The sequence below is a fragment of the Microcoleus sp. B6-A1 genome, from assembly GCF_036705085.1.
Classification (GTDB): Bacteria; Cyanobacteriota; Cyanobacteriia; order Cyanobacteriales; family Microcoleaceae; genus Microcoleus.
Genome location: NZ_JAUBTU010000006.1, coordinates 1 through 57671, shown reverse-complemented (window position 1 = coordinate 57671; position 57671 = coordinate 1). Strand labels below are relative to the sequence as shown.

The window sequence follows — 57671 nt, the reverse complement described above, 5'->3', positions numbered from 1 at the left end:
TATTGTCAATAAGGCTTTTCTGAACAGGCAAGATGCCTGTTCCACAAGAAAATTAATCTCCTGTGGAACAGGCATCTTGCCTGTTTCTAAGAATGGTGCAAGATGTGAGTTTCAATTAACTTTGTAGCGACCCGTTAAAATTTGTCGCTTTCGCATCCAAAGAATTAGTGCTAAATTATGAGAGGCGTTCCGCCGGAACGCCTCTAAATCCGTTGCGAGCAGAGACTAAAAAGTTTAGCACATGATTCAGACAGCAGTCACGCCTTTCAAAAACAAAATTCACTCAGCTTTAACTAAAAAGCAGATTACAGTTTTACAAATAAATCTCGGCAAACGCTGCAACCTCGCTTGCACTCACTGCCACGTTGAAGCTAGCCCAACACGAACAGAAGAACTTTCCCCGGAAATTTGCGACCAATTAATTGAAATCATTCGCCGCTTTCCTCAAATTGAAACTGTTGACCTCACCGGCGGTGCTCCCGAAATGCTTTACGGTTTTAAGCCGCTAGCGGAAGCTGCCAGGGGGGCAGGTAAAGAGGTAATTGTTCGTTCTAACTTGACGATTTACTTTGAAAAAGGTTTTGAAGATATTCCCGAATATTGCGCGCAGCACCAACTCAGAATTGTGGCGTCGCTTCCCTGCTACCAAGCTGACAATGTGGACAAAATGCGCGGCAACGGTGTTTTTGACAGTTCGATTCGGGCGCTGCAAAGGCTAAATCAGTTGGGATACGGGAAAAACTCAAATTTAATTCTGGATTTGGTGTACAATCCACAAGTGCCGGCAACAGACAAGTTTTCGCTAACACCGGAACAAGGCAAGTTAGAGCAAGATTACAAGGTTTATTTAGCCGAACATTTTGGGATTTGTTTTAATCAATTGTTCGCGATTACTAATTTGCCGGTGGGACGGACTAAGTTTCATTTGGAACATAAGAAACTTCACAAGCCTTATCTGGGGTTTTTGGAGGATAATTTTAATCCCGGTACTCTGGAACATTTAATGTGCCGTAACGAATTGTCGATCGACTATTTGGGCAATGTCTACGACTGCGATTTTAACCAAATGGAAAATCTGCCGGCGAAAACTGGCAGCGGGGAAAAGATAACTGTTGCTAAATTGCTCGAATCTGGCAGTTTAGATGTGATTCAAGAGGTGCAAACAGCTGCTTATTGTTACGGCTGTACGGCAGGTTGCGGTTCTAGCTGTGGCGGTACTTTGATTTGAGAAGGAAGAAGGAAGTTCGGCAACGGATTCGCTCGACGGATGTAACGGATGTCAGTCCGATGTCCGTCGGAAGAAAGAAGAAGGAAGAAGGAAGAAGGAAGAAACTATGCTCTTGGGCCCGATTCCCGATTCCCGATTCCCGATTCCCCATGCTTTTGGGCCCAATGCCCCATGCCCATATTATTGAGAGTGGAGAGTTTAGGTAATGAATGACTCGCGATCGCCCGATGAAAATCCGCCGCCATCAAATAGGTGGAAACTGATTTTAGGGATTGGTTTAGTTGTGGCTTTGATTGTGGCGACTAAGTTTTTCAACTTCCAAGGAATTCTGAAAAATGCCCTGGAGTCGATCGCGAGTCTCGGCCCTTGGGGCCCGGCAGCTTTTATTCTAATTTACATTGTCGCAACAGTTCTATTTATCCCCGGTTCTTTGCTGACTCTCGGTTCTGGCGTTTTGTTTGGAGTCGTTGGCGGTTCGGTTTGTGTTTCCATCGGATCGGTTTTAGGCGCAACTTGCGCTTTTTTGGTAGGGCGGTATTTAACTCGCGACTGGGTTTCCAAACAGATAGAGGGCAATCAACAATTTAAGGCGATCGACTCCGCAGTTGCCTCTGAAGGATGGAAAATAGTGCTTTTGACGCGGCTTTCTCCCATTTTTCCGTTTAATTTGCTTAACTATGCTTTTGGAGTCACCCAGGTATCTCTAAAAGATTATTTTTTGGCATCTTGGATCGGCATGATTCCCGGAACTGTGATGTATGTTTATATCGGTTCCCTGGCCGGGAGTTTGGCTGCACTTGGATCTAGCGGGCGATCGCGCACTGCTGCTGAGTGGACTCTTTACGGCATTGGTTTGCTAGCAACGATCGCCCTCACCGTTTATGCAACCCGCTTGGGTAAAAAAGCTTTAGACGAAAAAATTTCCTCCTGAAACATAAGCACAAATTGATAAAATTGTCAATAGAGTTTCGCTCAGACATTATAATACATTGCTAATCTAAAAAACTCCGTAGTTTCTCTGTGTTATTTACAATTATTTTGTTATACAAACGAGATAGATATTAAAGATATCGTAAAGCACAAACCTCAAATAGGTAAACCGAAGGTCGAAATATAAAATTGATGCCAAAATAGAAGGCGAGCGCCCAACCATAAGAAAAATTGTTTGCAGTCAGGAATGTAAGTCCTACCATTTTAAATTTTAAATTTTAGATTGCGAATGACTGATGACTACCAGGGTTTGAATCTTGGCTACAGTTGCATTCTTTTCTTAAACTGGTCTCACTACTTGCCTGATATTAATTCTGCGGAATGACGAAGACCGTTTGATGAAGTTGACTCTGAGGGAACATTTGATGATGCAAAACCCAGCAAATCAAGCCGGATCTGTGTCTGCGCCGCCGCCACAAACAAAAAAGCTGCGCCGCTTTTGGCAAAACATCAGCACTTCTGCTCAATCGCGGTGGCAGCAAGTGCATAGTCTTTGGCAACACAGACGGCAGCGCCGCCATTTGCTGACCCTGCTAATTCTGGGTACCACCGCTTTAACCATTAGCACAACAGCTTGCATCAGCTATTTTTTTGTACGCGGACTAATCCTTGACAATTTAAAGCAAATAGCACTATTAAAACTAGAAAAAGGCACCGATGAAATCGACCGCTGGCTAAGCAGCCGCAAAGCAGAAATAGAAACCATTGCTTACGATCCTACGGTTGGCACTCTCAATTGGCAATTAGTCGAACCCCGGTTGCAAGGAGAAATATACAGGTTAAAAGAGTATTTCATCCTGTCATTAATTCAACCCGACGGCTCATTTATCAATACTCTAGGCAACCGCGCGAACAGCAAAGACCGCCAACACTTTCAAAAAGCAATGGCCGGACAGCTCAACGTTTCCGACCCGCTGATCGGCCGCAGTACAAAAGTTTCTACGATTATTATTTCAGCTCCTATTTGGGCCTTACCTCCCGCTCCCAATCAAGTAATTGGAGTCCTATCGGGCAGCATTAAATTAGACCGAGTAACATCTGTCGCTAACAGCTTACTGTACGGTTCCGAAAGTTATGCTTTTGCGCTCAATTCACAAGGAGTGCCAATTGTTCATCCCAACAATAACTTAATCGGAAATATCGACCGGGAGGCCCCAAGCTTTTTACAGTCAAAAGACCCCGCACTCTCCACAATTGCGCGGCAGATGATCGACCGCCAGACGAACATCGAACTGGTAAAAATAGATAACAAATGGGTGTATGTGGCCTATGCTCCACTCAAGGAAGTTAACTGGTCGATGGCTTTAGTAATTCCCCGCGAAAATATTGAATCCAAACTGCAAGCATTAAATTTGCTGACATCCGTAGTCGCCGGACTGCTCGTCCCGGCAATGCTAGCAGCAATTTGGCTAATTTACTCCTCCGAAAATAATCGCGCTCAAGCGGAGCGAGAAGCCATGCTCAACCGGATTGCTGGACGCATTCGCGCTTCCCTGGAATTAGACAAGATTGTGCAAAGCACAGTCGAAGAAATAGTAAGTTTGCTGCACCTAGAAAGCGCGGCTTTTGGGTGGTACAAACCAAAAGAAAAAATGTTACAAATTCTATGGGAATGTTGCCAATCTGATTCTCCGATACAAACCATAAACTTTGCTCATTACTTTGTCGGAAATGTGCAAGTACAGAGTGGTCAAGGCGAGCCAATTATTCTTTCGAGCGACACTTCGGCGAAGGGTGTAACTCAACCGCAGGAACTTAAAGCTAATAGCTATTTAGCCGTACCTGTCCAGACTCAGAACCAGCCGCAGGGTTATTTAATTTGTAGCCACGCTACTCATTGGCTTTGGAGCAGAGAGGAAATCCAACTATTAAAAGCTGTAGCAGACCAATTGGCGATCGCCATTACTCAAGCTCACCTTTACAGTCAAACCCAAGACCAAGTAAAACTGCTTAATAGCGCCTTAAATGAACTGAAAAAAACTCAAACTCATTTAGTGCAGAGCGAAAAAATGTCATCCCTAGGTCAAATGGTAGCCGGGATAGCGCACGAAATCAACAACCCCGTTAACTTCATTTCGGCTAATTTGCCTCACACCAGCAAATATACTAAAGATTTATTAGAATTGGTGAGTTTATACAAAGAATCCTTCCCAGAGGTTCCCCAGGAAATCGCAGATTTTACCGAAGAAATCGAGTTAGAATTTATCGAGGAAGATTTGCCGCATATATTGGATTCTATGAAAATAGGAACCGAACGCATTCGCAGCATAGTTCTTTCTTTGCGTAACTTTTCTCGCCTTGATGAATCTGACAAAAAGCAAGCGGACATTCACGAAGGTATAGAAAATACCTTGCTGTTGCTCTCCAACCGCATTAAAAATAGAATTTATATAGTCAAGAAATACGGAAAAGTGCCTTCAGTTGAGTGCTATCCCTCTCAGCTTAATCAGGTGTTTATGAACTTGCTGAGTAATGCGATCGATGCTTTGAACGAGATCGATCGCCTGGATAAAATTATTACTATTTCCACGGGAGTAGTTCGCGAACATGGCGGTAAATTTCTGAAAGTGGCGATCGCCGACAACGGCCCCGGCATTCCCGACAGCGTTAAAGATCAAATTTTTAACCCATTTTTTACGACTAAAGAGGTGGGCAAAGGCACTGGTTTGGGATTAGCAATTAGCTACAAAATTGTAGTGGATGGACACGGCGGCAGCATCACAATTTCTCAACCTCCGGGCGGTGGCACGGAATTTTTGGTCAAAATTCCTATTAGTAACGGAAAGTAAGACTATTTTAGAGTTTAGATTTTAGATTTTAGATTTTCAATTTGGGAATGACTGATAATACAAGGTTTTGGATATTATCTCTAGTTGCATTATTTTTGGAAGCTGGTATCAGGAGGAAGTGGGAATGGAAGCCCTGGGAGTTTGTAACCGAGGTAAGGGATAGAGGTTCGAGGGAAGATGTTGGAGGGGACAAAAAGTTTTAATTAATGCTAAATTTACGCCCGTTGGCTAAAATTAGAAGAGTTTTTGTTAAAGGTGTTTTATGGCTGTTGGCAAGGATACAATTTTCGAGCGCTTTTTGTCGCCCCTGATGCGACTAGCGATCGACGAAGAAGCACTGAAACGACTCTACGAAGGTATCGACTGGGAAACAGCGGGCGATCGCTACCGACAACCCGATTTAGTTTATCCCGAATATTACAGCAGCCAAAACTTTCACGGCATTAAACGCGGCTACCTCAACCCCAGTGCCGCCGTTTCCTACGATCCCATCACGCAATATGTTTTGCCTCCCCACGAAACAGTCGTCAGGCAAGGCTTAATTGACGCTGTGCGGGTGAAACCGCGCCGAATCATCGATTTGGGATGCGGCACCGGTTCGACAACGCTCATGCTCAAGCAAGCCTTTCCCGAAGCGCAAGTTGTCGGGCTGGACTTGTCGCCTTATATGCTGGTAGTTGCCGAAATGAAAGCGCAAAAAGCCGGCTTAAATATCCAGTGGTTGCACGGAAATGCCGAAAGCGTTGCCTTTGGCGATGCTAGCTTCGATTTAGTCGCAGCTTCCTTGCTGTTTCACGAGACACCACCTGCTGTATCGCGGGCAATTTTGCGAGAAAGCTTCCGACTGCTGAAGGTTGGGGGACAAGTGGCAATTTTGGACGGAAACCAAAAAACTTTGCGGCAAACAGAGTGGCTGACTGATATCTTTGAAGAGCCTTATATTAAGTCTTACGCGGCTGGCAGCCTTGATGCTTGGGTGGGGGCGGCAGGATTCGCGGCGGTGCAAACTCACGAACACTGGTGGGTGAATCAGGTGACGCAGGGCGTGAAACCTTTGCCTGGGGAAGATTTGGAACAGGCAAAGGTGGCGAGGGGGTGGAATTGGGGCGATCGAACTCCTGATGTTGATGGCGATTTACCGGGCATTCCAGCTCCGGCTTGATTTATTGTTGAGGTGTATTTTTCGCCCTTTGGGGGCGGGTTTCATAGATGGTTAGTTTTAGGTTGAGATGGTTGGTAAAACCCGCCCCTACTAACTTGCTAATGACTGATGATTAATGACTAATGACTAATGACTAATGACTAATGACTCTAAAAGCAGTTTTATTTGATTTTAATGGCGTGATTGTTAATGATGAGCCAATTCACGAGAAAATAATCGATCAATTGATGCTCGATGAAAATCTCCAGCTCAAACGTGGGGAGTTTCGAGAAGTTTGTTTGGGAAGGAGCGATCGCGCTTGCATTACCGAACTGCTCAAGCGCCGAGGACGATATCTAACAGAAACATATCTCGATCGACTGCTGCGGCGCAAGGCCGAAGCTTACAAAGCTCAAATAGATACTTTGGAGAAACTGCCGATTTATCCCGGTTTGGCAGAATTTATTGACAAAATTCGGGTCGCCGGACTGAAAATGGCCGTAGTTAGCGGGGCCATGCGATCGGATATAGAATTGGTGTTAGATCGGGCAGGTTTGGCAGCAAAATTTGAGTTAATTGTTGCAGGCGACGACTTGAGGGCGAGCAAACCAGCACCCGACGGCTATCTATTGGCTGTGGAACTTCTCAACCAGAAATATCCCGACTTTAACCTGCAACCGATCGAGTGTTTGGCGATAGAAGATACTTTTGCGGGGATTGAAGCGGCGAAAAAAGCGGGGATTCAGGTTGCGGGTGTGACTCACACTTACCCGTTTCACATGATCCAGCGCCAAGCTAATTGGACGGTGGACTATTTTGCTGATTTAGAGTTGGATAGAGTGGCGGCACTTTGCTCGATCGCCCCCCCTGAGCCGGCTGCAGAAAACACTTGACGTTTTTAGCAGTTACGTGCTAGTGTAAGTGACGGTCTGCGAACGTGAGAGCCAGCAAAACCTGTAAGCCTTTTAGATTCGGCAATCCGGCATCTAAAATGCTAAATTAAAACTCAATCAGGGGAATTAGCTCAGTTGGTAGAGCGCTGCGATCGCACCGCAGAGGCCAGCGGTTCGAGTCCGCTATTCTCCATAAATCAGGGGCATTACTACAGGTGACGATCGTACTCAAAGCGAAGTGCGATCGTCACCTGCTTTGATACTCGCCTATGAGTGTGCGATCGACCCGGTTGCTGCCTAAGTTTTAGCATCAATAACTGGTCGAGAGCGAGAAACCCGCTTTCTATGAGTGTGCGATCGACCCGGTTGCTGCCTAACTCGTAGCATCAATAAGATAATTTATGTAAAGAAACCCGGTTTCTAATTACACACTAATTGCTGAAAAGACGTATTTTGGTGTCTAAACCCGGTTTCAGAAAAGAATGCAACGGTAGGTAAACTCCAAAGCCTTATGTCATCACTCAATCTTAAATCTAAAATGGTATCCGCCCAGTTTTTGCAGCAGTAGCCATCAATCCCCAGAAAAGTTTCATTTTGTCAACTTATCATAAATTTTGTATCTAAAAATACAACAGTATTCTGAAGCGAGTCTTAATATCAAGTCGCTATGTGTTATTATTCTCAATCATCAGACTCATCTGTTCAAGAGTAACAAGAAAAAATGACAAAGCGATTCGATCGACGGAAATTCCTTTTATACGGTTCTGCTACCCTAACATCCAGTTTATTTCTAAAAGCTTGTAGAACTCCCACCCCAACAGCAACTCCAGCCGCTTCTCCTTCTCCAACTTCAACAGGAACACCAGCAGCAGCCGGGGGCGGAAACACGATCAAAGTAGGAATTTTGCATTCCTTGAGCGGCACGATGTCAATCAGCGAAAAAAGCGTTGTCGATGCCGAACAATTAGCGATCGAAGAAATTAATAAAGCTGGGGGTGTCCTCGGAAAACAAATTGAAGCAGTAATAGAAGATGGCAACTCAGACTGGCCGACTTTTGCCGAAAAAGCCAAAAAATTGATCGACCAAGATAAAGTTGTCACCGTCTTCGGCTGCTGGACTTCCGCCAGTCGCAAAGCAGTATTGCCGGTATTTGAAGAAAAAAATCATATGCTCTGGTATCCCGTACAATACGAGGGTCAAGAGTGTTCCAAGAACATCTTTTATACCGGGGCGGCGCCGAACCAACAAATCGAACCAGCAGTTGACTGGCTGCTAGAAAATAAAGGGAAAAAATTCTTCTTAGTCGGGTCTGACTACGTTTTCCCCCGCACTGCAAATACCATTATCAAGGCACAGCTAGCAGCCAAAGGCGGCGAATTAGTTGGGGAAGATTACATTCCTTTGGGCGGGACAGAAGTCACGCCAATTATCACTAAAATTAAGGCAGCTTTGCCAGACGGCGGCGTCATTTTCAATTCTCTCAACGGCGACAGCAACGTAGCATTTTTCAAACAGTTGCAGGGTGCAGGTTTGGGGCCGGACAAATATCCGTCTATGTCGGTCAGTATTGCGGAAGAAGAAGTAAAGGCGATCGGCGTAGAATATCTTAAAGGCCATTACGCCGCCTGGAATTACTTCATGACTGTAGACTCTGCGGCTAATACAAAATTTGTGGAAGCTTTCAAGGCCAAATACGGCAAAGATAGAGTGACCAATGACCCGATGGAAGCAGCTTACATCATGGTTTACCTATGGAAGCAAGCCGTCGAAAAAGCAGGGACAGCCGACGATTTGGAAAAAGTGCGGGCAGCAGCTTTGGGTCAAACCTTTGACGCGCCAGGGGGCACAGTAACGATGGATGTTAACCATCACCTTTCTAAATTTGTGCGGTTGGGCGAAGTGAGAGACGACGGTTTGTTTAACATCGCTTTTGCTACACCAGAAGCAGTGAAGCCGGTGCCTTGGAATCAATTTGTTGCTGAAACAAAAGGCTTTGCTTGCGATTGGTCAGACCCCGCAAAAGGTGGCAAATTCAAAGCTTGATAAGTAGGTAATACCATTTTTTTTTAACGTTGGCAACGTATCTTCGATCCCCCCTAGCCCCCCTTAATAAGGGGGGGAAAAGAGCGTTCTTGCGTCACCCCTACTCCCCTTAATCAGGGGGAACTGGAATCTTCAAAGTGCCCCTGATTAAGGGAGATTTAGGGGTATCGAGATACTCACTCTAAGCATAATTTATAAAAAAATTGACGCTTAAGTTGACACCAACGGGGTAAAATCCGCCCCTAATTATCCGCGAACAAAGTTAACCGACTTGATGCAGGAGGAACAAAATTGGCGATATTAGATGGTTTATTTAACGGCCTTAGCATCGGCGCAGTTTTACTAATTGCAGCCCTGGGATTAGCCATTATTTTCGGGCTGATGGGCGTGATTAATATGGCTCATGGCGAGTTGATGATGCTGGGGGCTTATACAACTTTCGTGGTGCAAAATGTCTTCAAAGGTATGGGAGGATTTGCTTTTGAAACCTATATTTTATTTGCGATTCCCTTAGCTTTTTTAGTAGCTGCACTGGTAGGATTAATTCTCGAACGCGGAGTGATTCGCTATCTTTACGGGCGGCCGCTAGAAACTCTGCTGGCCACTTGGGGCGTAAGTTTAATTTTGCAGCAGTTTGTCCGCAGCGTTAGTTGGGTGCTGGTAATTGGGATTGCGGTGTTTTGTTTGCTGTTTTTTGGCGGTTTGCGGGTGCTGAAATCGCGCCTGGATTTCGATCGCATTCGCAGCAAAATTATCGCCATAATTTTGCCTTTATCTTTGGGTATTTCCTGGGCGGTGAGCGCCTTTTTAGGGCAAACTTACAAACTGGCAGTAACTCAACCTTGGTTTGGCGCTCAAAATGTGGACGTAACTGCACCGAGATGGTTGCGCGGTGGCATACCGCTGGGCAATTTTCAGTTGCCCTACGCCCGAATTTTTATTATTGTGCTGACAGGAATTTGTTTGGCGGGAATTTACCTATTTTTGCAAAAGTCTGTGTGGGGATTGCGGATTAGATCCGTGACACAAAATCGCAGCATGAGTGCGTGTTTGGGTATTCCTACCGAACAAGTAGACGCGCTGACTTTTGCTTTGGGTTCGGGGTTGGCTGGTGTCGCTGGGTGCGCGATTAGTTTGATTGGTTCGGTAGGGTCAAATACTGGACAAAATTATATAGTCGATACGTTTATGGTGGTGGTTGTGGGCGGTGTCGGCAAGATTGTGGGGAGTGTAGTTGCTGCGATCGCGATCGGCACTGCAAATTACCTGATTGGATCGGGAACTTTAGCATTAATCTTCGCTCCTGTCAAGCCTTTAGCCGACTTCTTCACATTTTTCGCCACAACCAGCATGGCAAAAGTAATGGTATTCGCCTTAATTATGGCTTTTCTGCAAGTGAAGCCGGGAGGGATTTTCCCGCAAAAAGGGCGGACGGTAGAAAATTAAAAATTACAACTGCGAGTGTAGCGAAAAATGCAGAACAAACATCAAAAACCCTGGCTAAAAGAAGCGATAATTGTCAGCGCGATCGCCCTCACATTCATCTTACTCCTGCCAGGAATACTCCCAGACGTTCGGCTCAATCAATTAGGGCGATTTTTAGCACTAGCAATTGCCGCCCTCGGCATAGACTTGATTTGGGGATACACAGGTTTACTTAGTTTAGGGCATGGGGTGTTTTTTGCGATCGGCGGCTACGCCTTCGCCATGCACCTAAAATTGCAAATTCCCCCAACCGCCAGCAGTCAATTGCCAGAATTTATGAACCTCTACGGCGTTACCGAACTCCCCTGGTTTTGGCAACCATTTTATTCATTTCCCTTCTCAGCATTAGTAGTAGTTCTCATCCCCGCTATATTGGGCGCACTTTTGGGTTATTTAGTATTCCGCAATCGAATTCGAGGCGTTTACTTTTCAATTCTCACCCAAGCAGCAACCATTGTATTTTTCAACTTCTTTAACGGTCAGCAAAAACTGATTAACGGAACCAACGGACTCACCGACTTTAAGACCTTGTTCGGAGCCACAGTAAATGACCGAGATACTCAATATATTTTCTACATTCTCACCATACTATTTCTAGCAGCAACTTACGCCCTGTGTCGATGGCTGACCAGCGGGCGTTTCGGCCGCCTGTTAGTAGCCATTCGCGACGACGAAGTGCGGCTGCGTTTCTCAGGTTACAATCCCACAGGCTACAAAGTTTTAGTCTTTGCAATTTCCGCCGGTTTAGCCGGGATTGCAGGCGCATTATTTACCGTACAAACCGGAATTATTTCGCCAAAAGCAATGGATATTGCCTTTTCAATTGAAATGGTAATCTGGGTCGCAGTGGGAGGTCGCGCCACATTATCTGGAGCAATACTGGGAGCGCTGCTAGTCAACTTTGGCAAGAGTTTCTTGAGCGAACAATTCCCCGAAGTGTGGCTATTTTTCCAAGGTGCGCTATTCTTAATAGTAGTAACAGTCCTGCCCGACGGCATAGTCGGATGGCTGCAAGATCAAAGTTTCCACCAAATCCGCGCCCTGTTCAGAAAACCGAAGTACGTATCTACTTACCCCAGCCTGGAACAAGACCCCCAAGTGCAGCTCGAAAAAGAAGAACTTGAACATTGAGTGCAAAAATATCGTGTAATTTAGAAGGAGGATGACATAAATAAATGTCACCTACAACAGACAAACAAAGCAATCGCAATAGACTTGGCAAAAGCTGCGTTTATCTCTGTCTGAGGAAACGTAATATATATGTACACCTACTTATAGCAATCCTTGCAGGAGTCGTAAATTTTTTACCCCACCCCAACCCTCCCCTTATCAAGGGGAGGGAGTAATAAATTCACAAATGATGCGAGGATTGCTATAGATATCCGTAGCAAGTAGCTTCGTTCTTTAACTTGAGGGACAACATATGGCAGATATTATTGACTACAAAATCTACGGCGACGATTTGCAACTCATCGAGATTGAACTCGACCCCAGAGAAGGTGTCAGGGCTGAAGCTGGAACCATGACATACATGGAAGGCGACATCCAAATGCAAACATCCACAGGCGGCGGCTTATTTCAAGGTTTCAAACGAATGCTGACAGGAGCTGGTTTTTTCATTACCACCTTTGTCAACGCCGGAAATCGTAAAGCCCGCGTAGCTTTTGCTGCCCCCTATCCGGGTAAAGTAATTCCCCTTGATTTAGGCCAACTTGGCGGTAAATTTTTGTGTCAAAAAGACTCCTTCCTCTGTGCGGCAAATGGCATTGACATTGAGGTAGCATTCACCAAGCGGCTCGGTGCCGGTTTCTTTGGCGGAGAAGGTTTTATTCTGCAAAAATTGCAGGGTGACGGGCTAGCTTTTGTTCATGCGGGAGGAACAATAGTTGAGAAAAATTTGGGAGTTGGCGAAGTGTTGCGAGCGGACACTGGTTGTTTGGTAGCTTTTGCGCCGACTGTAGATTACGATATTCAGTTTGTGGGCGGGTTTAAAAATGCTCTATTTGGCGGCGAAGGCTTGTTTTTAGTCAAGCTAACCGGGCCTGGAAAAGTGTATTTGCAAAGTCTGCCCCTCTCGAAGTTAGCTGAGCGAATTATGGCAGCTTCTCCACCTCCAGTGTCGAGCAGTTCTAGCAGTTTTTCTTGAGAGTAAACATTCAGCAAAAAGTAGTAATGATCGTGTCACAGAAGCGGATAAAATCTGCTTAATAAGGGAGGATATTTGCCTTCCGCACCTACAACAGGTATGGGTTGTTGTCCATTAGTGAGTGAATTGTTAATTATGAATGGAAAAGTATTAGAAATAGAAAACTTGACTGTGAGTTTTGATGGTTTTAAAGCCATCAACGGTTTAAATTTTAGTATGGATGCGGGCGAACTGCGAGTTATAATTGGCCCCAATGGTGCGGGTAAAACAACTTTTCTCGATTCAATTACCGGGAAGGTGCAGCCGACAGAGGGCAGGGTGTTATTTAAGGGACAAAATTTACGCAACTTGTCGGAAGATAGGATTTCGCGATTGGGAATTGGTCGCAAGTTTCAGACGCCGCGAGTTTACTTGAATTTAACGCCACGCGAAAATTTGGAATTGTCTTGCAGCCGCCATAAAAATGTTTTTTCGACTTTGTTCAAGCCTGCTTCGGCTGCTGAAAAACGCACGGTTGCGGGTTTGTTAGAAACAATTGGTTTAGTTGCTAAGGCTGATATTTCGGCGGGTTTGCTTTCTCACGGGGAAAAGCAATGGTTGGAAATTGGAATGTTGGTGGCTCAATCTCCTGATTTGTTGTTGGTAGATGAACCTGTGGCGGGTTTGACGGATGAGGAAACGATGTTAACTGGAGAGTTGCTAATTTCGCTGGCCGAAAGTCATTCGGTGTTGGTAATTGAACACGATATGGAGTTTGTGCGGCAAATTGCGCGGCAGGTGACGGTGTTGCATCAGGGTGCGGTTTTGTGTGAGGGGACTATGGATGAGGTGCAAAATGACGATCGGGTAATTGAGGTATATTTGGGCAAACCTGAAGAGTAAGAAGTCATTAGTCATTAGTCATTAGTCATTAGTCATTAGTTAGTTGACTGTTGTCGATTACCGATTGCCAATTACCAATTATTCATTACTACTCCAAAGAATATGCTACAAGTTTCTAATTTGAATGTTTACTACGGCGAAAGTCACATTTTGCGCGATGTCGATTTAAGCGTAAATGCTGGGCAAATGGTTTGCTTAATCGGCCGCAATGGTGTGGGCAAAACTACGATGCTAAAAACGATTATGGGGTTGCTGCAACCCCGCAGTGGCACTATTGCTTTTGGGGGAGAATCTATTGCTTCTAAGTTGACTTACCAGCGGGCTAGATTAGGCATTGGTTATGTGCCTCAAGGGCGTGAAGTTATTCCACGTTTGACGGTAAAAGAAAATCTTTTGTTAGGTTTGGAAGCGAAACCAACCAAAACCAAAAATCCTGAAGTTCCTGATGAAATTTTTGAGTTATTTCCGGTTTTGAAAACTATGCTCGATCGCCTCGGAGGTGATTTGAGCGGGGGACAGCAGCAGCAGTTAGCTATTGCTAGGGCTTTGATGGGTGAGCCGCAGTTGCTGGTTTTGGATGAGCCTACGGAGGGGATTCAACCGTCTATTATTTTAGACATAGAAGCTGCGGTGCGCCGTGTGGTTGCTACTAGGGGAATTTCTGTTTTGTTGGTGGAGCAACATTTGCATTTTGTGCGGCAAGCTGACTGGTATTATGCTATGCAAAAAGGCGGAATTGTGGCTTCTGGAAGCACTAGCGAGTTGAGTGATGAGGTGATTCAGAGGTTTTTGGCTGTTTGATTTAGAAGGAAGGCACGACACGGATTTTGACGATGACAGCGAGCGCCTCAAAGAGCAAGAAGGGCAAGCGTTTAGATTGGAAAAATGGCCTATTCGTCTGGGTTCGCTTGGTATTCTGCGATCGCAGTTTGGATTTCCTCGGCGGAGACATTTGCTTGTTCTGATTTCGAGTAAATCAGGTGTAAAACAACTTGAGTCGGTGATTCAACTTGATAAATCAAGCGATAACCGCCGCTCTTACCAACTTGGGAATCACTGTTTTTAGCCCGGACTTTGTAAACGGTGTATTGAGTCCCTGTAATCTGGTTTCCTATGAAGTTTCCTTGGATAAGCTCATCAAGGACTGGCTGAATATCGGTTTGAATTTGGCGATACTTTTTAGCGAGTCCTTTGAGGCGACGTTTGAAGAGTAGCGTGAATGTGACTTGGACTGACATATCAGACATTGATACCGTCCCAGAGTTCCGATATGGGAAAGGTTTGTCCCGCTTTGGCTTGGTGGAGGGAGGCTTTCAGATCGGCGAGGATTTGCTCGTTGGAGTCGGTATCTGAGTCAAAATCTGAGTCTAAGTCTGGGGCGATCGCGGATTGTGTCCGACTGGTCAAAAATTCCAGAAATGCCAGCGTTTGCTCTAAAAGTGGCTCAGGAGTCCGTTCGATCGCTTCGAGAAGGCGTTGTTTAATCGGCGACATAAGACTACCTCTATTATTAATTATTTTTCCTGCCGTCTGGCATTGTTGTGCCGGCCATGCTTGCTCGATCGATACTAGCGCCATCTATATTAGCATTGCGGAGATTGGCATCGGAAAGATTGGCATCTCTCAAGTCGGAAAATCGCAGGTCTGCACCGTCTAGATTTGTCTTTGTCAAGTTAGCTTTTCTGAGGTTAGCGTTGCTGATTCTCGCTCCTACTAATTCGGCTCCGCTTAAGTTTGTGCGAGCTAGATTGGTGTTGACAAAATCTGAGATCTCGAAGCGACTACCGCTGAGGTTGGCATCTGATAAATCTGCTCCCGTAAGGATGGGATTTTTTAAGTTAATGTTAACTAATTTTACGGCTCGGAGGTCGCAGCGGGAGCAGCTTTGAGTTAGCAGCAGCGTTTCGACGTTGGCGTTGATTTGGTCGATTTGTTGCTGGGAGAAATTTTCGGCAAATTCTGGGGAGACGTAGCCGAGCTTTTTGGGGTCGTTTGCTTTTGGTTGGGGTGTTTGGATTGGGGGTGTTTGGATTTGTTGGGGTGTTTGGATTTGTTGGGGTGTTTGTGGTTGGGGTGTTGGGATTGTTTGGGGTGTTGGGATTGGTTGGGGTGTTGGGATTGATTGGGGTGTTGGGATTGGTTGGGGTGTTTCTATTTGCCCGATCGCACTTAGTTGCAGCCCCACCTTCGGCAGTTCGAGAGTTGCTGCAAAAATTACTAGGGCGATCGACATTATTGTGAGTTTTTTCATAAACAGCAAGAGTGCAAAAATACTATTGATCTTGTATGATACTCGGAAAAGCGAACGCCCTACATTGAGATAAATAAATCTCAACTTAGATAAAATACTTCGGAACCATCAGGTGTGCGAATTATCTTTTATATTGCTGTTCAACAGTCACTATGTAGCACTCAGTATTTAGCATTCAGTATTTAACAGTAAGCTATGAGAATTTTGTTAGTAGAAGATGACGATCGCATTGCCCAAGCATTAGCAGAAGCCCTCACAGACCAACATTATGCCGTAGACATAGCCGCCGACGGTCAAGAAGGTTGGAACTTTGCAGAAACTTTTACCTATGACTTAATTCTGCTAGATGTGATGCTGCCAAAAATAGATGGAATTAGCCTTTGTCAGCGCTTGCGCCGACAAGGTTTAAAAACCCCCGTGCTCATGCTAACAGCCAGAGACACCAGCAATGATAAAGTCATAGGACTAGATGCCGGAGCAGATGATTATGTCGTTAAACCCTTCGATTTGCCAGAATTAGCAGCAAGAATTAGAGCCTTACTGCGGCGGGGAAGTACAACTTTGCCACCAGTATTAGAGTGGGAAAATCTGCGTTTAAACCCGAATACCTGCGAAGTTACTTATCGCGATAATTTGCTGCATTTTACACCAAAGGAGTACAGTTTGCTAGAATTATTTCTGCGAACAGGAGGGCGCGTTTTAACACGGAGTGCTATCCTAGACCATATATGGGCTTTTGAAGACTCGCCAGGAGAAGAAACCGTAAAAGTTCATCTCCGGGGTTTGCGACAAAAACTGAAAGCAGCAGGCGCACCAGCTAATTTTATTGAGACTATTTATGGCATGGGTTATCGGCTCAACCAAAACCTCTAATCCCCAATTTCAAGCTTTGGGATGGCGTTTATTGCTATCTTACTTAACAGTGATGGTAGCTATTTTAGGAACTTCTGCTATTGCTGTTTATGAATTATTTGCCAGCAGTCTGTATCAAGAATTAGACCAGCGATTGGAGGTTTTGGCTCAAGCAGCTTCTCACAGTTTAGTTGCGATCGAAAAGCAGCATCTTTCAGAAAATCCCGAAAAAAAAGGCGATGAATCTGACCAAGAAAGTGAACAGCGCAATGATGATTTTCAAATTGAACTCAATCGCGAAAAAGTAACTAGCCAGTTAGACAAAGACGGAGACTTAGACATTCCCTGGCAAAATCTGCGGGAACCAGATCAATCTGTAGAATGGTTTAATGAAGCAGGTAAAATGTTAGGAAATTCCGGCAAGACTTTACCGCCTGTACCGATAAAATCGGGTTTCCAAACCATACAAAACGGGGAAATTCGGTCGGCAACAATTCCAGTTTACATTTCTTATGATGATAAGAAACAAGAATTAAAAGGTTATATTCGCACCAGCGAATCTACTAAAGAAGTCGAAGAAGTTCTCAGCAGACTCCGCTGGAATTTGGGTTATGGAAGTATTATTTTCCTGAGCTTGACTGCGGTTGGTGGTTTGTGGCTGACTAAGCAATCTCTCAAGCCAATTGAGGATAGTTTTCAGCAGTTAAAACAATTCACTGCTGATGCTTCTCACGAGTTGAGAAGTCCGCTGACGGCGATTAAAACTTCAGTGGAAGTTATGCAGAGTCATCCAGAGAGAATTCATGCAGCGGATGTTAAGAAAATGGCGGCGATCGCCTCTGCTACTAAACAGATGACTCAGTTAGTTGAAGACTTACTTTTATTAACTAGAATGGATGCACCAGCAGCCAAGATCGCCCGCGAGTGGATAGCGGTGCCGTTAGATGAACTATTAGAGGATTTGCTAGATTTGTGGGAACTGCAAGCTCAAGAAAAGCAAATTATTCTCAAGTCAAATTTAGCCATTAATACGTCTGTAATGGGAGATGCTGCACAGCTAACTCGTTTGTTTTCCAACTTGCTCGGAAACGCAATTCATTACACACCAGCGGGCGGAAGTGTGACTGTTTCTCTGAGCAGACAGAACCGATCGACAATTGTGAGTGTAGAGGATACCGGCATCGGCATTGCTCCAGAAGATGTAAAGTTAGTTTTCGACAGATTTTGGAGAGCAGATAGAGCCAGAAATCGCCGCGAAGGGGGTTTGGGGATGGGATTGGCGATCGCCCAAGCAATTGTCCAAAGCCACCGAGGAGACATTAGCGTTACCAGTCAGCTAGGAATAGGTAGCTGTTTTCAAGTAAAATTCTCCTCAGTAGCTTAAGAGTTGATATTAATAGAAAACCTTAACTCTTCTTCCCAGATTCTCCTTGTTCACCGCTTTCTCCTTGTTCTCCTTTTTCTCCACTTTCCCCGCCCCTCGAAGCTGTCATTGTGACATTACTATCTGTCAACTAAAGTTCAGAAGTGAAACTACTTTTTTTCCGGGGTTTTGGTTTTTTTCCTTCGCCGCTTTCTCCTTGTTCGCCGCCACTGCTACTCATTAAGACGATCGGTTTAACCGGCTTGCTGTTGCTCATCGATGAATTAGCAGCATTACTTAAAAGAGAAATAGGGGAAAATTGATTAACACTGCTATCATTCTGGGATGCGATCGCACTAGCAGCTACAGATGTTAAAACGCAAGCTCCAATGCCGAGCCAAATCTTAGTTTTATTTTGCATCTTTCAAAAAGCCTTATTCTGGGTGATTACTGCTACTATCCCAAAAAAAAGTAAAGAACTCGGAAAGAACCAAAAATATCTAAAAATTGTTTGCACAGACATTACCTTATTGCTGCTACAATGCGAGTCCATTAGCAACCTGTAGGAGTGTCCCAAATGATTATCTGTATGGCAAATCTTCTGACTTCAGAGGAATTAGGATTAATTGTCGATCGCCTAAAAAATGCTGAATTTGTCGATGGGAAGTTAACAGCAGGTTGGTACGCCCAACAAGTAAAAAATAATTCTCAACTAAAAAATGATGCGGCTCCAACTCAGGAACTCAGAAATTTAGTCAATCAAGCACTAAAACGCAATTCTTTATTCCAAATAGCGGCGCGCCCTAAAGCAATTCGTCCCATTATGTTTAGTCGCTATCAAGGAGGAATGTACTACGGGACACATATTGATAATGCGATTATGGGAGATGAAGAACTAATGCGATCGGATTTATCTCTCACTCTATTTCTCAGCGATCCTGCAACTTATACGGGCGGGGAATTAGTGATTGAAAGTACCCAAGGCGAACAAGTTTTTAAACTTGATGCTGGTTCAATGGTTGTTTATCCTACTACAACTTTACACCGGGTGGAACCTGTAACTGAAGGTGAAAGACTAGCGGCGGTGACTTGGGTGCAGAGTTTAGTTCGGGATGCTCATAATCGAGAAATTCTCTTTGATTTGGATACGGTTCGCGATACCCTTTTTCAGAAGTCGGGAAAGACAGCGGAGTTTGACTTGCTATCCAAAAGCATTGCTAATTTGCTGCGAAAATGGGCTGACGTTTAGGTTGAGCAGGACTTACACAAGAGACCAAGGGATAAGGGCAACCACGGGGGATTGCCCCTACATTCACACGAGATATAGATGTCGTGCGTCCAGGACTATTTAGGAGGTTTTGGAGGCGGATGAAATACATTTTAGGTCTTTCCGAGTTCTTTACTTTGTTTTGTCACAGTAATTGTAGATGACTTAAACAACAAGGATCTAACAGATGAGCAACCAAACTAAAATTTGGACAGGCGTGGGACAGTCTTATGTGACACAAGACAATTCTATCGATGTCGATCGAGTATCATCGGAGAGATACCAACTCTCAATTGGCGAAAGTGGGGAAAGTGGTGACAGCAATTCTGGCTACGAAAGTGGCGATGACAGCCGTTACGAAAGTGGTGACAGCAATTCTGGCTACGAAAGTGGCGATGACAGCCGTTACGAAAGTGGCGATGACAGCGGTAACAACATTGGTAACAGCAATTCTGGGTACACAAGTGGCGATGACAGCCGTTACAACATTGGCAACAGCAATTCTGGGTACACAAGTAGTAGCAACGATGATGTATACAAAAATGGTGACAGCAATTCTGGGTACATAAGTAGTAGCAGCGATGATGGATACCAAAATGGTTATCAAACTGGTACTTCAGGGAGTGTTAGTAATTATGGATACGAAAGTGACGGCCATTTCTACGAGAATGAAATTAAAGGTACAGATAGTGATGACAGCTTGACAGGAATTCTTGGCAATAATATTGCTTTAAAAGGAGGCAAGGGCAATGATGTTCTGACTGGCAGCAATGGCAATGATAAACTAGAAGGCGGCAAGGGTTTTGACGCACTTAGCGGCGGTACAGGAAATGATATCGTTGATGGAGGGAAGGGTAAAGATATTCTGACCGGCGGCATGGGTTTGGATTTATTTGAGCTGGAAGGGCGAGGGGCTGCAAATATTTTCGATCTCGCTGATATCATCACGGACTTTCAAAAAGGCGCAGACATACTGAAGTTGAAAGATGGCTTAGGAATTTCTAACATTAATATCACTCAAGGAACTGGAATTTATGCTAGCGATACTCTGTTACAGATAGCAAGTACGGGTCAATATTTGGCAGTGTTGAAAGGAGTTAATGCTGGAAATATTAACGCGGCTGATTTCACTTTTTCATAATGCTAGGATTTGCGCCGAAGCCGGGTTTTTCACAACAGGACTTACCCACTTCGACCAAAGAAACCGGGTTTTTTACCGAATCTGCGGGTAACAACGAAATATTTTCGCAAAAAAACCCGGTTTCTGCCTACCCGTGCGTCCAAAACTATACAAAAGCGAAATATTTTCGCAAAAACCCGGTTTCTGCCTACCCGTGCGTCCAAGACTATCTGATTGGTCAACAACAAAACCTCTAAAAAATAGGAGAATAAATAGATGGCTAGCCTTAATTTTCGCAAACTTCACCGCCAAGTTGCACCGATTATTTTTATCCCTTTACTATTGAGTGCATTAACTGGTGTTACCTATCGGCTCGCACAAAGTTGGTTTGGTATAGAAGATGATGCTGCCGAGATTTTTATGGTAATTCACCAAGGAAGCTATCTCGGAAAGGAACTCAGACCATTTTATGTGCTTTTGCTGGCTTTGGGAGTGATTGGGCTGATAGTCACTGGTTTGACGATGACCAAATTTTTTGGTCGCGCACGCCCTGAAAGACCAGGTGCTAAACTTGATTTTCGTAAGGTTCACCGTATTGCTACACCGATTATTGTCTTGCCTTTAGCAGTCAGTACGGTTACAGGTGTAATCTACCGAGTTGGCAGAAGCTGGTTTAAGATGCCGAAAGAGGTAGGAGAAGTTTTTTTGAATATCCACCAAGGAGAATATTTGGGAGATTTTTTGATGCCAATCTATGTGCTTTTTGTGGGTATTGGTGCGATTTTGCTGCTGGTAACAGGAATCAATATGACTGGTATTTTTCGGAAACGTCGCCCGCAAACAACAGAGGAAGATAGCTAATACCATTTTTTTTTCGGGAATGACTGATGAAGATCGTGGTTTGAATCCTCTCTACAGTTGCATCTTTTTTGGGGAACTGGTATACAATAATTATCTGGTCACTGACCTTTAATTAAGATGATGAATAGAGGTATTGAAACGGAAAAAAAAAGTCTAAACTCAAAAAATGTATGGGACAGTCGGCTACAAGGAAGCCGCACCAGTGCATTTCTCAGTGAAGTATTAAGTAACAGCGGTCACTTTTTAATTCTGAAGAGTTTATCAGACTTGATATTAGCTGGTTTCTTCAAATTTATCACAGATCCAACTGAATATTTACTGATAGTAGCAATGCTTGTTCAGGCTTGGTATCTGTCGAACTCGAAATGCCACCGTTTTTGGGGAAACCTGATCTGCGTTGGTATTTATACGCTGATTGATGTGCCGATAGACGGGCTAGATTTTTTCCAAAATTTTAGTCACATTGTCTTTTGGTTATTTTCTCTGATGATTGCTACTTTGCAAGGATTGCGATTCCATTGGGCTAAGGGTATTGATTATTGGCTGATTCCACTGGAAAGTTTGGTAAGGGCTCTGATGGTGGTAGCTTTTTATGTTGTGATTGGGATGAAATCTCAATATTTAATTGCTAATCTCGAATTAATTGTGACATTTGCGGGGACGGCAACGCATTGGTTTCTTAGTTGGAGTATGGTGTTTATCGGTTTGCTTTTAGGGTTGCAGTCGGTACAGCTTGTCAAACAGAGAAAGCAGCTACAAAAAACTGCTCAACTACTGGGAAATATGGCAGAATGGGGAATGGGAAGTCATGTAGTAGACACAGCGCTTAATAATCCAGCAGGTTTGGCTTTTCAAAAGTGCGATCGCACGATTTTATTTATGGATATTCGCGGTTTTACAAGTTGGTGCGAAAAAACTTCTCCTGAGACAGTTGCAGCGGTTATCAATGAATATTACCGCTGTGTTGAACCATCAGCTTCTCAGTTTCAGCCTTTAAGAATAACATTTACAGCCGATGAAGTTATGGCGATTTATGCTACGCCACAGCAGGGAATTGCTGCGGCTAAATCTATGAGTAAAGCTGCTTTAGAAATGCTTGAATTATATGGAATTGGTGCGGGATGCGGGGTGCATTGCGGGAGCGTTATTGAAGGGCTATTTGGCGGTGAAGATGTTCGGACTTATACGGTGATTGGTGATGTTGTCAATACAGCCAAACGCTTAGAAAGTGCCACGCCTGGTGGTGCGATTACTATTTCTGATGCTGTTTATCAAAGGATGTCACAACATCTAACGGTGGAACCTTGCGAACCGATCGCGGCCAAAGGTAAAACAGCAGCTTTAATTGCATGGCGGTTAATATAGCTAGCCGTCAGGGATTGCGAACACAGAGTAAAAAAGGGCGATATATTCAATCAGAAAACTCTGATTATATCCTCTAGTTAAATAGATCTAAATTTAGATAAAAAACTTCTGTACCGTCTGGCGATCGAATTAACTTTTCTACGGCGTTAGGGAGTTGATCTTGGCGGTACAATTCGGGAATTTCGCAGAAGTTTTCTTCGGATATTTCCAAGATTTTTGGCATATTAGGAACCGGAATTCCCAGGCGATCGCTCTTATTTAAACTGCAAACAATCAGGTAGTTGTTGTCGGGAATAGTCCGGATGCTGGGAAATATTTTAGATAAACTAATCAGCGTAATTAGTTCTTCTTGGTGTCGCACTAAACTTTGACCGCTCTCTAAAAAACCGTAGGGAGTAAAGTCTTTAACAATACGCAGCACTCGTTCTATAGGAACAGCATAGTAGACGTTCCCCAATTCAAACGAAACAAATTTTTTAGGGGCAATTCTAACAGTGGCTTGTTTGTTGCTCCGAAAGCGGCGATTGTAATTGGCGTGAGTCATTCGATTTTAGATTTTAGATTTTAGATTGAAGATTATTGGATTTTAGATTTTAGATTATTCGATTTTAGTAGGTGAGTCGGGTGCGTAGTTTCCACTATTATTCGCGTATTCACTTACTTTTTGCCTAAGTTTTGTTTGAGATTAGAGATTATTTGATAGCAAATTTGAGATGGTGGATTAAATTATTGATTGGTGGATTAATTTGGGGATAGCTTGTAAAAGTTGGGCTTCGCTGTAAGGTTTCGTGAAATATTGATTTGCGCCTAATTCCATTGCCATTTGCCGATGTTTTGCCCCGCTACGGGATGTCAGCATGGCTACAGGAATCTTAGCAAACCGCTCGGTCGATCTGATCGATCGCAACAATTCAAATCCATCCATCCGAGGCATTTCAATATCCACGATCGCCAAACTGCAATCAAGACCATTTTGCAACTTTTCCAGGGCATCCACACCGTCTTTAGCCTGTACCACCCGGTAGCGAGCACGAGTCAGCGTCAGAGACAACAACTGGCGAATTGTATAGGAATCATCCACTACCAAAATCTGCGGTGACTGACTCGAACTCGCCGGCATCTCCTGCACTTTACCGGAGACAGCGGCGATCGAACTATTTACCCCAGGTTGGCCCACCAAATCATCCACATCCAGAATATTCACCACGCGCCCGTCCCCCAAAATCGTAGTCCCCAAAACGCCGCGAGGCTTGGATAGAGGCGGCGGCAAAGGTTTAACCACAATTTCCTGCTGACCGATCAGCCGTTCCACGGCCACCGCCAGCATTCCTTCGGTAGAAGCCAAAACCAGGACAGGAATTTCCTCTTGGGTCAAAGGATCAGGAGAGGGGGCATCCGGCCCGACGACGCTGTATTCGAGCAAATCTTGCATTCTCACCAAACGAATAAATTCCTCCCGCCACCACAGCATTGGTTGATTGCCGGCAATGTGAACTTCCGAGGCTTTAATGTGCAGAATTTCCTCGACTGCATCCAGCGGCACTGCTATTTTATTGTGATCTGTCTTCACCATCAAAGCATCAGTAATCGACAGCAGCAGCGGCAGTTTGATAATAAAACTCGTACCTTTTCCGAGGCGAGAGTCTACCTTCACAGTCCCCCGCACAGTCCGCAAATTTGTTCGCACCACGTCGAGTCCTACTCCCCGCCCCGAAAGGTCGCTGACCCCTTCTGTAGTGCTGAAACCCGGCCAAAACAGAAAATCGTAGAGTTCGGCAATGGAAAATTCTTGAGCTTGTTCCTCCGTCGCCAAACCCTTTGTGACAATTTTACGGCGAATCATTTCCGGGTCAATGCCTTTGCCGTCATCGGCGACAGTAATAATAGTTTGGCCGCCTTGGTGGCGGGCTTCTATTTCTATTTGACCGCTGGCCGACTTGCCGCTTGCTTTCCGAACTTCTGGCATTTCGATGCCGTGGTCGAAAGCGTTTCTCACTAAGTGTATTAAGGGGTCGCGCAAAGCATCGAGCAAACTTTCGTCAATTTTGGTATCTCTTCCCACTAGCAGCAGGTTGACATCTTTATCGTATGTGAGGCACATCTCCCGCAGGGCTCTGGGCAAGTGATCGACGGCGCGACTGAAACTTACGACTCGCAACTGCATGACGCGGCTGCGTAGTTGTTCGGTAATGCGGCGCAGTTGGTCGGTACTGCGCTCGAATTTCATGGCTAAGGTGTCTAATTTGGTGGCGGATTGAGAAATTGCTTGGGCAGTTTCGATGACTTCTGCGGCTGTCGAGTGGAACTCTGTATAACGATCCATCTCTAAGATATCGAAGTGAGCATGAACCGGAGAGGATTTGCCGTTAGCAATCATTGGGAATTCTGTTTCTGCTGCAAGTTTTCCCACTCCAGAGTTTCCGTTTCCCCCTCTCCACTCTGCAAAGCTCAGTCTGTCGTATTCTTCTCGCAACTGACCGCCGAATTGGTTTAAATCTACGATACTGCGGCGGATGCGCTTGACTTCGCCGCGCAGTTCGGATTCTTGAAGTTCTAAATTTGTACGGTTGATGACTAATTCCCCGACTAGATTCACCAATTCAGTTAAGCGTTCTAAGTCTACCCGGATTGTCGGTCTTTGCGGGTTGGGGACTGGGAGAGTCGGGGAGGGGGAGATTTCGGGGAGAGTGGGAGAGGGGGAGAGGGGGAGAGTGGGAGAGGGAGAGTCGGGGGGAGTGGGGGAGATTTCGGGGATGTCGATCGCCCTTCCTTCCAATATTTGTTGGCGTGCGGTTTGCAAGTTTTGGGCGATCGCCCAACCGTGGGATTGCAACCGTTGTACAGTCAAGTCGGGAGAGTCAATCAAATCTCTGAGGGCTGCGGCGACTTTGCCAAAATCCGGCAATTGCAGCATTCCAGCCAAACCGGAAAGTTGGTAGTAAACCTGGTTGAGGGCGGTGACGCTTGTTGCCAAATCTGCCTCGGAAGCTTGGGAAAGCTCGGTTTCTAGGCGATTGAAGAGTGTCGGCACTTGGTGTTCAAAAATCTGTTTCAGGGTTTCCGGGGCGGGCGATTGGCTGACTGCGAGGACTGGCTGCTGTTCTGACTTGCCGTACTTGGCCTGGAATTCCGAGAAAATTCGGGCGATCGCCTCCAAGTTTTCGGTTTGATCCGGAGTTGTGACATCGGAGTGTTGAACTGATTCGATCGTAATCTTTTTGAGAGCATCCACCCCCTGCAGCAAAACACTCACAGTAGTCGGTTCCAGGGCCGCCAAGTCTGTGCGATCGCGCAAAATGACAAAACAGTCCTCCAGCGTGTGAGCCGCCGCCGACACGTTTTGAAAGCCCAACATCGAACCCGCACCTTTAATCGAGTGAGCCGCCCGAAACATTTCTTTAACTGCCGCTTGTCGCTCTTTCAAACCCGCAGCTTCCATCGCCAGCAGATTCGTCTCCATTGACTGGAGAAACTCTTCGCATTCTGCGGTAAAAGCATCTATTAATTCGTTTAAATCGTCATCATTCATATTAAATTAGTCATTGGTTAGCAGTCATTAGTCATTAGTCAGTTCTTAGATTATGTCCGGTTCATTTCAACCCGCACCACTCAAATAATCTGGTGAAACCGGGTTTCTTCCTAGATTTATCGTACTCAACCCAAATTTTTCGGAGAAACCCGGTTTCTTGCCCCAACGACAGAAATGCGAGCGCACTTTTTGCGTTGGGAGAGGGGGCGGGTTTATGCAGATTGTCGGTAATAATTCAAGATTTTTGATGAACCCGCCCCTACAGAATTGTGGTATTTAACCGGATTTAATATGACCAATGACTAATGACTAATGACGAATAACTAACTGCGGAAATTCGCCACCGACTTTTGCAATTGGCCCAGAGAACCAGACAACTCGTCCAAAGATGCTTTGACATCCGCACCTTTTTGTGCGGTAGTATTCGCAATCTCGTTGACTTGCTGCATACTGTTAGCAATTCCCTCAGCCGAAACAGTTTGCTTGGCAGATGCAATAGTAATATTCTGCACCAAAGCATTCATTTCTCGACTAACTTCGATGATGGCATTGAGGTGAGTTTTAGCTTCGCTTGCTAGCTTAGTGCCTTCCACTACCTCCAGCGTCCCGGATTCCATTGCCTTCATCACGCGGCTGATTTCTTCTTGAATTGTACCGACAATTTCCGAGATTTCCTCCGTAGCGCCGGCGGATCTTTCTGCTAATTTCCGCACTTCTTCGGCAACAACTGCAAAGCCTAAACCTTGTTCGCCGGCTCGCGCCGCCTCAATAGTAGCATTCAAAGCTAATAAATTAGTTTGCGAAGCAAGTTGAGAAATCGAAGTCACAATTTTGCCAATTTGCTGCGAAGATTCGCCCAAACGCTTCATCATTTTCGAGGTAGAGGCGATCGTCAACCGGAGCCCGTTAATGCCTTCGACAGCTCGATCGACCGCCATACCGCCGACTTCAGCCGTTTGAGAAGACTGCTGAGCCACTGTTTCCGCCCGCACCGAAACATCTCGCACGTCACGGATCGAATTCACAATCCGCTCGATTTCGCGCATGATGGCAGATATTTTTGCTGCCTGAATTTCTGCCTGTTGGGTGAGTTGACTGGTATTATTAATCGACTCGCCGGTGGCAGATGTTACCTGTTCGGCTAAAGTTTGAATTCCTGTTACCACTTTCCGCAGAGAACCGATTAAGAAGTTGAAAGAGTCGGCGACAGCACCTAAAACGTCGTTAGTCACTTCCGCCCTGACTGTCAAGTCGCCTTGAGCCGCGCCTTTAATTTCTCCCAACAATTTAAGGACTTGCTGCGTCAGAGAATCAGCTTCAGCTTTACGTTCTGCTGCCAATTTTCCTAGTCGTTCTTCTGCCTCTTTGCGCTCGGTGATGTCAAAGCGGATGGCGATATATTTGACTATTTGGCCGCTGGTATCAAAGATGGGGGAGATCGTCGAATCTACCCAATAAAACGAGCCATCTTTGCGTCGGTTTTTGACTTCCCCTTTCCACACCAAACCGCGAGAAATTTTCACCCACATTTCTTCAAAAAATGATTGGGGATGGTAGCCTGAATTGACGAGGCGGTGGTTGCGGTGCAGGAGTTCTCCCATGCTGTAACCGGAGATTTCAATGAATCGGTCGTTGACGTAGGTAATGATGCCTTGGAGATCAGTTTCGCTGACGATCGCCGATTCGTCTAGGGCATTTTGCCGCGTTTTGAGTTCTTGCAGCAAACGTTCCTGTGCCTCGGCCAACTGCTGCATTCGCTGCTGGGATGCTCTTTGTTCGGTGACATTGCGGCAAACGACTACGCCGCCTTTAAGCGCCCCCGTTTCGTCTTTGAGCGGCCGACCGTTAACTTTCACCCACACGCCGTCAGGCTTGCGTGCGTGGCGGGTGAAAAGGTCTACATCGTCAACTACTTCTCCTCGAACCGTCCGCGCTAAAGGTATTTCGGCTGGGGGATAGGGAGTTACGGTATCGGGCAAGAATAAACCGTATTTTGCCGACCATTCGTTGGGAAGAGTGTCTGTCGCACCCTTGCCAAAGATATCTTCGGCGGCGGGGTTGAATAAAAGAAAATTGCTATTTTCGTCGGCAGCAATTATGCCGTCGCCAATGCTGTTTATTAGCAGTTGCAAGAGATTGCTTTGCTGCCGAAATTGGCCTTCGGATCGGGCTAATTGGGCTGTTGTTTCTTGTAATTGATTAAGTGCCTGTTTGCTTTCGGTAACGTCGCGAGCGACTGCATACATGAGCTTTTGTTCGGTTTCAGGTCGCACTTTCCACGACAGCCACCTGTAGGAACCGTCTTTGCAACGGTAGCGATTTTCATAAGACTTTAATTCGGAGCCGCTGGCTACTTTTTCCGCTTGTTCGAGGGTTGATTGGCGATCGTCTGGATGGACTAAATCGATATAATAGTTGTCTTCGAGTTCAAGCGCCGCGTAGCCGAGTGTCTTTTCCCAAGACGGATTGATGCGCTTGAATTTGCCTTCAAAATCTATAATACAAACCAAGTCTAGGGAAAGGGTAAAAAATCGATCGCGCTCTACTTCTGCTTTTTTGCGATCGGTAATTTCGATCGCCACAACCCCGATACCGATGGGTTTGCCGTCAGATCCGGGCAAAGGAAAGTATGACGCCAGCCAATCTCGCAGGACGCCCGGTTCGTTGAAGAGTGATCCCGACACCTCAAGGTTTAACAACGGTTGGTTGGTGGCGAGAATCTGCTGCAACATCGGCACTTGGGTATCGCTCATTTCGGGTAGAACTTCCCTCACCGTCTTACCGAAGTGTTCGGCAACTGAGACGCCGGTGGTTGCCGCTAATTTCTCGTTGACTTGCACGAAGCGCAACTGCTCGTCAAAAATACACATTGAGGTGGGGGCGGCTGCGAAAAATGCGTCAAAGCGACTTTGACGCACAACTAATTCTCGTTCTAGGGCTTTGCGATCGCTGATGTCACGGCCTTCTGGAATGAGCATCAAGACTTTGCCGCTCTCGTCTGTAATGGGTTTGATGGAGAAGTCAACGGTCGCCACTGCACCGTTGGCAACTAGCACATCCACTTCGTAACGGACTACCTCGCCGGCTGCGGCTGCGGCGATCGCTTCTTGTATCTGTTGCTTGGTTTCCGGGGAAATCTGCCACCACAGGGTTTCGGAAAACGGAGTGCCTATGATTTCTTCGCTCCGAAGGCCTGCGGCGGCCAAGGCTGTTTGGTTGGCTTCCAAAACGGTGCCGTCCGGTTTGAGCAGACCTATGAATTGGAACGATTGGTCGAAAATGGCTCGGAATAGTCTTTCGCGATCGCGCACCATCTCTTCTGCGCGTTTGCGATCGCTGATGTCGCGAGTAACTGTTGCGAACCCCATAGGCTCATCGGTTTCTGGGTGTTTGACTGTAAATAGGGTGAAGTCAACCGGAAAGTCTTCGCCGGTTTGAAAGTTCCTCAAACGGAATTCACCCTGCCAAAAACCGTCTCGCACAGTAGCCGGCACGATTTCTTCTTTGAAAATTTTACCATTTTCTACTGAGAAGAAGTCATACATACTTTTGCTTTTGACTTCTTCAATATTTAGCAATCCTGCTAGTTTCATTCCCGCGACATTCAGGTATGTTGCCTCTCCCTCCATGGTGGCCGTGCCGATAAAATCCGAGCTACTTTCTACGAGCGAAATCAATCTTTGCTTTTCGATTTCGGCTTGCTTGCGCTCCGTGATGTCGTTGTTAGTTTCTAAAATTGCTTTCGGTTTTCCCTGTTCGTCTCGCTGCAAATTCCAGCGACTGAATACGGTAATTTTGGTAGCAGAATTGGTGGTGTCAATTACTTCTCCTTCCCAATAATCCTGCTCTTCTAACTGTGCCGAAATAGCTGCTAAAGGCTGGGGGAAAATGGTGTGCAATAGAGTATGGCTGATTTTCCCCAAGGCTTCTTTTTTTGTCCAGCCGTACATCCGTTCGGCTCCCTGACTCCAATAATTAATCGTGCCGTCCATATCCCGAACGATCAAGGCCTCGCTGGCGAGGTCGAGCATTTGCAAGTTCTGCTGCAAGGCTTGTTCTACGCGCTTGCGTTCTGTAATGTTGCGGGCGATCGTTGAGAGAAATTCAATTTCTCCCTTCTCGGATTTGTGAGCAATAATTACTTGAGAAACTGGTATTTCTTCGCCGTCTAAACTCTGCCAAACTGTCTCGCCACTCCACACCCCGTCCCGGCAAGCTGCGGGGATGCCGACGTTCACAACAGTGTCGATACTTTTGGGGGATGTCAGGTCAGAAATGCTGATTCCGGTTAAATCTGCGTCAGAGCCAACTCCCAACATTTCTCTGGCTGCGCGGTTGATATAAATGGTGCGCTGTTGGGTGTCGGCGATGCCTACCCAGTCTGTTGTGGTTTCTAAAATTGCTTTGAAACGCAATAGTTCTTGTTCAGATTTGCGGCGCTGTGTGATGTCGCGCGCCAAGCCGAGCATTCCTAAAATATTGCCTTCTGCATCCTTGAGGGGCAATTTCTGGGTGTCGAAGGTGTGTACTTTGCCGTCGGCTAAGGTGGCTAAGTCGTTGGAGGCAGGCGCGAGGTGGTTGTCGGCCCGGAAGTTTTGGATTTGGTTCTGGGAATCGGTTTCGGCGTGGAAGTTGGCGAAGATTCGATCGACCGATATGCCGATTTCTGCGTCGTCTTTGCCGATAATTTCTGCTTGAGTTTTGCCGAAGGCGGCGGCGAAACCAGCATTGACTAGGGTGTAGCGCAAGTTTCGATCTTTGACAAAAATGCAGTCTGGCGTAGCATCAATGACTGTTCGCAGCAAGTTTTGGGAGCTTTCTACTTCTGCCAGTGTCTGCCGCAGTTGTTCTTCCATTTCCACGCGATTGGTGATATCTCTAATCGCGGCAACGAGAAATTGTCTGCCGTCGGCATCTACAAAGGTAGATTTTTTGGCGGAGACAAAGCGGGTGTTTCCTGCTGGGTCTGTAATGGTTTTTTGGACTTCGATGCTGGTATTTGTCAACAAAACTAATTCGTCTTTTTCTCGATATTTCTCTGCTTCCTCTTTGGGCAAGAACTGGTCGTAGGATTTGCCAATTAGTTCTTCTCTGCTATGACCGAGGTATTGACAAAAGGCATCATTTAATATGATCCAGCGGTGCTGTTGGTCTTTGACATAAATCGGGTCGGGGATGCTGTTGAGGATGTTGTTTAAGAATTGTTCTGAGGCTTTTAATTGCTCTTGGGCTGCGGTGCGATCGCGAATTTCCTGTTCCAATTGGGCGTTAGTTTGCAGGATCTGCTCGGTTCTTTCATTCACTCGCTGCTCTAGTTCTGCGGTTAGCTGCTGCAATGCGGCTTCTGTCTGTTTGCGCTGGGTAATGTCGCGGCCTTCGGCGAGGATTTGAAATACTTCTCCTGTTTCATTTAACAGCGGCTTAAACGACACGTCAATTACTGTCACATGGTTGTTGGGGCCGGTGATTTCGTATTCTTCGCGGACAAACTTGCCGGCAGAGACTTGTTTAATGTTTGTTTTTAGGCGCTGCTGATTGGTTGGAGATGATGCCCACCCTGGTGTCAGCCAAAATTTCAGCCCCAGCAGTTCTGATGCTTGGAAATCGCCCAATTCTAGCGCCGTCTGATTTGCTTCGATCAGAGTACCGTCTGGCTCCAATAATGCGATCGCTTGAAAAGCTTGGTCAAAAATTGCGTGAAATTGCTGGGTAGTTTCGCTCAGTGCTTGTTCTGTTTCTTTTTTAGAGCTCAGGATTTGCTTGGAACCTACTAAGAATCCGTAGCGGTTGGACAAACTCAAAAAAACGAGTGCCGCCATTACAGTTATCCAATCGAACACACTTTGTGCCACCGGAGAGTGTGGCAGCCCTAGGTATTCGGCGGCGTGGCCGCTGTGGCCGAAAGCGCAGCTCCAAAATATGGCTGCTGTGGCTGTGGCGAAGATGTCGAACCCGAATTGACGGTTTCGCCACAAACCTAAGCTGATTATCCAGGCGATGGCAAAGTAAGACACACAAATGATGCAATTAGCAGTTCCAGCTACCACCGATTGGGAAAAGTCAGGCAATGTCAGGGTGAAAGTCGTTGCGAGCCAGGTATAGAGAAGTTCGATCATAAAATTAAGGATGGGCAAATCGGATGCGGGCGATCGTTAGTTAATATTATTGATGCACAGCCGTTGCAGACTTATCTTTATTGTTGATTTTTACCAGCGTTCGGAATGGGCGATCGCTTCTACATCGACAATCATTAGCAAGCGTCCTTCGGAATTGTACAGACCTTTTAAGAATGGAGCTAGGTCGGGACTGACATCTAGTGCTGAGACAATACGATCAGGATTGAGAGGTAAAACTCCTTCGACGCGGGAGACGGCTAATCCCAGGCGCATTTTCGAGAACAATCTCACGTCTCGTGGATCAGGCGCTTCTACCACTAAGATGCGACTGTTTGGGTGGTAGGTGTCAACAGACTCAATACCGACAAACAGTCCAAAGTCTGCTGCTGCTAAGATTTCGCCCCGCAAGTTGGTTAATCCCAGCAAAAATGGCTGGGTATTGGGAACCAGGGAAATCGGTTGTTCCTTGAGGGAAAGGACTTCCCGCACTGCCTCTAACTCTATGCCGAACAGACTGCCTCCTTGACCGAACAGGAGAAATTGCTTTGTTGCACTTGTCTGATGCCCCCCAGCGGGGGGAGCCGTTATTTTCATGGCTTAATTTTTAGTTTCTAGTGTAGCTTACAAATTAAAGTTTTGCTTTGACCCTAAAGCCGATCGCCGATCGAGTTTTTCAGCATCACTTTGGGTGCCTCAAATGTTTCCGTTAAATAAATCCAGGCTGGGCAAATAAGCTGGTTTTTATCATTAAACATAAACTTTTATGGAATTCAAAAACCCAGTTTATTAAAAAAAAACGGGGTTTGTCGGTATAATGTTTTTTGGGAAGCCGCCGATGGCTTATATTCGGTTTACGCTGAAAGCAGGCGCTGCACTATGTGGACGAGTTGTTGAGGTTCAAAGGGTTTGCTGACGTAAGCGTCGGCCCCTAAATCAGTTCCCCAAGCTTTATCGATCTCGGTGTTTTTATGAGTACAAAATACTACGGGCAATTTGGCAGTTGTGCGATCGCCCCGCAATTCTCTGATCACTTCAAACCCGTTCATTCGTGGCATCACTACATCTAAAACGACCAAAGCCGGAGGGGTTTTGCGGATCATGGCGATCGCTTCTTCGCCGTCGCCTGCCCGGATTACATCCAGTCCGGCATCTTGAAGAATGCGGCAGATAATTTCTAGTTCGCTCTTAACGTCGTCCACTACTAAAATTTTGGACATGATTCCCCACTTCCTTGCTGTTATTGACAGCGGACTACGTTTATTCAGAAGCTGACGCGATCGGCGGCGATGAGACTAGACCGCTTTGCGGACAAATTAATGTACTTCCAAATACAATATAGCTGATCGTATGGCTGAACGTTAGGTGTCTGCGATAAAAAGCGATAAAAATTTACTTTACTAACGGAATCGCTGTATAAATTAATCGGAAATTACTAATTGATTCTTGGTGATTCGCTGTTGCAAAACCAACAGATATTAGTATAGCACTCCTTGCCGGAGTCGTAAAGTTTTACCCCAGCCCAACCCTCCCCTTAGCAAGGGGAGGGAGTAAGAAATTTACCAATAATTTAGGATGAACATATAAAGATATATTGGCAAAAAAAGGCAGCTTTTATACGTTTTTTTGAGATTTACTTGAAACAATTGAGTTTTAAAGAGTGCCTAAGTTGGGCTAGATAAATTATTTGCTGAGTGCCATAAAGCGCAATTAAAAAGTAGCTATAGCGGTGCTAATATGGGAAAAAAAGGTTATTCTCAGGCAAAATACAGCATAATTTGGCTGACCCAGCACTCTTATTTTATTAATAAAACAAGTCAAGTCTGAGGATTGTAGCAATAATATTTAAAGACTTTTATTGTGTGTAATTTATAATGGGGGGGCAAATTAATATCAATTCGGGTAGCATGGGAATAGTAAAATCCCCTCAACAGTCTACAATCTAATCCATCTGCGTTAATCTGTGTTTATCAGCCCTAATCTGCGGTCAAAAAAAGATAATTTATTCACCGCCCAGGACAAGGGATTGACGCAGATTCACGCAGATGAAAAGAATAGAGATAGGAATAATTCCGATGCTAACAGATTTGATATCAATGGGCCGGGCGATAGTCTAATTTTACCAAGTAGAGGAGTGTTGGGTTCACCAAAACTGCTACCAGCAGGCGATCGCCATCCTTGAGCTTGATTGTGGGATCAGCAGCAAAGACTGCTGCAAGATGCGGTCAATCGATTTGAGATTTGAGATTTGAGATTTGAGAATTGAAGAAAGCGCTCCCACTGATAAATCCGGGGGCTGGTGATGAGCAGTCGCAGCTTTTTTCTCGCTTCACGGATGAATCCGGCGGGCCCGGACGACATTGCTTGATTGTCAAATTAGTCGGTGAGACAGAGACGGCGATCGGCTATAATAAAGAACTAGAGGAAAAGAACACCGAAAACCCGAAAATATGGTTGCCATCCAAAGAAATCTCAACATTGCCGCGCTAGAAGCAGAATACAGTCAAAAAACACCGCGAGACATTCTCAAATTTGCCCTAGAAAATTTTGACAATATCTCCATTTCTTTCAGCGGGGCTGAAGATGTAGTTCTGATCGATATTGCCTCAAAAATCACCAAGAATTTCCGCGTTTTCACCCTAGACACCGGACGATTGCACTCGGAAACTTATCAGTTTTTGGATCAAGTCAGAAAACATTACGGCATTAAATTAGAAGTAATGTTTCCCGATGCAGCAGAAGTACAAGCCCTAGTAGAAGAAAAGGGATTGTTTAGTTTTTATCAAGACGGTCACAAAGAATGCTGTGGGGTGCGGAAAGTCAAGCCGCTGCGCCGCAAACTGAATACTCTCGATGCTTGGATTACAGGTCAGCGCAAAGACCAAAGTCCCAGTACCCGCAACGGTATTCCGGTCATTGAAGTTGACACTGCATTCTCAACTCCAGACCATGAATTAATCAAATTCAACCCCTTAGCAAACTGGTCTTCGGCAGAGGTTTGGGAATACATTCGCGCTTTGGATGTGCCTTACAACAAGTTGCACGAACGCGGTTTTGTAAGTATTGGTTGCGAACCTTGTACGAAGCCGATATTGCCGAACCAACACGAACGCGAAGGTCGCTGGTGGTGGGAAGAAGCGACCGTAAAAGAGTGCGGTTTGCACGCTGGTAACGCCCAAACATAGTTTAAATCACTTAAGGAGTAAGGTGCGCTAGGCTCACCAAACGAATAGTAGGGTGCGCTGGGCGCACCTTACCCAAGAATAAATGCACTTCACATAAATCGTAGCGGAAGAATTCGCAATTAAAATAAACACAAATTAAGCAGAGCTTGCCCTTAAACTTTGATAGAATGATCGACATTCAGAATAAATGCTAGCCGAAGAATTCGCAATTAAAATAAACACAAATTAAGCAGAGCTTGCCCTTAAACTTTGATAGAATGATCAACATTCAGAAAAGTTTTTAAAGTAGGTACTATATGCTCGCGTCAACTAGCGAATTGCTGAACACGGCTTTGAGAAATGGTTATGCGATCGGCGCTTTTAACGTCTACAACCTAGAAGGAGTCAAAGCCGTCATCAAAGCGGCCGAAGCGCTGCACAGTCCTGCTATACTGCAAATTCACCCCAGTGCCCTCCAATACGGAAAATCGCCTTTAGTCGCGCTGTGCATCAAAGCGGCCCGCAAATCTTTAATGCCGATCGCAGTACACTTAGATCACAGCACCTCAGAAAAAGACATTGACCTCGGCCTAGGTGCGGGCATTAAATCAATTATGGCAGACGGTTCTTTTTTGCCATACGAACAAAACTTAATATTTAGCCGGGAAATGACTAAATTAGCCCACGCTAACGGTGCGGCAGTGGAAGCAGAAATCGGCAGAATTAGTGGCCGGGAAGACGGTTTGACCATCGATGAGAAAGCCGCAAGGATGACCGATCCCGTAGCAGCAGTAGAGTTTATCAAAGAAACTAATGTGGATTTTTTAGCCGTAACGATTGGTAACGTTCACGGCAAATATTTAAGCGAACCAAAACTAGATTTTCCGCGTCTGGCAAAAATCCGGGCTGCTGTTTCAGTGCCGTTAGTGATGCACGGTGCTAGCGGTTTGCCCGAATCAATGATTCATCAATGTATTGAATTCGGAGTATCGAAATTTAATGTGAATACAGAAGTTCGCGAAGCTTATATGGACGTGTTAAAAAGTAGCATTTCTGAGGCCCATCCGGATTTGTTGGAAATAATGGAAAAAGCTATCAATGCCATGCGATGGGTCATTTCTGACAAACTGCAACTTTTCGGTTCTGTCGGTAAAGCTTATTTGCATCACTCTCCCTACGCGGATGACTTGACCGCAAAGAGTACCAGAAACAAACAAACAAGCCGCAACCAATCAAGTTTTGATCAAATGTTAAAGCCTGTGTATAGTGAGGCTTTCTGTCTTCTTGTGAAGTAAAAAAACTCAAGTCCTGACTGCGAACCATTTTGTAGTCAGGACTTCAGTCTTCTCTAACCGTTTAAAAATCGATCGGGATCGATGCCAGATTCCCGCAGCCGCCGAATTAAAGACTGCAATTGAGCTTCCGCTGACTCGGCCCGCTGCCGTTGCTGTTCCGCTTCCGTCAGAATCCAATTGCCATCAACATCATACCAGCGCAACCACAGTCGATCGATTCCTTGAAACTCTCCTTGCCACAAACCCAAGCCCAAACCTAGGTCAGGAATCCACACTCGCGACTCAGGCAATTCTAATTCTTGATAGTGTCCGCCCTTCAATTCAAACACTCGCAATTTGTTAGTATAGCGGCTGAAAACGGCATAAACAGGAACCCGCAAAATTTGCTCGTAAACCTCCCATTTTCTCGGCGGTTCCTCCTTCCTATCCGGCTGCAAAACTTGCCCGTTACCCGCAGTGTTTCCCGACTGAAGTGGCAACTTTTCTTCATCGGTATTGTCGCCTAAATCTTCTTTTTCCGTTCCCGGCGAAAGTAGTTCTACAATTACAAAAGGATTCACGCCTTCCTGCCAAGTAACGTAACTCATCCGCAGTTCGGATTGATCGTAAAGTCGGGGAACTCCCACAACTCCAAACCAATCCGGCCGCTTGTGCCACAAAGTGTGCTGCACGTCATAATAAAGGTTCATGTCGGTGCCGCTAAATATCTCAGAAGCCGGATAATTCCGAGGCCGAAACGTCAGGCTCAACAACTGCGGCTGCAAATCGTGAAATTCGTCAGGCAAACCAGGTTCCTCCGGGTCTTCGCTAGGTAAATCGTACATCGTCGGCAGCGTTTCTCTGGGCGATCGCGGCGGATCGGTTTGCGGCACAGGATATTTAAAAGGCAACATATAATATTGAGCAATGACTGCATTTATGCTAACATCATGGGAACATCCCAATGATGCTTTCACAGGAGTGCAAGCCGGAGAGCTAGAAGCGAGATATATCGGCTTTGCTGTGCGGGACGAGCGCACTCCTAGAAAACGATTTTAACAAAATCGGGATGATCCCTTTTCTTCCTCTCTTCTGTGAAGTTAATCTAAAATCTAAAATCTAAAATCTAAAATCGACTGATCCGAACTTCTGCACTATGATCGACATTCCTCAACTGATTGCTCAAGAACTTTCCATCAATCTGTCTCAAGTCAATAATGCTCTGGAACTTTTCGCAGAGGGAGCAACTATTCCGTTTATTGCCCGATACCGCAAAGAACGCACGGATTTGCTGAATGAAATTCAGTTGCGGGATATCTCCGATCGCTTCACCTATCTGACGGAAATAGAAGACCGCAAAAAATCGATCTTAGATACGATTAGCTCTCAGGGGAAACTCACTGAAGAACTGCAAGCTAAAATCGAATCGTGTTTGCAAAAAAACGAACTAGAAGACCTTTATCTGCCTTACAAACCCAAGCGGCGGACGCGAGCGACAATTGCTAGGGAAAAAGGTTTGGAACCGCTGGCGAATTTTATCAAAAGTCTGAACTTGCCGACGGCTAAACCAGCAGACTTTGAGGCGGAAGCAGCTAAATACATTTCGGAAGAAAAGGGAGTTAAAACAGCAGAAGAAGCTCTCAAAGGTGCTGCGGATATTTTGGCGGAAGCGGTTTCGGAAAAAGCAGAATTGCGGGCTTATTTGCGAGAGTTTTTAATGAAAACCGGAGTCTTTGTCTCGAAAATTAAAGATGATTTCCCGGAAGGAAGCACTAAATTTGAAATGTACCGCAATTACCAAGTTGCAGCGAGAAGCGTTCAGTCGCACAATATGTTAGCGCTGTTTCGGGGGGAAACGGAAGGAGTCTTAGATTTGGAACTGGCGTTTGATGAATCCGCAGTGATGGCTTATTTGGAGGGTCAGGAAATTAGAACTAGGATACCGGAAGTTAAAGAGTTTTATCGATCGACCTTGAAGGATGCCTTCAACCGACTGATGAAGACTTCGTTAATTACAGAAGTACGATCGCACAACAAAGCCGTCGCTGATATCGAGTCGATCGCCACTTTTGAAACCAACCTCCGCGAGTTGCTGCTGTCGGCGCCGGCGGGGATGAAACCGACATTGGCGATCGATCCGGGATTTCGCACGGGGTGTAAAGTTTCCGCCCTCGATGAAACCGGGCAATTTTTAGAATATCAAGCAATTTTTCCCCACCAAGCGGCCGCTCAGCGACAACAAGCGGGTAAAATTGTCAAGCATTTAATTAAAAAATATAAAATTGAATTAATCGCGATCGGCAACGGTACAGCTTCTCGCGAAACAGACGAATTTGTTTCGGAAGTTTTGGCAGAAATGGAAAGAAAACCGATTAAAGTCATGGTGAATGAATCCGGTGCATCGATTTATTCAGCAAGCGAAGTGGCGATCGCCGAATTTCCCGATCTCGACATCACCGTCCGCGGCGCAGTCAGCATCGGACGGCGCTTGCAAGACCCCCTCGCCGAACTCGTGAAAATCGACCCGAAATCAATAGGAGTCGGTCAATACCAGCACGACGTTGACCAAAAACTGCTCAAAAAGAAACTCGATGAAACAGTCGAAAGCTGCGTTAATTATGTCGGAGTTGACTTAAACACAGCATCCAAAGAACTGCTGACATTTGTATCGGGAATGACGGCAACAGTTGCCAAAAATATCGTTAATTACCGCAACGAAAACGGCGCATTTAAAAATCGCCGTCAACTCCTGAAAGTTCCCAAACTCGGCCCAAAAGCTTTTGAACAAGCAGCCGGGTTTCTCCGCATTCGCGGCGGAGAAAACCCCCTAGACAATACAGCAGTTCATCCCGAAAGTTATCCTGTCGTGCAGGCGATCGCCAAGGATTTAGACTTGCCGCTGACAGGAATAACACAAATATCGGAAAAAATCAAGACGGTAAACATCAAGAAATATGTTACAGAGAAAGTCGGAGAACCAACACTCCGAGACATTATTTCCGAACTAGAAAAACCCGGAAGAGACCCGCGCGCCGAGTTTAAATATGCTACTTTCCAAGCAGGAATTAAAGAAATCTCCGATTTGCAAGTTGGGATGGAATTAGAAGGCATAATCACGAATGTAGCTAACTTTGGAGCCTTTGTTGATGTGGGAGTGCACCAAGATGGTTTGGTTCACGTTTCTCAATTAGCCGATCGCTTCGTAGATGACCCCAAACAGATTGTTAAAGTCGGACAAGTTGTGAAAGTGCGGGTTTTGGAGGTGAATGAGAAGTTAAAGCGGGTTAGTTTGACGATGAAGCTGCAAGAAAAACCGCAACCGCAAAATGGCAATAGTGCGAGGCTTCCGGCCCCGCGCAGGCGTTAAAACTTTGGGGAAAGGTGAAAAAGGGCGATGGCGTCCCGCTTGCAGCCCGTGCTACGGCTATAATTATGTAATCCTCACCAACCTCAAAATTATATGGTTGCAAGTAAAAGCGACACCTATGTCTCCCCTGAAGATTATTTAGCAGGCGAGAAAGTCAGCCCCATCAAACACGAGTACAGACAAGGTGAAATCTATGCAATGGCAGGGGCAAAAAAAGCTCACGCCATCATTAGTCTCAATGCAGCAATTTTGCTGAGAAATCATCTTCGGGGAAGTGGCTGTATACCTTACGTGGCAGATGTAAAAGTTCGGATTGAGGCAGCAAATTGTTATTACTATCCCGATGTAGCGGTGACTTGCGATGAACGGGACAGTAATACTGATGAAGATTTTATTATCTACCCGCGCTTAATTGTGGAAGTTTTATCGCCGACAACAGCGGCTTTTGACAGAGGCGATAAATTTGCTGATTACCGCACTTCTGAAAGTTTGCAAGAGTATGTATTAATTAATCAAGAAAGAGTTAGTGTAGAGTGTTTTCGCCGGAATGCCGAGGGTTTGTGGGTGCTTTATCCTTACAGTCAAGGACAAGAAGTTCAGTTTGCTAGCGTTAATTTTAGCTGTGCGATCGAGACATTGTATGAAGATGCGATCGAGATTAGTTGATTTTAATTACTCTAGAATCACTGGAATAATTCGTAATTATATCTTGAATATGATTGAACCGCGAAGACGCGAAGGAAGAGAAAAGAAGAAGAAGCTGGTAATTGCTATTTTTTCTTGCTAGCTTTCCAAGTGCCACCGTAGAAGTAAAAAGGATTGTTTTTACTTACCGATTCCCAACATTTAAGACATAAAAAAAACCACTGCCCCGACTCGTCATACCGGGCGCGGTAGAGAGTCGGGGCAGATTGGGAACAGCGATCGCAAAATTTGATTCTGATTGCCCTGGCCATTGTTACTCAGTTTTAAACAATAACGGATTCTTGAGGGCGGGCGAATATCATGCGGCCGGCGCTTGTTTGCAGGGCGCTGGTGACTACGACTCTGGCTTCGCCACCGACATAGCTGCTTCCTGCTTCTACGACAACCATTGTGCCGTCATCCAAGTAACCGATTCCCTGCGAGGGTTCTTTGCCTTCTTTGCGGATTTTTAGTTCGATCGTATCTCCCGGCAAATAAGTCGGGCGCACCGCATGAGTCAAATCGTTGATATTCAAAACCGGCAGTTTTTGGACGGTAGCTACTTTCGATAAGTTGTAATCGTTGGTGAGCAAAATGCCGTCGATATCTAAAGCAAATCGGACTAATTTCGCATCGACTGTGGCAATATCTTCGTAGTCTGCCGAGTGAATTTGAATGCGTTCTGGATATGTTTCTTTGATGCGGTTGAGTACATCTAAGCCGCGGCGTCCGCGCACTCGCTTTTGATCGTTGGCGGAATCAGCTACCAGTTGCAGTTCTTGGAGCACGAATTGTGGCACGATAATTTGACCTTCGAGGAAACCTGTTTCTAGCAAGTTTTCAATTCTGCCGTCAATAATGCAGCTAGTATCGACAACTTTGGCAGTTGCTGGTTTGAAAGTACCTTCGGTTAGCAACACCGTGTCAAAGCTTTTGGGGTTGATCAGTCGCAAGAAAGCGCGGCCGTGGGTGTCGGTCAAACTGACGCCTGTGAAGCCGAACATGACGCTACCCAAGACTGCGACTAAAGGTTTGATGAAGCCGAACTCGCGGGGAATTGGCAGCAGGAATAGCGGAGCCAGCATTAAGTTGGCTACTAGCAGTCCGATGATTAAGCCGATCGCCCGCGTCAGCAGCATCTCCACCGGCATATCGCGGACTTGTTTTTCCAGCCGGCGGTAGGTTGTTTGAGCCACTAATCCCATCACGAAGCCGATTAATGCTCCAAAGGAACCTAGTACAGAACTTAAGCCTTGTATATTTGTAACTTGCTGCAGGAGATTGCTCGGCAGGAGTTCGACTCCGTAATAGCCGATGCCTCCGCCTGCGATTATGAATGAGATTATTATGATTGCGTCTAGCATTAGTTCTAGGTTAATGAATTTATTCCTATTATATCTTTCTAGTGCTGATACTTGTTTTCATGCTTTGGTCGGATCTCGCTATATTTGCTGAGGGATTTTTATAAACTTATATTTACCCGTTGTACCCTTTGGGGGATGTGCGAGGGAGTCGATCGGAATTTACCACGCCCCACCGAAAGCAGGCACGAGGTGCGAATAGACCGCGCTGCGGGCTGTTGGCGAATTTTGGCTGCTCAAAATCGGTACGAGTTTAAATCAAAAGAGCCGTAGCACGGGCTGCAAGCGGGACGCCATCGTTCGCAGCGCTTTTTTGGTAAGGAAATGTCATAATATACATAATTATTCATGATTGTTTAATTAAAACTTTAGATTTGAAGTTGCGCTTTCGGCTTGAGATGTAATGAACCCTCCCACAGATTATTTAACATTTGAATTTAAAAAAAGTGTGCAAGCGGCAAATTCCGGGATTCCTAGTTCGGCTTACCTGCACATACCTTTTTGTCGCCGCCGCTGTTACTACTGCGATTTTCCGGTTTTTGTGGTGGGCGATCGCAAAAATGGCGAGAATTCCGGCACAATCGTGCAATACGTTGCTGTACTGTGTCAAGAAATTCAAGAAACTAAAAATTTAGGCGCATCTCTCAAAACAGTTTTTTTTGGTGGCGGCACGCCTTCGCTGCTTTCTGTCAGTCAGTTGAGCAATATTTTAGAGACTCTCGACGGCAAATTTGGGATTTCTGCTGAGGCGGAAATTTCTATAGAAATAGATCCGGGTACGTTTACTTTAGAACAGTTGCGGGGATATGCAGCGGCGGGAGTAAATCGAGTTAGTTTGGGAGTACAAGCTTTTCAGGATGAATTGCTGCAAGCTTGCGGGCGATCGCACTCTGTCGCTGATATTTTTGAAGCTGTGGAAATAGTGCGATCGGCTGGTATTGTCAATTTCAGTTTAGACCTAATTTCGGGACTGCCCCACCAAACTTTAGAAAACTGGGAAGCTTCCCTGAAATCGGCGGTGGAAATTAGCCCGACTCACCTGTCGAGTTACGACTTAATTGTTGAGCCCTTAACTGCTTTCGGGCGCTACTTTGAAGCAGGCGCGCAGCCGCTACCAGCAGATGAAACCGCTGCTGGTATGTACCGTTTAGCGCGGGAAATTCTGACTGGTGCTGGCTACGAACATTACGAAATTTCTAATTACGCTCGATCGGGCTATCAGTGCCGCCACAACCGCGTTTATTGGGAAAATCGCCCTTATTACGGTTTGGGAATGGGGGCGGCGAGTTACGTGGAAGGCCGGAGGTTGACTAGACCTCGCAAAACTCAAGAATATTATCAGTGGGTGCGATCGATCTCTGGCCTCAATTCCCCAGCTACTCCACAAATTGGGGGGGAAACCCCGCAGGATATTTACCCAGCAAATGAGCAAAATTTTCAAGTCTCAGAAAATGACATTTTGTTAGAAACGCTGATGCTAGGTTTGCGTTTAGCAGAAGGAGTTAGCCTGTCGGCGCTGACTCAAAAGTTTACTCAGCAAACGGTTGATAAAATTTGGCGTTGTTTGCAGCCCTACTGGCGGCAAGGATGGGTAGAAATTATCACTGCGGATGGGGCGATCTCAAATTTAGGTGAGGGCGCGAAACTGCCACTGTCGGGCAATTTGAGGTTGAGCGATCCCGAAGGTTTTTTATTTTCTAATACAATTTTAGCCGATTTGTTCAGCAACTTAGGCGAAGATAATTAGCTCTGTCTGAGGAAGTATACCCCCTGACAAGCGCGATCGGCAGTAAAGCCGGGGCCGCCAATGCGATCGGAAGCAAATTAAATTGCTCCCTCGCTTTATACTGTCAAAAATAATATATTTTCTATCGATCCCTCAACAAAACTTAAGGCAAACTAAGCCTTCAGATAGAGGCCACGACTGCACTTCAGCCGTCATACTTAAGACTGAACATTTAAAAAGTAATTTAATGAACACTATAACTATCGAGCGCCAAGAAACCCAAAACCAGCCCTGCCTTGTAATTAGCGATCGCGGTTGCAATCCGGCTTCCAAGTGTAATTTTTGCGGTCACTACCAACAGGCAAGAGGTTCAGTCGGTCACTGTCAATTGTTGAATGCACCTGTTAAGGGAGGATGGAAATCTTGCACTTTAGCAATGCCGGCTTTTGCACCTTCTTGGGAATAGGGGGAAGGCGCTGATGTTTCCCCGGAGAAATTTATTAATTAACCCAAAGAATGTAAAAAAAATGTATAAAAAATTCTGTTTTAACTGGGAATATGCTATAATAAGATTAGGCCTTTCGCCACTCGCTCGCACCATTGCACAAACAAGTTAAAAAGATGAATTTGACACTAAATCAGGTAATTTCCGAAGGTCATACGCGCATTTTGTGTTGGTATCTAAATAATACTAGCAAAGTGCAAATCGCTCGCATTACAAATATTCCTAATTGGTATTTTGAGCGGACAGTGTTTCCGGGAGAGCGTTTTTTGTTTGAAGCGCTGCCGGAAGCTCAGTTAGAAGTTTGCAGGAGTGCGGATACGGGTGGTATAGTGTGCGAGCGAATTTTGTGCGATCGGCTGCGAGTTGAAGAATTAAGCACGGCTGATTGAAGATAATTCCCCAGACTTACCAACGAGAGGTAGAAACCCGGTTTTTTTCAGAAACCGGGTTTCTCTGTATGATTATAAAAACTCGGTTCGCGATCGCACTTGCGACATCACAAAGCCCATGTCTTCGTAGATTTCTCGTTACTAAGCCCAAAATTCGTATAAACTCACATCTTGCACCATTCTCGCTTAACAGGCTCTCCGGCCTGTTCCACAAAGAGTAGATTTTCTTGTGGAACAGGCCGGAGAGCCTGTTCCTAAAAAGCTTATTGACAATGGTGCAACATCTTAGTATAAACCGGGATTCTCGCCACCCCATGCGTCAGCCCTGAAACTGTCGCAAATGTTAATCTAAGTTAAATTATAAAAAATCCACCACTGTTTAATACTAAAACCCGATGTCCCTCACCGAACAAATCCTCTCCCAACTGCCAGGAGACGCCCTCGGAGGCCTGAGAAAAGTCGATCGACTCTGGGAAAACCTCAAACAAAACACCACACCAGCACCCCAAGCAGTCAAACACAGCCAACAACCCCTCGAAACCCTCGACTTCGACATAGTTATCGGCGGCGGAACCCTAGGAATATTAATCGGTACAGCCTTAGCCGTGCGGGGTTGGCGAGTAGCCTTGCTTGAACGCGGCACCCTGCGCGGACGCGATCAAGAATGGAACATTTCTCGCAAAGAATTAGACGCATTCTTAGAACTAAATTTGCTATCTGTTGAAGAGATAGAAAAGGCCATAGCCACCGAATATAACCCAGCCCGCATCAGCTTTGCCAACACCCCAGACATTTGGGTGCGCGACGTACTCAACATCGGAATAGACCCAGTTTATCTCCTAGAAACCCTCAAGCAGCGATTCCTCCAAGCTGGAGGCGAACTATTTGAAAATACACCATTTAAAACAGCAACCATTCACCCGGATGGAGTCCTTGTAGAATCGGCCAACACCGATACACAACCTGCTCCAAATTTATTTAAAACCCGATTATTATTAGACGCAATGGGACATTTTTCGCCTATTGTCCGCCAAGCTAGACAAGGGAAAAAACCCGACGCCGTATGTTTAGTAGTCGGTAGTTGCGCTCAAGGATACCCCAAAAACGACACGGGCGATATATTTGCATCCTTCACCCCAATGCAAAATCAGTGCCAATATTTTTGGGAAGCATTTCCAGCCAGAGACGGCCGCACCACCTACTTATTTACCTACATAGACGCCGACACAGAAAGATTCAGTTTAGAAACATTATTTGAAGAGTATTTGCGCTTGCTTCCCCAATATCAAAACGTCGAACTCGAACAGTTAAAATTCCAAAGAGCACTCTACGGATTCTTCCCCTGCTATCGCCAAAGTCCTCTCAAAACGCCTTGGAATCGCATACTCCCAGTCGGAGACAGTAGCGGTAGCCAATCTCCCCTCAGCTTCGGCGGTTTCGGCGCAATGGTACGCCACCTCAAACGCTTGACTCTAGGAATTGACGAAGCTTTGACAAGCGACAGTCTCAGCAAAAATTCCCTCGCACTTTTGCAACCCTACCAGCCGAATCTATCTGTCACCTGGTTGTTTCAGCGTTCGATGAGTGCTGCGATGAATCAAAAAATAGACCCCAATCAAATCAATCAACTTTTGGCTGCCGTATTTCAGGTAATGGAAGAGTTGGGAGAACCGGTACTCAAACCGTTTCTTCAAGATATCGTGCTGTTTCCGGCTTTGTCCCAAACCCTGTTTAAAACAGCAATTAGCCATCCCGGATTAGTTATGAAAATTATCCCGCAGGTTGGAATAGCTAATTTGATCGATTGGATGGTTCATTATGTGAATTTAGGACTTTATACGGGATTGCAGCCTTTGGGAAAAGCCGTAGAACCGCAGGTGAAAAATTTACCACCGGAACAGCAATACTATTTTCACCGATTAGTTGAAGCGTGGCAATACGGCGCTGGAGGCGATTATTAAGTGATAAATTGTGGCACGGGCATCTTGCCCGTGGCAAATATATGAACAGGCTTTCCGGCCTGTTCCACAACACAATATAATTTATTGATTCATGAATTAATTAATTAATTAATTGTGGCACGGGCATCTTGCCCGTGGCTAATATATGAACAGGCTTTCCGGCCTGTTCCACAACACAATATAATTTATTGATTCATGAATTAATTGTGGCACGGGCATCTTGCCCGTGGCTAATATATGAACAGGCTTTCCGGCCTGTTCCACAACATAATTATATATGAACAGGCTTTCCGGCCTGTTCCACAACATAATTATATTAGTTGTGAGTTATGAAGGAGCTATAACTGCTAAAGCTTGGGGAATCACTCGAAATTTTGCAGGCGTGTAAGTTGTGATTTCACCGTCAGTATTAATGGGACGGCGTTTGCTAGTATTAACCTCAAATTCTTGAGCGTGCAAGGCGCGAACGTTAGGCGAACTGGTATAATTTCCTTGCCTCATAGCCGGCAGCAAACCCAGGATTTCCCACCAGTTTTTTGTTTCCAAACTGTACAAATCCAGTCGCTTGTCGTCGATGGTGGCATCCTCGGCAACTGTCATCCCACCTCCGTAATAGCGGCCGTTGCCAATGGCAATTTGAATAGTTTTAACCTTAAAAGATTGGTTTTTTACCTTAATTTCTGCTCGAAACGGTCGCGCTGACAAAATTGTCTGCAAAGCAGTAAAAGCATAAGCTAAAACTCCCCAGCGCTGCTTGACGTTTTTAGTCAGCCGCTGGGTAATTTGCACGCTTAGTCCCAAACTCGCCACATTAAAAAAATGTTGGCCGTTAACCCAACCCAAGTCTATTAGCCGAACTTTATCGCTGGCAATTACTTGACAAGCTGCTGATAAATCAGTAGGAATTCTCAGAGTACGGGCTAGGTCGTTAGCCGTTCCCATGGGCAAAATACCCAAGGGTAACTTGGTGTCTATCAAACCTTCTATGGCGGCGTTGAGAGTGCCGTCGCCACCGCCAATTATTACTAATTCGACTCGATTTTGGTAGCGGCGAATCGTGTCGGAAAGTTCGTGGGCGTGGTCGGTAGACTCTATAATTAACTCAAAACCCAGTGCTTCTAATTTTACAGTGGCTTGAGATAATAGCTTTTGCCCTTTTCGGGAGTGCTGGTTTACTAAAAGTAGAGCTTTCTTCATTTGTTAATTTTAAATTAGCAATATTTGGTCTTTTAAATTACAAAAAGTATAGCTTGATGCCTTAACTGCATGAAATTAATGCTTTACTTCCATTTTACCAGTTATGATGGATTGACAAAAATGTTAAAAAATGGATAAATGTAGCAAAAGATTCCTAAAAAGTAGCTCCCTCCCGCTCTGACCTAGCAGCAAAAAACCTCGCTTCTCGATCGCCACTAAATTAAAATCATGTCTAACTTTTTAGAACAAGCGCAAGTCGCTGCCGATCACCAAAACTGGCCTGGGTTAGTCGAATGCTTGCAGCAAGTGACAGCCGACGGTAGCAAGCCGCAGGAACAACACATTTTAGAGCAAGCTGTCAGTTTAGCAATAGAAGCCTTAAAATGGGGCGATTTTCAAGACCGCTGGGAAATTGCTAAAGTATTGCCAAATCTGGGAAATGGCGCGATCGCACCTTTAATTGCCGTGCTCGAAGACGAAGACGCAGACACCGAGCCCCGGTGGTTCGCCGCCCGCATCCTCGGAAAGTTCGTGAAGCGAAGCTATCCGGTAGGGAATCGCCCGGAAGTGATTCAAGCTTTAGTAGAATTAGTCAAAAATTCCGACGAAGAATTGAGCCAAATCGCCGCCGAAACCCTAGGGAATTTCGGCCCAACAGCTATAGAATCCCTCGCAACTCTCCTACTCCAAGAAGACTCGCGACAGTTTGCCACAGCAGCACTCGCCCAAATTCGGCGCACCGAAACCATCCCACCGCTGTTGAGCGTAGTCGGAGACTCTCAAGTTGGGGTGCGAGCAGCCGCAATCGAGGCCCTGAGTAGCTTTCACGATTCCCGCATCCCGCCGGTACTGGTAGCAGCACTCAAAGATCCGGCGACAGCAGTCAGAAAAGAAGCCGTGCGAGCTCTCGGCGCGCGCGCCTATTTAGATGCAGAATTAGATTTAGTTAACTTGCTCAAACCTTTGCTTTCCGACATTCGATTAGAAGTTTGTCAGCAAGCGGCGATCGCGATCGGGCGAGTGAAAACCGATGCTGCAGCGGCTGCTTTATTTGAATTGCTGCGATCGCCAATAACTCCGGTTGAATTGCAAATCGAAACTGTGCGCGCCCTAAGCTGGATGGAAACTGCAACGGCTTTAGCATATTTACATCACACATTAATGGCGCAATTTAATAACATAAATTATACCGTTTGTCAAGAGATAGTCACTGTTTTAGGGCGAGTAGAAAAGCCGGAATTAAAAACTGCTGCTGCTGAAATTCTGATTGATTTGCTGAAAACAAATCATCCGGCCCTGCAGGAGGCCGTCAGCAAAAAATTGTTAGCTTTAGGTTTAGGAAAATTAGGAGATATGAGAGGGCTAGATGCTCTAATTTCAATGTTGGGCGACGAAGACAGCAGCGTCAGGCTGCACTGCATGGCAGCGCTCAAACAGCTAGGTGCTGCCGAGGCTAGGCAGAAATTAGAAAGCTTAGTTAAGCAAGACAATCTCGAACCAAGATTGAAACAAGGAATTGCGATCGCCCTGCAAGAATGGCAATAAAATCAAGAGCGAGCTGATTTGCGGAGAACATTTAAATATAGGGTGCGCCATCAACACCTTACCTAGAACTTAAATATTGAATTTTGAACTCGATAACTGAAAAATCAAAACTTTAGCTGTGCTCAATTGGCAGCCGCACTCCGAAAGTCGAGCCTAGTCCTTCCCCAGGACTTTCGGCCCAGACACTGCCGCCGTGGAGTTCCACGAGATGGCGGACGATCGCCAATCCCAGTCCCAGCCCGCCGTAATTGCGCGTAGAAGTGCTGTCAGCTTGGCGGAAGCGATCGAACACAAAGGGCAAAAACTCCTTGCTGATGCCAATTCCCGTATCGCTGACAACGATCGAAACAGAGTGAACCGGAGACGGCCCAGACAAGATAGCGCCACCCGCTGCTCCCGGTTCCCCATCCTCCGAAAGCCTTATTTCCACGCGACCCGACGGCGGCGTAAACTTAATAGCATTCGAGAGCAAATTAGACACCACCTGCTGCAAACGAGTAGCATCGCCCCTCACCAAGCTCACCCCTTCGCCACAAAAACTCACCAATTCAATGCCCCTAGCTTCAGCATCAGGGCTCAGCGCCTTCACCGCCGTTTCTACAATCCGCGCCAAATCCACCGGGAACAGCTTCAAACACACTTTGCCACTCACAATCCGGGAAACGTCCAGCAAATCCTCTATCATCTGAGTCTGCAATCGCGCGTTTCGCTCAATAGTCTCCAAACCCACAGCCGTTTTTTCGGCACTCATCTGGCGCTGCCGCAGCATCTGCGCCCAGCCCAAAATGGCGTTCAGAGGCGTCCGCAACTCATGAGAAAGCGTTCCCAAAAACTCGTCTTTAATCCGGTTGGCCTCGGCTGCTTCCCGGTAAAGCCGCGCATTGTCGATCGCCACCGCCGCATCCCGCGCCAAATCCTCCAGCAAAACCAAATCCTCCTGCCCGCAGCGGCGGCCCGACTCTCCGCACAGCAACGAAATCGCTCCCAGCGTCCGCCCGCGAGCGATCAGCGGCACGCAGATTGCCGACAGCACCTGGGATTGGGATCGCAGCACCAACTGCAGTTCCCTGTCCGGCACAACCGCCTCGATCACCCATTCCGGTATTTCTGGGTAGAGCTTCGACTCACCAGTCCGTAGCACCTTTGCTACTCCGTGCCGTCCCTGGGGGTCTAGCGGCATACGCCGATCGATTTGCCACAGCAGAGCGACTTTGCTCGGATCTGAGTGAGCAACTGCTTGCAAGCGGATCGAGCCGTCGGCATCGAGCAAATGCACACAGCACCAATCCCCCAACCCCGGTACTGTTAAATCTGCCAAACCTTGCAGCGCCTTCTCGTAATCCAGGGAAGCCGACGACAGCAAAGCCAAAGCTTGAGCGTTAAAATAGGCTGTTTGGGCCGATCGCTGGCGATCGTCAATATCAGTACAAGTCCCGAACCATTTGAGAATTTTCCCCTCAGCGTCCCGCACGGGCAATGCCCTGCCCAGATGCCAGCGGTAAGCTCCGTCAGATGCCCGTTTAAAGCGGTATTCCACCTCGTAAGTCTTCCCTGTCTCGACCGAGATCTTCCAGCTTTCTACAGCATCTTCCACGTCATCTGGATGCAAAACTGGCTGCCACCCCCAGCCTTGAGTTTCCTCCAGCGTCAAGCCAGTATATTCAAACCAGCGCTGGTTGTAGTAGTCGAGCCAGCCGTCGGGTCTGGCAGTCCAAACTATTTGCGGGATGGCTTCAGCGAGGACGCGGTACAACTGTTCGCTGGCTTCGGCTTGGCGACGAGCGGCCTGTTCCCGCGCCAATGCCCAATTCCGCTGTTCTTCGGCTTCTTTGCGAGCGGTGATGTCGCTAATTACGCCGATCCATTTGCAGGGATTGCCTTGTTTGTCAAGCACTGCTTTGCCCCGATCGATCCAATGGAGCAAGCCACCCCGTTGGCACTGAACGCGGTATTCCTGAAAAAATGGGGCAGCAGAACTGTCTGGCGCACTCAAATACCGATCGACTGCGGCCAAAACTCGATCGCGGTCGATCGGGTGCAAGATACTGTTCCAAGCTGCTCTTGTCCTCGGAAATCCGCCTTTTGCGTACTCCAAATGTTCGTCTACGTGACCGAACCACAGCACGATCCCGGTCTCGATATCCCATTCGTAAATCAAATCACTGGCACTTTCTGCTGCAATCCTAAACCGCTCTTCAGACTGTCGCAGCACTTCCAGAAACTTAAAGCGTTCAGTCACGTCCAAAACCAGAGACAGCACCGATACCAACTGTCCCGAATCGCTGTAAAAAGCCGAATTGTACCACTCGCAGTTTACCAACGAACCCCTCTTATTATAATTGCGGTTGCGAACTACATTGCAGCAATTTTCGGGTTTTTTTAAACTATAAATTGCAGATTCTACCTCTGACAAATCGCCCTTAGAAATAAAGTTCCATTCGCTAAAATGCTTGCCTAAAACTTCTATTTTTTCCCACCCAAAAATCTTCTCGGCCGCCGGCGACCACCCGCTGAGACGAAAATTTTCATCCCACTCAATCACCGCTAGGGGCGTATTTTCAAAATGAGAAGTGAGTTTTTGCAGCGCCTCGCGCAGGGAGGCTTCTACTTGCTTGCGATTAGTAATATCGCCAAAAGAAATAGCAATGCCGTCGCCCAATTTAACAGTCATAATCCGAAACCACCCGACAATGCCTTCGTTGTTGTAATAAATCTCGGTATCAAGGGGAATTCCTGTTTCTACAACTTGGACGTAACGGTCGAACAAACCGCTATCTTTATGGCCTGGCAGCACTTGCAGCAATCGCTTGCCGATTAATTCCTCCGGGGTACTCTGCTGAATTTTTGCTGCAGCGGGATTGACGTATTCCCATTCAAAATCCACAATTGTGAATTCGTCGCGGATGCTGCGGAACACGTTAAAACCGTCTAGAGATAATTCCTGAAAAACGCGGAAGCGTTCTTCGCTTTCTTGCAGCTTGCCTACAGTGTCAAGCAGGAGATCCTCGACTCGCTCGCGCTGCGTTATTTCTGCAAGCAATTGCTGGTTAATTTGCTGGAGTTCGGTTGTGAGGGAGGGGACGGAATTTGTAATATCAGAGTCGGCTTGCAGTCGATCGACCTTTTCAGTTTCTAGCGCCGTATTTGCTGGTAAAGAGGCAGCCCCAGCCAAAGCCAACACTTGAGGAACCCAGGGTATCAGGGACGCTACAGCCCACAAAGAGATGATAGCGGTAACGGCGGCGATCGAACTTGACAGCCAGTAGCTGGGGTGCACCAGCATCCAAACTTGCATCAAGTAAGTTGTCCCGCCCCAGAAAAACCAGGCTCCCAATAGGATAAACCCCTTGCTCAAAGGCACGTCCCGCTGCTTCCGGGCATAGTATGTCAGAAGTGCTGGAATTGAATAATAAGCCAAGGCAATTAACACATCGCTGACCACCTGCAGTCCCATCAACTGGGGTTGCCACTGGCAACAGCCATCTTGCGGAATAAAATTGTGGTTAAATGACATAATCTTAATAAATGGCAGCATTTCGGCTTTCCTGTGCGATCGATCTTAGTTGCACTTGTGTTGCTGACCCGCTAATTTCTAGTTTATACACAAAAAAACATAAAACAAAAGTGACTTTAGTCCGGGGAGGAAAGTTCACCGCAGGCTTTAACCTGCCTGAAATCTTCGTACATTTATTGAGAGGTTTAGAGAGAGTGAGGTACTATAATTCCCAAGGAGGTACGAAATTCAATGCTATCTTTTGAATTCACAACTTACGGAAAAACAGAGCAATTGAGCGCACTTGATGAAGGGATTACTAGAGTGCCGTTCATTGAAACGGTTTAGCTAGCAACTGGCAATATTCGATAAATTCATCTTTATTGAATCTATTTTTTGATAAGTTTGCAGATTCAGAAATCCCTTCAACATAGGAAAATAGACCTCTACTTGGAGGCTCAGAAATCCTGCCGGAGCAGATTGATGCTTGGAGCGAAGCATCTCCGCCTCTGGCCCCGGAATCAAAACTAATCTGTACCTGTATCAAAGTCTACTAAATTCTGCTACTACATCGGTTAATGTCACAGATTATCTTCCAGTAAAATTTCTGAAACCATCTCGAATTAAACATCCATGCGCTTAGAGCAGCTTCAAGCATTTCTTTCAGTTGCTGAAACTGGTAGCTTTCAGCAAGCGGCCCGGAAGTGTGGCGTTACCCAATCGACTATTAGCCGCCAAGTGCAGGGATTAGAAGCGGAAGTGGGTTTGTCGCTGTTTCACCGCACGGCCCACGCGAAACTGACTGTGGGAGGGGAATGCCTACTGCCTCACGCTCGCAAAATCTGTCAGACTTGGCGAAATGCTGCTGAAGAATTGGGAGACTTACGGGCGGGAAAGCAGCCGGAACTTTGCGTGGCTGCGATTCACTCGGTTTGCGCTGCTTATTTGCCGCCTGTGCTGCAAAAGTTTTGTCGCGACTATCCAGACGTGCAATTGCGGGTGACTGCCCTCGGTAGCGATCGAGCTCTGAAAGTCCTCAAAGACGGTTTGGTGGACATAGCGGTGGTGATGAACAACCGCTATTTTACTCAAGCCCCGGAAATGTTGGTTGAGGTGCTCTACAATGAGCCGATCGAGGTGTTGATGGCGGCGGGTCATCCCCTGGCCCAGTACGATCGAGTACCTTGGCCGGAATTGATTTGTTACCCGCAAGTGGTGTTTAAGGACGGGTACGGAATGCAGCGGATGGTGCAAGAACAATTTGGACGCATGGGTGCTAAACTTCATGCTGTTTTGGAACTCAACACTCTTGATGCTTTTCGGGGTGTGGTGCGACAGGGAGAATTGATTGCTTTGCTGCCGCATTCAGCTTTGGTGGACGCCAAGGGCGATCGCACTTTAGCAATTCGGTCGATCGCCCCAGATCGGTCAAATTCCAAGGTTTCGACGATCGGTCAATTGGCCGCAGATCCGACTTGGACTCGCGAAGTGGTATTGGTGACAACTCACGATCGAATGCAAATTCCGCCGATCGCCCATTTCTGGAATCTGGTACGCGAATTTGTGCCCCCATTTGATGTAATCAAGCTAGAAAAATCAGGGAGTTAATACCATTTTATATTTTATATTTTAGATTGGGAATGACTGATGAAATAAGGGTTTGGACATTTCCAACAATTGCCTTCTTTTTGGGAAATGGTATAATTCGATAATTTTAAATAGATAGTTCTGAAATTTAAATTTAAAACGGTTCAAATACTACCAATTACCCCTTACCAATTACCAACTTCAAAAGTTATGAGTGACGCATTTAGAGAATTGCTGCGAAAAATTGGCAGCGGAGTACACACAGGAGAAAACTTAACTCGCTCCGAAGCAGCAGCAGCCACGCGGATGATGCTGCTGGGGGAAGCAACACCGGCTCAAATCGGAGCTTTTATGATTTCCCACCGCATTAAACGGCCCACTGGGGAAGAATTAGCCGGCATGCTCGATGCTTATGAAGAATTGGGGCCCCTTCTTGCCCCCCCAAACCGAGAAAAAGGGTTTTCCGTCTCTACCGTCGCCGTGTTTGGCGTTGCTTACGACGGGCGATCGCGCACGGCTCCAATTAGCCCTTTAACCGCCCTAATTTTAGCCGCGTCGGGCGTCCCAACCCTCATGCACGGGGGAGATACCATGCCAACGAAGGAAGGTATTCCCCTGATTGAAATTTGGCGCGGTTTGGGAGTTGACTGGAGAAAACTGAGTTTAGAAAAAGTCCAGCAAGTTTTTGACAATACGGGTTTGGGTTTTGTTTACCTTCCCAAGCATTTTCCTCAAGCCGCGGCTTTAGTACCCTACCGCCGCGAAATTGGTAAACGGCCACCTTTTTCGACAATGGAGTTGATGTGGTGTCCCTGTGCCGGCGACGTTAACGTTATATCGGGCTACGTCCACCCGCCGACAGAAGGTATGTTTCAAAAAGCCTTTGAGCTGCGGGGAATCAAAAATTATACCACAGTCAAAGGATTGGAGGGAAGCTGCGATTTGCCGCGCGATCGTACTGCGATTATCGGCATTGCTAAGCCGGATGCCGAGTTTGAACGAGTGCTTTTAGCTCACGGAGATTACGGTTTTAGCAACACAAATCCTGCCTTTGAATCAGCCCCTGAGTTATTCAAACAAATGCAGGAAGTTTTGCTGGGAAAACCATCGGAATTGATGCAGTCCGCTATCTGGAACGGCGGATTTTATCTGTGGCGTAGCGGAGTTTGTTTGGATATAAACTCGGGTTTAATTGAGGCAGAAACTTTATTAAGTCGCGGTCAAGTCGTGCAAAAACTTGAGGAAGTTAGCCAAGCGGTTAGTGTTTTGAGTTGAGAATGATTAATCAGGTTATGACTAAAGCAAACTGTCACAAATAGGGGTTGAAATTTAGGTATGTAGTTGCGCTTTAGCGCTCTTAAGCTGTTGCAGAATTTAAATTGCCTGTCAAAAAAAAATCAAAGTCTTGTGGGGAGTAGGGGTTGGGCGTCCCGCCCTGAATATACAATCTAAATGCGCGACAGCTTAGCTGAGGAAAGAGCACTAAAGCGCAACTACATACCTTTGTTTAATGTGCCAGTGGGTCTTAGTCTTAGAGGTTTTGTGCGCCATGCCCACCTACATTTATATTTTTTTCTTGGTCATAATGACTAGACCTATTGCAAAAAAAATATGTGTTATCCTTAAAAGTTGGCTCAAGTTTAGGTCAAACTTTGAATTATTGGGTTGATTGGCATCTCCTTAAACTTGCCCAGCCTGCTAGATTATAAAATTGGCTAAGCTTTCCACAATAGCACAAAATTTTTTTGCAATAGGTCTATTTATTACCCAATTAATTTTTGGACAATGGCATTAGTGTGCTTTCTTGGTGCCGTATCCTGATTCCTGCCCTTTTCTCCAACAAGCCAAATTTAATTGTCACAATAAAATAAATACTACGGAGAGACAAAGGACATGACGCGAGAGGAAGCAGTGTGGCGAATTGAGCGAGTTGCTAAGGAAAAATTAATAAAACTGAATTTGTCAAGCCTGGATTTGAAAGGATTACCACCAGAAATTGTCAAGTGTAAGCATTTGACAGAGCTTGACCTAGGTTTCAATAAGATTACTCAAATCCCAGATGCACTTGGGCATCTGTCGAATTTGACACTGCTTAACCTCTGTAGCAATCAGATTACTTCCATTCCAGAGGTGATCGGGCAACTATCCAATCTGACACGGCTTGACCTCCGTTGGAATGAGATTACCAAAATTCCAGAGGCGATCGGGCAACTGTCTAATCTGACACAGCTTGACCTCTTTAACAATAAGATTACGCAAATCCCAAAGGCGATCGGGCAACTGTCTAATCTGACACAGCTTGACCTCGGGTACAATCAGATTACCCACATCCCAGAGGTGATTGGGCAACTGTCGAATTTGGTACTGCTTAGCCTCTCCAAAAATAAGATTACCTCCATCCCACAATCGCTCGGGCAACTGTCGAATTTGACAGACCTTTACCTCGATTCCAATGAGATTACTCTTGGAATGGAGGTAATCGGGCAACTATCGAATTTGGTAGCGCTTGGCCTCTATAATAACAAACTTACCTCTATCCCAGACCCGATTTGGCAACTGTCCAATCTGACACGGCTTGGTCTTGGTGACAATCAGATCAGCTTCATCCCAGAGGCAATTGGGCAACTGTCTAAGCTGACACAGCTTAACTTTGACAACAATGAAATTACTTCCATTCCAGAGGCGATGGGGCAATTGTTGAATCTGACAGAGCTTTACCTCTCTATAAATAAAATTACCTCCATCCCAGAGGCGCTGGGGCAATTGTCGAATCTGATATGGCTTGACCTCAGCCATAATCAGATTACCTCCATCCCACAGTCGATTGGGCAACTGTCTAAGCTGGAATGGCTTTGTATCGATCACAATAAGATTACCTTTGTCCCAAAGACTCTTCGTAACCTGGAAAACCTGCAAACACTAGACTTGAGAGAAAACCCGCTCCCGCTTCCTCCCGAAATCCTCCCCAATCTAAAATCCTATAGACCAGGCGAGTTGTTTACCCTTCTCGACTCCTACTTCCTAACCCACATTCCGCACCCCCAACTGGCACATACGCGGATTGAGGGGGTAAAAGTGAATCATCCGAGACAAAGCGTG

The 57671-nt window shown here is 46.0% G+C and carries 44 protein-coding genes and 1 tRNA gene; 32 read left to right on the top strand and 13 right to left on the bottom strand.

The annotated features are described in order from the left end of the window. Positions 1–241 precede the first annotated feature (241 nt). The 12 genes from arsS to urtE all read left to right on the top strand — a co-directional run bounded on the left by arsS (position 242) and on the right by urtE (position 14399). Positions 242–1228, top strand: a complete 987-nt coding sequence (arsS, locus tag QUB11_RS03455; RefSeq protein WP_333200350.1) for an arsenosugar biosynthesis radical SAM (seleno)protein ArsS — start codon at positions 242–244, stop codon at positions 1226–1228. A 205-nt stretch (positions 1229–1433) separates the two neighbouring features. Further along, entirely contained in the window at positions 1434–2159 is a 726-nt protein-coding gene (locus QUB11_RS03450; RefSeq protein WP_333389767.1) for a TVP38/TMEM64 family protein, read from the top strand. Positions 2160–2556: 397 nt separating this feature from the next. Further along, entirely contained in the window at positions 2557–5007 is a 2451-nt protein-coding gene (locus tag QUB11_RS03445; protein WP_333256918.1) for an ATP-binding protein, read from the top strand. Between the two features lie 262 nt (positions 5008–5269). Next, positions 5270–6169, top strand: a complete 900-nt coding sequence (locus QUB11_RS03440) for a class I SAM-dependent methyltransferase (protein WP_333200356.1) — start codon at positions 5270–5272, stop codon at positions 6167–6169. Between the two features lie 143 nt (positions 6170–6312). Next, positions 6313–7041: an HAD family phosphatase gene (locus QUB11_RS03435; protein WP_333389765.1), complete on the top strand. Its 729-nt coding sequence runs from the start codon at positions 6313–6315 to the stop codon at positions 7039–7041. 120 nt (positions 7042–7161) lie between these two features. Then, a tRNA-Ala gene (locus tag QUB11_RS03430) sits at positions 7162–7234 on the top strand. A gap of 528 nt (positions 7235–7762) precedes the next feature. After that, complete coding sequence (urtA, locus tag QUB11_RS03425; protein WP_333389764.1) at positions 7763–9085, top strand: urea ABC transporter substrate-binding protein; 1323 nt, start codon at positions 7763–7765, stop codon at positions 9083–9085. A 291-nt stretch (positions 9086–9376) separates the two neighbouring features. Continuing rightward, entirely contained in the window at positions 9377–10531 is a 1155-nt protein-coding gene (locus tag QUB11_RS03420) for an ABC transporter permease subunit (protein WP_333389762.1), read from the top strand. Between the two features lie 27 nt (positions 10532–10558). Then, on the top strand, positions 10559–11701 hold the full coding sequence (gene urtC / locus QUB11_RS03415; RefSeq protein WP_333389760.1) for an urea ABC transporter permease subunit UrtC: 1143 nt from the start codon (positions 10559–10561) through the stop codon (positions 11699–11701). Positions 11702–11993: 292 nt separating this feature from the next. After that, the gene (locus QUB11_RS03410) at positions 11994–12716 is read left to right on the top strand and encodes a TIGR00266 family protein (protein WP_333389759.1); all 723 of its coding nucleotides are present in this window, start codon (positions 11994–11996) and stop codon (positions 12714–12716) included. A gap of 135 nt (positions 12717–12851) precedes the next feature. Beyond that, complete coding sequence (gene urtD, locus QUB11_RS03405) at positions 12852–13598, top strand: urea ABC transporter ATP-binding protein UrtD (RefSeq protein ID WP_333389757.1); 747 nt, start codon at positions 12852–12854, stop codon at positions 13596–13598. A 102-nt stretch (positions 13599–13700) separates the two neighbouring features. Next, positions 13701–14399: an urea ABC transporter ATP-binding subunit UrtE gene (urtE, locus tag QUB11_RS03400; RefSeq protein WP_333101929.1), complete on the top strand. Its 699-nt coding sequence runs from the start codon at positions 13701–13703 to the stop codon at positions 14397–14399. 89 nt (positions 14400–14488) lie between these two features. Here the strand turns inward: urtE and QUB11_RS03395 are convergent, their stop codons facing one another. Genes QUB11_RS03395 through QUB11_RS03385 form a run of 3 tightly spaced genes read right to left on the bottom strand, consistent with a single transcriptional unit; the run spans position 14489 to position 15849 of the window. Beyond that, positions 14489–14836 (bottom strand): type II toxin-antitoxin system mRNA interferase toxin, RelE/StbE family, encoded by a 348-nt coding sequence (locus QUB11_RS03395; protein ID WP_333101930.1) that lies wholly within the window; start codon positions 14834–14836, stop codon positions 14489–14491. Between the two features lies 1 nt (position 14837). After that, positions 14838–15092: a hypothetical protein gene (locus QUB11_RS03390; RefSeq protein ID WP_333200362.1), complete on the bottom strand. Its 255-nt coding sequence runs from the start codon at positions 15090–15092 to the stop codon at positions 14838–14840. A gap of 16 nt (positions 15093–15108) precedes the next feature. Further along, a complete protein-coding gene (locus tag QUB11_RS03385) occupies positions 15109–15849 on the bottom strand; it encodes a pentapeptide repeat-containing protein (protein WP_333200364.1) in 741 nt (246 codons plus the stop codon). A gap of 195 nt (positions 15850–16044) precedes the next feature. On the opposite strand from QUB11_RS03385, the gene QUB11_RS03380 reads away from it, so the two are divergent. Together QUB11_RS03380 and QUB11_RS03375 are read left to right on the top strand one after the other, a co-directional pair. Then, entirely contained in the window at positions 16045–16722 is a 678-nt protein-coding gene (locus QUB11_RS03380; protein WP_333200366.1) for a response regulator transcription factor, read from the top strand. Then, positions 16688–18085, top strand: coding sequence for an ATP-binding protein (locus QUB11_RS03375; RefSeq protein WP_333389755.1), 1398 nt, complete (start codon positions 16688–16690; stop codon positions 18083–18085). Before QUB11_RS03380 ends, QUB11_RS03375 begins: the two co-directional genes overlap by 35 nt. A gap of 130 nt (positions 18086–18215) precedes the next feature. On the opposite strand, the gene QUB11_RS03370 is transcribed toward QUB11_RS03375, so the two are convergent. After that, a complete protein-coding gene (locus QUB11_RS03370) occupies positions 18216–18485 on the bottom strand; it encodes a hypothetical protein (protein WP_333389753.1) in 270 nt (89 codons plus the stop codon). Positions 18486–18653: 168 nt separating this feature from the next. On the opposite strand from QUB11_RS03370, the gene QUB11_RS03365 reads away from it, so the two are divergent. The 4 genes from QUB11_RS03365 (at position 18654) to QUB11_RS03350 (ending at position 22677) form a co-directional block, all read left to right on the top strand. Further along, positions 18654–19313, top strand: coding sequence for a Fe2+-dependent dioxygenase (locus QUB11_RS03365; RefSeq protein ID WP_333256924.1), 660 nt, complete (start codon positions 18654–18656; stop codon positions 19311–19313). A 205-nt stretch (positions 19314–19518) separates the two neighbouring features. Continuing rightward, a complete protein-coding gene (locus QUB11_RS03360) occupies positions 19519–20472 on the top strand; it encodes a calcium-binding protein (protein ID WP_333389751.1) in 954 nt (317 codons plus the stop codon). A 255-nt stretch (positions 20473–20727) separates the two neighbouring features. Further along, the gene (locus tag QUB11_RS03355; RefSeq protein ID WP_333200376.1) at positions 20728–21312 is read left to right on the top strand and encodes a PepSY domain-containing protein; all 585 of its coding nucleotides are present in this window, start codon (positions 20728–20730) and stop codon (positions 21310–21312) included. A gap of 117 nt (positions 21313–21429) precedes the next feature. Continuing rightward, positions 21430–22677, top strand: coding sequence for an adenylate/guanylate cyclase domain-containing protein (locus QUB11_RS03350; protein WP_333389749.1), 1248 nt, complete (start codon positions 21430–21432; stop codon positions 22675–22677). A 73-nt stretch (positions 22678–22750) separates the two neighbouring features. Here QUB11_RS03350 and QUB11_RS03345 read toward each other — a convergent pair whose 3' ends face one another. The 5 genes from QUB11_RS03345 to QUB11_RS03325 all read right to left on the bottom strand — a co-directional run bounded on the left by QUB11_RS03345 (position 22751) and on the right by QUB11_RS03325 (position 33539). After that, entirely contained in the window at positions 22751–23221 is a 471-nt protein-coding gene (locus QUB11_RS03345) for a chemotaxis protein CheW (protein ID WP_333200380.1), read from the bottom strand. Between the two features lie 177 nt (positions 23222–23398). Next, entirely contained in the window at positions 23399–26206 is a 2808-nt protein-coding gene (locus tag QUB11_RS03340; RefSeq protein ID WP_333200382.1) for a hybrid sensor histidine kinase/response regulator, read from the bottom strand. Positions 26207–26529: 323 nt separating this feature from the next. Further along, positions 26530–32322: a PAS domain S-box protein gene (locus QUB11_RS03335; RefSeq protein ID WP_333200384.1), complete on the bottom strand. Its 5793-nt coding sequence runs from the start codon at positions 32320–32322 to the stop codon at positions 26530–26532. Positions 32323–32412: 90 nt separating this feature from the next. Further along, positions 32413–32916 carry a chemotaxis protein CheW gene (locus QUB11_RS03330; RefSeq protein WP_333389747.1) on the bottom strand — a complete coding sequence of 168 codons (504 nt, stop codon included), beginning with the start codon at positions 32914–32916 and terminating at the stop codon, positions 32413–32415. A gap of 257 nt (positions 32917–33173) precedes the next feature. Then, the gene (locus QUB11_RS03325; RefSeq protein ID WP_333080153.1) at positions 33174–33539 is read right to left on the bottom strand and encodes a response regulator; all 366 of its coding nucleotides are present in this window, start codon (positions 33537–33539) and stop codon (positions 33174–33176) included. Between the two features lie 806 nt (positions 33540–34345). On the opposite strand from QUB11_RS03325, the gene QUB11_RS03320 reads away from it, so the two are divergent. The 4 genes from QUB11_RS03320 (at position 34346) to QUB11_RS03305 (ending at position 36778) form a co-directional block, all read left to right on the top strand. Beyond that, the gene (locus QUB11_RS03320) at positions 34346–34501 is read left to right on the top strand and encodes a hypothetical protein (protein ID WP_333389745.1); all 156 of its coding nucleotides are present in this window, start codon (positions 34346–34348) and stop codon (positions 34499–34501) included. 80 nt (positions 34502–34581) lie between these two features. Further along, entirely contained in the window at positions 34582–34809 is a 228-nt protein-coding gene (locus tag QUB11_RS03315; RefSeq protein WP_333389743.1) for a hypothetical protein, read from the top strand. Further along, complete coding sequence (locus tag QUB11_RS03310) at positions 34770–35504, top strand: phosphoadenylyl-sulfate reductase (RefSeq protein WP_333389741.1); 735 nt, start codon at positions 34770–34772, stop codon at positions 35502–35504. Before QUB11_RS03315 ends, QUB11_RS03310 begins: the two co-directional genes overlap by 40 nt. 296 nt (positions 35505–35800) lie before the next feature. Continuing rightward, complete coding sequence (locus tag QUB11_RS03305; RefSeq protein WP_333389739.1) at positions 35801–36778, top strand: class II fructose-bisphosphate aldolase; 978 nt, start codon at positions 35801–35803, stop codon at positions 36776–36778. A 53-nt stretch (positions 36779–36831) separates the two neighbouring features. On the opposite strand, the gene QUB11_RS03300 is transcribed toward QUB11_RS03305, so the two are convergent. After that, the gene (locus QUB11_RS03300) at positions 36832–37671 is read right to left on the bottom strand and encodes a Uma2 family endonuclease (protein WP_333389737.1); all 840 of its coding nucleotides are present in this window, start codon (positions 37669–37671) and stop codon (positions 36832–36834) included. 242 nt (positions 37672–37913) lie between these two features. Between QUB11_RS03300 and QUB11_RS03295 the strand changes: the two genes are divergently transcribed. Both QUB11_RS03295 and QUB11_RS03290 read left to right on the top strand, forming a co-directional pair. Beyond that, on the top strand, positions 37914–40124 hold the full coding sequence (locus QUB11_RS03295; protein WP_333389735.1) for a Tex family protein: 2211 nt from the start codon (positions 37914–37916) through the stop codon (positions 40122–40124). A 93-nt stretch (positions 40125–40217) separates the two neighbouring features. Continuing rightward, entirely contained in the window at positions 40218–40790 is a 573-nt protein-coding gene (locus tag QUB11_RS03290; RefSeq protein WP_333389733.1) for a Uma2 family endonuclease, read from the top strand. A gap of 302 nt (positions 40791–41092) precedes the next feature. Here QUB11_RS03290 and QUB11_RS03285 read toward each other — a convergent pair whose 3' ends face one another. Further along, on the bottom strand, positions 41093–42172 hold the full coding sequence (locus tag QUB11_RS03285) for a PIN/TRAM domain-containing protein (protein ID WP_333389731.1): 1080 nt from the start codon (positions 42170–42172) through the stop codon (positions 41093–41095). 400 nt (positions 42173–42572) lie between these two features. Here QUB11_RS03285 and hemW point away from each other — a divergent pair, with 400 nt between their 5' ends. The 4 genes from hemW (at position 42573) to QUB11_RS03265 (ending at position 46750) form a co-directional block, all read left to right on the top strand. Continuing rightward, positions 42573–43916: a radical SAM family heme chaperone HemW gene (gene hemW / locus QUB11_RS03280; protein ID WP_333389729.1), complete on the top strand. Its 1344-nt coding sequence runs from the start codon at positions 42573–42575 to the stop codon at positions 43914–43916. A 226-nt stretch (positions 43917–44142) separates the two neighbouring features. Beyond that, complete coding sequence (locus tag QUB11_RS03275) at positions 44143–44361, top strand: hypothetical protein (RefSeq protein ID WP_333389728.1); 219 nt, start codon at positions 44143–44145, stop codon at positions 44359–44361. A gap of 155 nt (positions 44362–44516) precedes the next feature. Then, positions 44517–44789 (top strand): DUF1830 domain-containing protein, encoded by a 273-nt coding sequence (locus QUB11_RS03270; RefSeq protein ID WP_333057596.1) that lies wholly within the window; start codon positions 44517–44519, stop codon positions 44787–44789. Between the two features lie 395 nt (positions 44790–45184). Next, on the top strand, positions 45185–46750 hold the full coding sequence (locus QUB11_RS03265) for an FAD-dependent oxidoreductase (protein ID WP_333389726.1): 1566 nt from the start codon (positions 45185–45187) through the stop codon (positions 46748–46750). Between the two features lie 327 nt (positions 46751–47077). Here the strand turns inward: QUB11_RS03265 and QUB11_RS03260 are convergent, their stop codons facing one another. Beyond that, complete coding sequence (locus QUB11_RS03260; protein ID WP_333389724.1) at positions 47078–47947, bottom strand: lipid kinase; 870 nt, start codon at positions 47945–47947, stop codon at positions 47078–47080. A gap of 228 nt (positions 47948–48175) precedes the next feature. Between QUB11_RS03260 and QUB11_RS03255 the strand changes: the two genes are divergently transcribed. After that, a complete protein-coding gene (locus QUB11_RS03255) occupies positions 48176–49492 on the top strand; it encodes a HEAT repeat domain-containing protein (RefSeq protein WP_333389722.1) in 1317 nt (438 codons plus the stop codon). Positions 49493–49604: 112 nt separating this feature from the next. Here QUB11_RS03255 and QUB11_RS03250 read toward each other — a convergent pair whose 3' ends face one another. After that, entirely contained in the window at positions 49605–53027 is a 3423-nt protein-coding gene (locus QUB11_RS03250; protein WP_333389720.1) for a PAS domain S-box protein, read from the bottom strand. Positions 53028–53618: 591 nt separating this feature from the next. On the opposite strand from QUB11_RS03250, the gene QUB11_RS03245 reads away from it, so the two are divergent. The 3 genes from QUB11_RS03245 to QUB11_RS03235 all read left to right on the top strand — a co-directional run. Further along, the gene (locus QUB11_RS03245; RefSeq protein WP_333389718.1) at positions 53619–54593 is read left to right on the top strand and encodes a LysR family transcriptional regulator; all 975 of its coding nucleotides are present in this window, start codon (positions 53619–53621) and stop codon (positions 54591–54593) included. A gap of 189 nt (positions 54594–54782) precedes the next feature. Then, the gene (locus QUB11_RS03240) at positions 54783–55847 is read left to right on the top strand and encodes an anthranilate phosphoribosyltransferase family protein (RefSeq protein ID WP_333389717.1); all 1065 of its coding nucleotides are present in this window, start codon (positions 54783–54785) and stop codon (positions 55845–55847) included. 618 nt (positions 55848–56465) lie between these two features. Further along, on the top strand, positions 56466–57671 hold a 1206-nt coding region (locus QUB11_RS03235), incomplete at its 3' end, for a leucine-rich repeat domain-containing protein (RefSeq protein WP_333389714.1).

What these genes read in the sequence shown, in the direction of transcription:
- arsS (WP_333200350.1), top strand. Translation starts at nt 242, where the DNA reads ATGATTCAGACAGCAGTCACGCCTTTCAAAAACAAAATTCACTCAGCT.
- QUB11_RS03450 (WP_333389767.1), top strand. Translation starts at nt 1,434, where the DNA reads ATGAATGACTCGCGATCGCCCGATGAAAATCCGCCGCCATCAAATAGG.
- QUB11_RS03445 (WP_333256918.1), top strand. Translation starts at nt 2,557, where the DNA reads ATGAAGTTGACTCTGAGGGAACATTTGATGATGCAAAACCCAGCAAAT.
- QUB11_RS03440 (WP_333200356.1), top strand. Translation starts at nt 5,270, where the DNA reads ATGGCTGTTGGCAAGGATACAATTTTCGAGCGCTTTTTGTCGCCCCTG.
- QUB11_RS03435 (WP_333389765.1), top strand. Translation starts at nt 6,313, where the DNA reads ATGACTCTAAAAGCAGTTTTATTTGATTTTAATGGCGTGATTGTTAAT.
- urtA (WP_333389764.1), top strand. Translation starts at nt 7,763, where the DNA reads ATGACAAAGCGATTCGATCGACGGAAATTCCTTTTATACGGTTCTGCT.
- urtC (WP_333389760.1), top strand. Translation starts at nt 10,559, where the DNA reads ATGCAGAACAAACATCAAAAACCCTGGCTAAAAGAAGCGATAATTGTC.
- QUB11_RS03410 (WP_333389759.1), top strand. Translation starts at nt 11,994, where the DNA reads ATGGCAGATATTATTGACTACAAAATCTACGGCGACGATTTGCAACTC.
- urtD (WP_333389757.1), top strand. Translation starts at nt 12,852, where the DNA reads ATGAATGGAAAAGTATTAGAAATAGAAAACTTGACTGTGAGTTTTGAT.
- urtE (WP_333101929.1), top strand. Translation starts at nt 13,701, where the DNA reads ATGCTACAAGTTTCTAATTTGAATGTTTACTACGGCGAAAGTCACATT.
- QUB11_RS03395 (WP_333101930.1), bottom strand. Translation starts at nt 14,836, where the DNA reads ATGTCAGTCCAAGTCACATTCACGCTACTCTTCAAACGTCGCCTCAAA.
- QUB11_RS03390 (WP_333200362.1), bottom strand. Translation starts at nt 15,092, where the DNA reads ATGTCGCCGATTAAACAACGCCTTCTCGAAGCGATCGAACGGACTCCT.
- QUB11_RS03385 (WP_333200364.1), bottom strand. Translation starts at nt 15,849, where the DNA reads ATGAAAAAACTCACAATAATGTCGATCGCCCTAGTAATTTTTGCAGCA.
- QUB11_RS03380 (WP_333200366.1), top strand. Translation starts at nt 16,045, where the DNA reads ATGAGAATTTTGTTAGTAGAAGATGACGATCGCATTGCCCAAGCATTA.
- QUB11_RS03375 (WP_333389755.1), top strand. Translation starts at nt 16,688, where the DNA reads ATGGCATGGGTTATCGGCTCAACCAAAACCTCTAATCCCCAATTTCAA.
- QUB11_RS03370 (WP_333389753.1), bottom strand. Translation starts at nt 18,485, where the DNA reads ATGCAAAATAAAACTAAGATTTGGCTCGGCATTGGAGCTTGCGTTTTA.
- QUB11_RS03365 (WP_333256924.1), top strand. Translation starts at nt 18,654, where the DNA reads ATGGCAAATCTTCTGACTTCAGAGGAATTAGGATTAATTGTCGATCGC.
- QUB11_RS03360 (WP_333389751.1), top strand. Translation starts at nt 19,519, where the DNA reads ATGAGCAACCAAACTAAAATTTGGACAGGCGTGGGACAGTCTTATGTG.
- QUB11_RS03355 (WP_333200376.1), top strand. Translation starts at nt 20,728, where the DNA reads ATGGCTAGCCTTAATTTTCGCAAACTTCACCGCCAAGTTGCACCGATT.
- QUB11_RS03350 (WP_333389749.1), top strand. Translation starts at nt 21,430, where the DNA reads ATGATGAATAGAGGTATTGAAACGGAAAAAAAAAGTCTAAACTCAAAA.
- QUB11_RS03345 (WP_333200380.1), bottom strand. Translation starts at nt 23,221, where the DNA reads ATGACTCACGCCAATTACAATCGCCGCTTTCGGAGCAACAAACAAGCC.
- QUB11_RS03340 (WP_333200382.1), bottom strand. Translation starts at nt 26,206, where the DNA reads ATGAATGATGACGATTTAAACGAATTAATAGATGCTTTTACCGCAGAA.
- QUB11_RS03335 (WP_333200384.1), bottom strand. Translation starts at nt 32,322, where the DNA reads ATGATCGAACTTCTCTATACCTGGCTCGCAACGACTTTCACCCTGACA.
- QUB11_RS03330 (WP_333389747.1), bottom strand. Translation starts at nt 32,916, where the DNA reads ATGAAAATAACGGCTCCCCCCGCTGGGGGGCATCAGACAAGTGCAACA.
- QUB11_RS03325 (WP_333080153.1), bottom strand. Translation starts at nt 33,539, where the DNA reads ATGTCCAAAATTTTAGTAGTGGACGACGTTAAGAGCGAACTAGAAATT.
- QUB11_RS03310 (WP_333389741.1), top strand. Translation starts at nt 34,770, where the DNA reads ATGGTTGCCATCCAAAGAAATCTCAACATTGCCGCGCTAGAAGCAGAA.
- QUB11_RS03305 (WP_333389739.1), top strand. Translation starts at nt 35,801, where the DNA reads ATGCTCGCGTCAACTAGCGAATTGCTGAACACGGCTTTGAGAAATGGT.
- QUB11_RS03300 (WP_333389737.1), bottom strand. Translation starts at nt 37,671, where the DNA reads ATGTTGCCTTTTAAATATCCTGTGCCGCAAACCGATCCGCCGCGATCG.
- QUB11_RS03295 (WP_333389735.1), top strand. Translation starts at nt 37,914, where the DNA reads ATGATCGACATTCCTCAACTGATTGCTCAAGAACTTTCCATCAATCTG.
- QUB11_RS03290 (WP_333389733.1), top strand. Translation starts at nt 40,218, where the DNA reads ATGGTTGCAAGTAAAAGCGACACCTATGTCTCCCCTGAAGATTATTTA.
- QUB11_RS03285 (WP_333389731.1), bottom strand. Translation starts at nt 42,172, where the DNA reads ATGCTAGACGCAATCATAATAATCTCATTCATAATCGCAGGCGGAGGC.
- hemW (WP_333389729.1), top strand. Translation starts at nt 42,573, where the DNA reads ATGAACCCTCCCACAGATTATTTAACATTTGAATTTAAAAAAAGTGTG.
- QUB11_RS03275 (WP_333389728.1), top strand. Translation starts at nt 44,143, where the DNA reads ATGAACACTATAACTATCGAGCGCCAAGAAACCCAAAACCAGCCCTGC.
- QUB11_RS03270 (WP_333057596.1), top strand. Translation starts at nt 44,517, where the DNA reads ATGAATTTGACACTAAATCAGGTAATTTCCGAAGGTCATACGCGCATT.
- QUB11_RS03265 (WP_333389726.1), top strand. Translation starts at nt 45,185, where the DNA reads ATGTCCCTCACCGAACAAATCCTCTCCCAACTGCCAGGAGACGCCCTC.
- QUB11_RS03260 (WP_333389724.1), bottom strand. Translation starts at nt 47,947, where the DNA reads ATGAAGAAAGCTCTACTTTTAGTAAACCAGCACTCCCGAAAAGGGCAA.
- QUB11_RS03255 (WP_333389722.1), top strand. Translation starts at nt 48,176, where the DNA reads ATGTCTAACTTTTTAGAACAAGCGCAAGTCGCTGCCGATCACCAAAAC.
- QUB11_RS03250 (WP_333389720.1), bottom strand. Translation starts at nt 53,027, where the DNA reads ATGCTGCCATTTATTAAGATTATGTCATTTAACCACAATTTTATTCCG.
- QUB11_RS03245 (WP_333389718.1), top strand. Translation starts at nt 53,619, where the DNA reads ATGCGCTTAGAGCAGCTTCAAGCATTTCTTTCAGTTGCTGAAACTGGT.
- QUB11_RS03240 (WP_333389717.1), top strand. Translation starts at nt 54,783, where the DNA reads ATGAGTGACGCATTTAGAGAATTGCTGCGAAAAATTGGCAGCGGAGTA.